The 51,803-nt window shown below is 53.3% G+C and carries 62 protein-coding genes, 1 tRNA gene and 8 pseudogenes; 48 read left to right on the top strand and 23 right to left on the bottom strand.

All coding sequences use genetic code 11. From position 1 onward, the window contains the following. Positions 1-654: 654 nt before the first annotated feature. Together lonB and JCM10550_RS23355 are read right to left on the bottom strand one after the other, a co-directional pair. Positions 655-2,550, bottom strand: a complete 1,896-nt coding sequence (gene lonB, locus JCM10550_RS12925; protein ID WP_062399716.1) for an ATP-dependent protease LonB — start codon at positions 2,548-2,550, stop codon at positions 655-657. Next, positions 2,487-2,699 carry a hypothetical protein gene (locus JCM10550_RS23355; RefSeq protein ID WP_245619193.1) on the bottom strand — a complete coding sequence of 71 codons (213 nt, stop codon included), beginning with the start codon at positions 2,697-2,699 and terminating at the stop codon, positions 2,487-2,489. The genes lonB and JCM10550_RS23355 overlap by 64 nt, the downstream gene beginning before the upstream one ends. 87 nt (positions 2,700-2,786) lie before the next feature. Between JCM10550_RS23355 and JCM10550_RS12920 the strand changes: the two are divergent. The 4 genes and pseudogenes from JCM10550_RS12920 to JCM10550_RS12905 all read left to right on the top strand — a co-directional run bounded on the left by JCM10550_RS12920 (position 2,787) and on the right by JCM10550_RS12905 (position 4,778). Continuing rightward, a pseudogene (locus tag JCM10550_RS12920) lies at positions 2,787-3,637 on the top strand (ribose-phosphate diphosphokinase). Continuing rightward, positions 3,637-3,867, top strand: coding sequence for a hypothetical protein (locus JCM10550_RS23350; protein WP_062399714.1), 231 nt, complete (start codon positions 3,637-3,639; stop codon positions 3,865-3,867). The pseudogene JCM10550_RS12920 and the gene JCM10550_RS23350 overlap by 1 nt, the downstream one beginning before the upstream one ends. Then, entirely contained in the window at positions 3,825-4,124 is a 300-nt protein-coding gene (locus tag JCM10550_RS23345) for an NOB1 family endonuclease (protein WP_245619192.1), read from the top strand. The genes JCM10550_RS23350 and JCM10550_RS23345 overlap by 43 nt, the downstream gene beginning before the upstream one ends. A gap of 27 nt (positions 4,125-4,151) precedes the next feature. Next, positions 4,152-4,778 carry an orotate phosphoribosyltransferase-like protein gene (locus JCM10550_RS12905; protein ID WP_062399710.1) on the top strand — a complete coding sequence of 209 codons (627 nt, stop codon included), beginning with the start codon at positions 4,152-4,154 and terminating at the stop codon, positions 4,776-4,778. Between the two features lie 130 nt (positions 4,779-4,908). Here JCM10550_RS12905 and JCM10550_RS12900 read toward each other — a convergent pair whose 3' ends face one another. After that, on the bottom strand, positions 4,909-6,144 hold the full coding sequence (locus tag JCM10550_RS12900; RefSeq protein WP_062399707.1) for a hypothetical protein: 1,236 nt from the start codon (positions 6,142-6,144) through the stop codon (positions 4,909-4,911). A gap of 184 nt (positions 6,145-6,328) precedes the next feature. Between JCM10550_RS12900 and thsA the strand changes: the two are divergent. The 8 genes and pseudogenes from thsA to JCM10550_RS12865 all read left to right on the top strand — a co-directional run bounded on the left by thsA (position 6,329) and on the right by JCM10550_RS12865 (position 13,320). After that, positions 6,329-7,923 (top strand): annotated as a pseudogene (gene thsA / locus JCM10550_RS12895) (thermosome subunit alpha). Positions 7,924-8,372: 449 nt separating this feature from the next. After that, a complete protein-coding gene (locus JCM10550_RS25250) occupies positions 8,373-9,020 on the top strand; it encodes a proton-conducting transporter membrane subunit (protein WP_281175401.1) in 648 nt (215 codons plus the stop codon). A gap of 14 nt (positions 9,021-9,034) precedes the next feature. Next, positions 9,035-10,063: a proton-conducting transporter membrane subunit gene (locus tag JCM10550_RS12890; RefSeq protein ID WP_281175400.1), complete on the top strand. Its 1,029-nt coding sequence runs from the start codon at positions 9,035-9,037 to the stop codon at positions 10,061-10,063. A gap of 69 nt (positions 10,064-10,132) precedes the next feature. After that, positions 10,133-10,989 (top strand): annotated as a pseudogene (locus JCM10550_RS12885) (NADH-quinone oxidoreductase subunit H). A gap of 17 nt (positions 10,990-11,006) precedes the next feature. Continuing rightward, a pseudogene (gene nuoB / locus JCM10550_RS12880) lies at positions 11,007-11,455 on the top strand (NADH-quinone oxidoreductase subunit NuoB). Beyond that, positions 11,452-11,838, top strand: coding sequence for an NADH-quinone oxidoreductase subunit C (locus JCM10550_RS12875; protein ID WP_062399705.1), 387 nt, complete (start codon positions 11,452-11,454; stop codon positions 11,836-11,838). The pseudogene nuoB and the gene JCM10550_RS12875 overlap by 4 nt, the downstream one beginning before the upstream one ends. Continuing rightward, positions 11,838-12,929: pseudogene (locus JCM10550_RS12870) on the top strand (nickel-dependent hydrogenase large subunit). The gene JCM10550_RS12875 and the pseudogene JCM10550_RS12870 overlap by 1 nt, the downstream one beginning before the upstream one ends. Positions 12,930-12,936: 7 nt before the next feature. Further along, positions 12,937-13,320, top strand: a complete 384-nt coding sequence (locus JCM10550_RS12865) for a 4Fe-4S dicluster domain-containing protein (protein WP_062399703.1) — start codon at positions 12,937-12,939, stop codon at positions 13,318-13,320. Positions 13,321-13,384: 64 nt separating this feature from the next. On the opposite strand, the gene JCM10550_RS12860 is transcribed toward JCM10550_RS12865, so the two are convergent. Beyond that, positions 13,385-13,591, bottom strand: a complete 207-nt coding sequence (locus tag JCM10550_RS12860) for a thiamine S protein (protein ID WP_157200274.1) — start codon at positions 13,589-13,591, stop codon at positions 13,385-13,387. 58 nt (positions 13,592-13,649) lie between these two features. Further along, positions 13,650-14,099: a hypothetical protein gene (locus tag JCM10550_RS12855; protein WP_157200273.1), complete on the bottom strand. Its 450-nt coding sequence runs from the start codon at positions 14,097-14,099 to the stop codon at positions 13,650-13,652. A 101-nt stretch (positions 14,100-14,200) separates the two neighbouring features. On the opposite strand from JCM10550_RS12855, the gene JCM10550_RS12850 reads away from it, so the two are divergent. From JCM10550_RS12850 to JCM10550_RS17425, 28 genes and pseudogenes are all read left to right on the top strand, one after another. Further along, a complete protein-coding gene (locus JCM10550_RS12850; RefSeq protein ID WP_245619190.1) occupies positions 14,201-14,872 on the top strand; it encodes an FmdE family protein in 672 nt (223 codons plus the stop codon). A 259-nt stretch (positions 14,873-15,131) separates the two neighbouring features. Then, positions 15,132-15,761 carry a C1 family peptidase gene (locus JCM10550_RS25245; protein ID WP_062399698.1) on the top strand — a complete coding sequence of 210 codons (630 nt, stop codon included), beginning with the start codon at positions 15,132-15,134 and terminating at the stop codon, positions 15,759-15,761. Further along, entirely contained in the window at positions 15,725-16,114 is a 390-nt protein-coding gene (locus tag JCM10550_RS25240; RefSeq protein WP_062399696.1) for a C1 family peptidase, read from the top strand. The genes JCM10550_RS25245 and JCM10550_RS25240 overlap by 37 nt, the downstream gene beginning before the upstream one ends. Further along, a complete protein-coding gene (locus tag JCM10550_RS12835; protein WP_062399694.1) occupies positions 16,078-16,629 on the top strand; it encodes a lectin like domain-containing protein in 552 nt (183 codons plus the stop codon). The genes JCM10550_RS25240 and JCM10550_RS12835 overlap by 37 nt, the downstream gene beginning before the upstream one ends. Beyond that, positions 16,617-17,114 carry a hypothetical protein gene (locus tag JCM10550_RS12830; protein WP_062399692.1) on the top strand — a complete coding sequence of 166 codons (498 nt, stop codon included), beginning with the start codon at positions 16,617-16,619 and terminating at the stop codon, positions 17,112-17,114. The genes JCM10550_RS12835 and JCM10550_RS12830 overlap by 13 nt, the downstream gene beginning before the upstream one ends. 25 nt (positions 17,115-17,139) lie before the next feature. Then, positions 17,140-18,957 carry a PGF-pre-PGF domain-containing protein gene (locus JCM10550_RS12825; protein WP_281175402.1) on the top strand — a complete coding sequence of 606 codons (1,818 nt, stop codon included), beginning with the start codon at positions 17,140-17,142 and terminating at the stop codon, positions 18,955-18,957. Positions 18,958-19,283: 326 nt separating this feature from the next. Continuing rightward, the gene (locus JCM10550_RS12820; protein ID WP_062399688.1) at positions 19,284-19,832 is read left to right on the top strand and encodes a C1 family peptidase; all 549 of its coding nucleotides are present in this window, start codon (positions 19,284-19,286) and stop codon (positions 19,830-19,832) included. Between the two features lie 400 nt (positions 19,833-20,232). Beyond that, positions 20,233-21,134: pseudogene (locus tag JCM10550_RS23335) on the top strand (lectin like domain-containing protein). After that, complete coding sequence (locus JCM10550_RS12805) at positions 21,023-22,342, top strand: right-handed parallel beta-helix repeat-containing protein (RefSeq protein ID WP_172673904.1); 1,320 nt, start codon at positions 21,023-21,025, stop codon at positions 22,340-22,342. The pseudogene JCM10550_RS23335 and the gene JCM10550_RS12805 overlap by 112 nt, the downstream one beginning before the upstream one ends. A 9-nt stretch (positions 22,343-22,351) precedes the next feature. After that, positions 22,352-23,032 (top strand): PGF-pre-PGF domain-containing protein, encoded by a 681-nt coding sequence (locus JCM10550_RS12800; RefSeq protein WP_062399680.1) that lies wholly within the window; start codon positions 22,352-22,354, stop codon positions 23,030-23,032. Positions 23,033-23,265: 233 nt separating this feature from the next. Next, complete coding sequence (locus tag JCM10550_RS12795) at positions 23,266-23,583, top strand: hypothetical protein (RefSeq protein ID WP_062399678.1); 318 nt, start codon at positions 23,266-23,268, stop codon at positions 23,581-23,583. A 202-nt stretch (positions 23,584-23,785) separates the two neighbouring features. Further along, positions 23,786-24,217, top strand: a pseudogene (locus tag JCM10550_RS23330) (C1 family peptidase); the annotation flags it as partial. 96 nt (positions 24,218-24,313) lie between these two features. Next, on the top strand, positions 24,314-24,499 hold the full coding sequence (locus JCM10550_RS23325; RefSeq protein WP_245619197.1) for a lectin like domain-containing protein: 186 nt from the start codon (positions 24,314-24,316) through the stop codon (positions 24,497-24,499). A gap of 28 nt (positions 24,500-24,527) precedes the next feature. Next, entirely contained in the window at positions 24,528-24,953 is a 426-nt protein-coding gene (locus tag JCM10550_RS19830; protein WP_245619196.1) for a lectin like domain-containing protein, read from the top strand. Positions 24,954-24,982: 29 nt separating this feature from the next. Continuing rightward, positions 24,983-25,705, top strand: coding sequence for a right-handed parallel beta-helix repeat-containing protein (locus JCM10550_RS12780; RefSeq protein ID WP_062399673.1), 723 nt, complete (start codon positions 24,983-24,985; stop codon positions 25,703-25,705). Further along, positions 25,702-26,439 (top strand): NosD domain-containing protein, encoded by a 738-nt coding sequence (locus JCM10550_RS12775; protein ID WP_062399671.1) that lies wholly within the window; start codon positions 25,702-25,704, stop codon positions 26,437-26,439. Before JCM10550_RS12780 ends, JCM10550_RS12775 begins: the two co-directional genes overlap by 4 nt. Continuing rightward, on the top strand, positions 26,436-27,209 hold the full coding sequence (locus JCM10550_RS12770; protein WP_062399669.1) for a PGF-pre-PGF domain-containing protein: 774 nt from the start codon (positions 26,436-26,438) through the stop codon (positions 27,207-27,209). Before JCM10550_RS12775 ends, JCM10550_RS12770 begins: the two co-directional genes overlap by 4 nt. A 321-nt stretch (positions 27,210-27,530) precedes the next feature. Further along, complete coding sequence (locus JCM10550_RS12765; RefSeq protein ID WP_062399668.1) at positions 27,531-27,824, top strand: hypothetical protein; 294 nt, start codon at positions 27,531-27,533, stop codon at positions 27,822-27,824. Further along, positions 27,811-28,359: a hypothetical protein gene (locus tag JCM10550_RS12760; protein ID WP_083475514.1), complete on the top strand. Its 549-nt coding sequence runs from the start codon at positions 27,811-27,813 to the stop codon at positions 28,357-28,359. Before JCM10550_RS12765 ends, JCM10550_RS12760 begins: the two co-directional genes overlap by 14 nt. A gap of 35 nt (positions 28,360-28,394) precedes the next feature. Further along, on the top strand, positions 28,395-29,066 hold the full coding sequence (locus JCM10550_RS12755; RefSeq protein ID WP_062399666.1) for a lectin like domain-containing protein: 672 nt from the start codon (positions 28,395-28,397) through the stop codon (positions 29,064-29,066). Continuing rightward, positions 29,018-29,215, top strand: coding sequence for a hypothetical protein (locus tag JCM10550_RS12750; RefSeq protein WP_062399664.1), 198 nt, complete (start codon positions 29,018-29,020; stop codon positions 29,213-29,215). Before JCM10550_RS12755 ends, JCM10550_RS12750 begins: the two co-directional genes overlap by 49 nt. 10 nt (positions 29,216-29,225) lie before the next feature. Next, positions 29,226-29,387: a hypothetical protein gene (locus JCM10550_RS20745; RefSeq protein ID WP_218185211.1), complete on the top strand. Its 162-nt coding sequence runs from the start codon at positions 29,226-29,228 to the stop codon at positions 29,385-29,387. 29 nt (positions 29,388-29,416) lie between these two features. Continuing rightward, entirely contained in the window at positions 29,417-30,526 is a 1,110-nt protein-coding gene (locus JCM10550_RS12745) for a NosD domain-containing protein (RefSeq protein ID WP_172673903.1), read from the top strand. Positions 30,527-30,547: 21 nt separating this feature from the next. Continuing rightward, positions 30,548-30,673, top strand: coding sequence for a hypothetical protein (locus JCM10550_RS25235; RefSeq protein ID WP_281175399.1), 126 nt, complete (start codon positions 30,548-30,550; stop codon positions 30,671-30,673). Then, positions 30,633-31,313: a PGF-pre-PGF domain-containing protein gene (locus tag JCM10550_RS12740; protein ID WP_083475512.1), complete on the top strand. Its 681-nt coding sequence runs from the start codon at positions 30,633-30,635 to the stop codon at positions 31,311-31,313. The genes JCM10550_RS25235 and JCM10550_RS12740 overlap by 41 nt, the downstream gene beginning before the upstream one ends. Positions 31,314-32,191: 878 nt before the next feature. Next, positions 32,192-32,620, top strand: coding sequence for a hypothetical protein (locus tag JCM10550_RS23320; RefSeq protein WP_245619189.1), 429 nt, complete (start codon positions 32,192-32,194; stop codon positions 32,618-32,620). A gap of 322 nt (positions 32,621-32,942) precedes the next feature. Then, positions 32,943-33,230 (top strand): hypothetical protein, encoded by a 288-nt coding sequence (locus tag JCM10550_RS19825; protein ID WP_062399656.1) that lies wholly within the window; start codon positions 32,943-32,945, stop codon positions 33,228-33,230. Next, entirely contained in the window at positions 33,127-33,975 is an 849-nt protein-coding gene (locus JCM10550_RS17425; RefSeq protein ID WP_083475508.1) for a hypothetical protein, read from the top strand. The genes JCM10550_RS19825 and JCM10550_RS17425 overlap by 104 nt, the downstream gene beginning before the upstream one ends. Before the next feature lie 71 nt (positions 33,976-34,046). On the opposite strand, the gene JCM10550_RS19820 is transcribed toward JCM10550_RS17425, so the two are convergent. The 4 genes from JCM10550_RS19820 to JCM10550_RS12710 all read right to left on the bottom strand — a co-directional run bounded on the left by JCM10550_RS19820 (position 34,047) and on the right by JCM10550_RS12710 (position 35,981). Beyond that, a complete protein-coding gene (locus tag JCM10550_RS19820) occupies positions 34,047-34,346 on the bottom strand; it encodes a DUF2179 domain-containing protein (protein ID WP_062399653.1) in 300 nt (99 codons plus the stop codon). Between the two features lie 172 nt (positions 34,347-34,518). After that, entirely contained in the window at positions 34,519-34,650 is a 132-nt protein-coding gene (locus JCM10550_RS25230; protein ID WP_281175398.1) for a hypothetical protein, read from the bottom strand. 15 nt (positions 34,651-34,665) lie between these two features. Next, a complete protein-coding gene (locus JCM10550_RS19050) occupies positions 34,666-34,806 on the bottom strand; it encodes a hypothetical protein (RefSeq protein ID WP_157200267.1) in 141 nt (46 codons plus the stop codon). 389 nt (positions 34,807-35,195) lie between these two features. Continuing rightward, entirely contained in the window at positions 35,196-35,981 is a 786-nt protein-coding gene (locus JCM10550_RS12710; RefSeq protein ID WP_062399649.1) for a restriction endonuclease, read from the bottom strand. A gap of 294 nt (positions 35,982-36,275) precedes the next feature. Between JCM10550_RS12710 and JCM10550_RS12705 the strand changes: the two genes are divergently transcribed. Together JCM10550_RS12705 and JCM10550_RS12695 are read left to right on the top strand one after the other, a co-directional pair. Beyond that, a tRNA-Ser gene (locus JCM10550_RS12705) sits at positions 36,276-36,362 on the top strand. A 556-nt stretch (positions 36,363-36,918) separates the two neighbouring features. Beyond that, positions 36,919-37,248: a hypothetical protein gene (locus tag JCM10550_RS12695; protein WP_062399646.1), complete on the top strand. Its 330-nt coding sequence runs from the start codon at positions 36,919-36,921 to the stop codon at positions 37,246-37,248. Here JCM10550_RS12695 and JCM10550_RS12690 read toward each other — a convergent pair. Beyond that, a complete protein-coding gene (locus JCM10550_RS12690; protein ID WP_157200266.1) occupies positions 37,245-37,511 on the bottom strand; it encodes a hypothetical protein in 267 nt (88 codons plus the stop codon). The genes JCM10550_RS12695 and JCM10550_RS12690 overlap by 4 nt on opposite strands. Before the next feature lie 73 nt (positions 37,512-37,584). Between JCM10550_RS12690 and JCM10550_RS12685 the strand changes: the two genes are divergently transcribed. Then, positions 37,585-37,776: a hypothetical protein gene (locus JCM10550_RS12685; protein ID WP_062399642.1), complete on the top strand. Its 192-nt coding sequence runs from the start codon at positions 37,585-37,587 to the stop codon at positions 37,774-37,776. Between the two features lie 45 nt (positions 37,777-37,821). On the opposite strand, the gene JCM10550_RS12680 is transcribed toward JCM10550_RS12685, so the two are convergent. The 13 genes from JCM10550_RS12680 to JCM10550_RS25200 all read right to left on the bottom strand — a co-directional run bounded on the left by JCM10550_RS12680 (position 37,822) and on the right by JCM10550_RS25200 (position 46,730). Continuing rightward, complete coding sequence (locus JCM10550_RS12680) at positions 37,822-38,463, bottom strand: DUF3089 domain-containing protein (protein WP_281175397.1); 642 nt, start codon at positions 38,461-38,463, stop codon at positions 37,822-37,824. A 1-nt stretch (position 38,464) separates the two neighbouring features. Next, a complete protein-coding gene (locus JCM10550_RS25225; protein ID WP_281175396.1) occupies positions 38,465-38,662 on the bottom strand; it encodes a DUF3089 domain-containing protein in 198 nt (65 codons plus the stop codon). 278 nt (positions 38,663-38,940) lie between these two features. Beyond that, positions 38,941-39,540: a DUF3089 domain-containing protein gene (locus JCM10550_RS12675; protein ID WP_281175395.1), complete on the bottom strand. Its 600-nt coding sequence runs from the start codon at positions 39,538-39,540 to the stop codon at positions 38,941-38,943. After that, complete coding sequence (locus JCM10550_RS25220) at positions 39,450-39,980, bottom strand: DUF3089 domain-containing protein (RefSeq protein ID WP_281175394.1); 531 nt, start codon at positions 39,978-39,980, stop codon at positions 39,450-39,452. Before JCM10550_RS25220 ends, JCM10550_RS12675 begins: the two co-directional genes overlap by 91 nt. A gap of 323 nt (positions 39,981-40,303) precedes the next feature. After that, positions 40,304-40,876, bottom strand: a complete 573-nt coding sequence (locus JCM10550_RS12670; RefSeq protein WP_157200265.1) for an ATP-binding protein — start codon at positions 40,874-40,876, stop codon at positions 40,304-40,306. Positions 40,877-40,921: 45 nt separating this feature from the next. After that, the gene (locus tag JCM10550_RS19045) at positions 40,922-41,083 is read right to left on the bottom strand and encodes a P-loop NTPase (protein WP_157200264.1); all 162 of its coding nucleotides are present in this window, start codon (positions 41,081-41,083) and stop codon (positions 40,922-40,924) included. A gap of 55 nt (positions 41,084-41,138) precedes the next feature. After that, positions 41,139-42,185, bottom strand: coding sequence for an ABC transporter substrate-binding protein (locus tag JCM10550_RS12665; RefSeq protein ID WP_062399640.1), 1,047 nt, complete (start codon positions 42,183-42,185; stop codon positions 41,139-41,141). Positions 42,186-42,383: 198 nt separating this feature from the next. After that, the gene (locus tag JCM10550_RS12660; protein ID WP_062399638.1) at positions 42,384-43,238 is read right to left on the bottom strand and encodes a bifunctional 2-polyprenyl-6-hydroxyphenol methylase/3-demethylubiquinol 3-O-methyltransferase UbiG; all 855 of its coding nucleotides are present in this window, start codon (positions 43,236-43,238) and stop codon (positions 42,384-42,386) included. Between the two features lie 141 nt (positions 43,239-43,379). Next, positions 43,380-44,666 carry an ABC transporter substrate-binding protein gene (locus JCM10550_RS12655; RefSeq protein WP_245619187.1) on the bottom strand — a complete coding sequence of 429 codons (1,287 nt, stop codon included), beginning with the start codon at positions 44,664-44,666 and terminating at the stop codon, positions 43,380-43,382. Between the two features lie 351 nt (positions 44,667-45,017). Beyond that, on the bottom strand, positions 45,018-45,464 hold the full coding sequence (locus JCM10550_RS25215) for an ABC transporter ATP-binding protein (RefSeq protein WP_281175393.1): 447 nt from the start codon (positions 45,462-45,464) through the stop codon (positions 45,018-45,020). Further along, positions 45,461-45,643 (bottom strand): ABC transporter ATP-binding protein, encoded by a 183-nt coding sequence (locus tag JCM10550_RS25210; RefSeq protein ID WP_281175392.1) that lies wholly within the window; start codon positions 45,641-45,643, stop codon positions 45,461-45,463. Before JCM10550_RS25210 ends, JCM10550_RS25215 begins: the two co-directional genes overlap by 4 nt. Next, entirely contained in the window at positions 45,640-46,194 is a 555-nt protein-coding gene (locus JCM10550_RS25205) for an iron ABC transporter permease (protein WP_281175391.1), read from the bottom strand. The genes JCM10550_RS25210 and JCM10550_RS25205 overlap by 4 nt, the downstream gene beginning before the upstream one ends. Further along, positions 46,191-46,730 (bottom strand): iron ABC transporter permease, encoded by a 540-nt coding sequence (locus JCM10550_RS25200; protein ID WP_281175390.1) that lies wholly within the window; start codon positions 46,728-46,730, stop codon positions 46,191-46,193. Before JCM10550_RS25200 ends, JCM10550_RS25205 begins: the two co-directional genes overlap by 4 nt. 1,054 nt (positions 46,731-47,784) lie before the next feature. On the opposite strand from JCM10550_RS25200, the gene JCM10550_RS12640 reads away from it, so the two are divergent. From JCM10550_RS12640 to JCM10550_RS20175, 5 genes and pseudogenes are all read left to right on the top strand, one after another. Then, positions 47,785-48,561 carry a hypothetical protein gene (locus tag JCM10550_RS12640; protein WP_157200263.1) on the top strand — a complete coding sequence of 259 codons (777 nt, stop codon included), beginning with the start codon at positions 47,785-47,787 and terminating at the stop codon, positions 48,559-48,561. Positions 48,562-48,702: 141 nt separating this feature from the next. Further along, positions 48,703-49,912: pseudogene (locus tag JCM10550_RS12635) on the top strand (aldo/keto reductase). A gap of 328 nt (positions 49,913-50,240) precedes the next feature. Continuing rightward, on the top strand, positions 50,241-50,735 hold the full coding sequence (locus JCM10550_RS17410) for a hypothetical protein (protein ID WP_172673900.1): 495 nt from the start codon (positions 50,241-50,243) through the stop codon (positions 50,733-50,735). Then, complete coding sequence (locus JCM10550_RS23305; protein WP_245619194.1) at positions 50,618-51,505, top strand: PKD domain-containing protein; 888 nt, start codon at positions 50,618-50,620, stop codon at positions 51,503-51,505. The genes JCM10550_RS17410 and JCM10550_RS23305 overlap by 118 nt, the downstream gene beginning before the upstream one ends. A gap of 54 nt (positions 51,506-51,559) precedes the next feature. Beyond that, the coding region (locus tag JCM10550_RS20175) for a hypothetical protein (RefSeq protein ID WP_177326927.1) at positions 51,560-51,803 on the top strand (244 nt) is incomplete at its 3' end.

Genomic DNA, 51,803 nt, shown 5'->3' with positions numbered 1-51,803 from the left:
CCCCAAGCCACTATCGTGCCATCCTCTGAGTGCCAGGCTGTGCCAACCCCCTGCGGAAACCTGGGTATAATTGCTGCCAGGGGGGAGGCGGTGGCCCGTCCATCATCATTGTCACCCCCCCAAGCCACCACCTCTCCTGCAACTGCCGCAACCGGCACAATAAGCAGCAGAATCATCACTACCAGACCTGCCCATAATGTTATACCGGTTTTTTGAAAACCCGTTGGTTTTTTCTTCATTACATCACCCCCCAATGGCATCATCCAATGGATATGCAGTACGAACACATATCGTAAGATAACGATATGCCGGGCCAATACGCCGGGCATTGGACCACGGTGCGGAATGAACACCCAATACGGAAATTTCTGATAAAACGATCAAAATACCCGGATGAAATCGCATAACCGCATGAAACAGGAACGAATTACCGATAAATATCTGCACGAACGTTTTGAAAGAATAATTGCGGTTTTTTTGGTTCAGATCACAGGTATCAGGATCATGATCAGTTCAGGTATTTTGGACACGGGAGAGATCCCCACAGGGCCGGGACATGCAACCGCAGGTATCATTGAAGCAGGGAATACCCCAGAACAAAAAAAGGGAAAAATATCCGGGAAGGAGACGATCAAAAAAGATTACCCGCAGTGATTACGCACTGGCAGGTTTGGGACCGGGCACTTCTGTGAAGGCCTTTGCCCGACGGGATGACATCTCTTTTATCTTTGTCATGAAGTCTTCCTTGCGCTCGAATACGAGGGCGTTTTCGAGGACTTCCTCAATGGTCGTGACCGGGATGATCTCAACCATCTTCGCATACCGCTCTTCAATGACCACGTCTGCAAGGTTTGACTGCGGGATGATGATCTTCTTGATACCGGCCTTGGCAGCGGCCTCAATCTTGTAGGTCACCCCCCCGCCGATGGGCAGCACCTGACCACGGACCGAGAGCGACCCGGTCATCGCGACGTCCTGGCGGACCGGAATGTTTTCGATGGCGCTGATAATGCCGGTGGCCACGGTCACCGAGGCGGAGTCACCCTCCACCCCCCCACTGTAGGTGCCGAGAAACTGGACGTGCACATCCATGTTCCGGATATCCTTGCCGGTGAAATTCTTGATGATCGCACTGACGTTCTTGATGGACTCCTGGGCGATCTCCTTGAGAAGACCGGTGGCGATCACCTGGCCGGTGGCACCCTGCGTCGGGGGGGTCACTTCAGCCACGATCGGGAGCACCGACCCGGAGTCACTGCCCATCACCGCAAGACCGTTCACCCGGCCCACAAGTCCGCCCTCGACCACCGTGAGGTCATACTCCAGGGACCGGCGGATGTACTCATCTGATATCTGGTCTTCAATGGACTTGGCCATACTCTTTGCATCCAGTACATGCTTCGCGGTGGCAACCTCGGCTCCTTCCTGCCGGGCCAGATCGCCTGCCACACGGATGAGACCGCCCATGTCACGCAGCTTGAGGGTGAGGTGGCCTTTCCGGTTGGACCGGCGGCGTGCCTCAAGTAGCAGCTCGTCAATCGCCGCATGGTCGAAGTGCGGGATCTTGCCGTCGTTTTTGACTTCCTGGGCGATGAACCGGATGAACTTGTCGCGGTTCTCCGGTGTGTCAGGCATCGTCTCCTGCATATAGACCTCATACCCGTAGCCGCGGATACGGGACCGGAGCGCAGGATGCATCCCCTGCACCCCGTCCAGGTTACCGGCTGCAACCATCACAAACCGGCAGGGAACGGCTTCCGTCCGGACCATGGCACCACTGGAGCGTTCACTCTGGCCGGTGATGGGGAACTCCCCCCCTTCCTGCAGGGCGGTTAAGAGACTCTGCTGGGAGTGGGGGGGAGTGAGCGTGTTTATTTCATCGATGAAGAGCACACCCTTGTGCGCCTTATGGATGGCACCGGCCTCGACACGGTCGTGGGCCGGAGTCTCCAGTCCGCCGGACTGGAACGGATCGTGGCGGACGTCACCCAGGAGGGCACCGGCATGGGAGCCGGTGCCGTCGATGAAGGGTGCGTTGGAGTCAGGCTTGGTGGAGACGAGGAGCTTGGGCACCATCGCCTCTTCCTTGGGACGGGAATACTGCATCGCCATGAAGATGAAGGCCGCTGCAATGATACCGAACAGGAGCTGCCCGGAGATCAGGGCGTAGCCCATGATACCGAAGATCAAAAGCAGAATCAGTGTGCTTCTCGTCTTGGTGCGTTTCATCGCCTCCTGCTTATGGGCGCCCACGATTTCCTTGCCTCTGCCGGACGGAACCGTCCGGACCACGGGCTCATTCGGGTCCTCCCCGTTCGGATAGATGAGGATGTCCTGCATCTCCTCCTTCGGGAGCAGTTCTGCCATCGCCTTTGCGAGCATCGATTTGCCGGTACCCGGCGTGCCTATCATCAAAACATGGCGGCGCTGGATGGCTGCCTTGCGCATCACTTCGACCGCGTGTTCCTGACCGATCACCTGATCGATCAGGCTTTCCGGTACAGGAATCTCACCGGAATGCGCCACCTCACTGGGCGAAACCGGAGCCACTTCAGGAGCAGCAGGGACGTCTGTCCCTGCGCTGTCCGTTTCTTCTGCCCCCCCGATATCGGCACCTCCTGGGTTCCTGGTGTGGCGGCCGGAACCGAATCCGGTGCAATGCCGGAGTCATCTGGAATTTTATCTTTTGAATGAGTCATATCGTTATCAGGCCCTCACCATGTGACCGGTAGTGCTTTAATAATCTATTCTGATACTTTAAGTACTTTCTAATACGGGTAATCCAGATGAAGGTAGTATGTACAGAAAAATCCCAGATTCTGGCTCAAAGGTTGCAAAAGCACTTGATTTGCCACTTGTTTATTCACAGTTTAAAGCATTTCCGGACGGAGAATTATATCTGAAAACAGGCGTTCTGGACAACGAAACGCTGTTGGTATCAAGCACCGTTGACAACCAGTCTCTGGTTCAGCTGTTGCTGATGATCGATGCTTGTGAAGGAAGCGAGATCACCCTCGTTCTGCCGTATATGGGATATGCCCGACAGGACAAGCGGTTCAATGACGGGGGGGAACCGTTGAGTGCCCGTGCCATTGCCCGGGCACTCTCCACAGGAGTCTCACGAATCATCACGGTAAACATCCACGAGGACTCGGTGCTCTCCCACTTCCGTGCACCGGCAGAAGATATCACGCTCGCACCGGAGATGGCACGATGGATTGCCAGCCTCGGATGCGACGAACCCCCTCATCTTGCACCGGACAAGGGGGGGCGGCTGCATTCGCCGCAAAGATTGCCGAATACGGCGGATGGGAGACCGACCACCTCTCCAAGACCCGTCTCTCAGGTGAAGAGGTCAGAATAGCACCGACCTCAGTGGACGCCCGCGGGCGTGACATCGTCATCACCGACGACATCATATCCACCGGCGGAACCCTCGCCACCGCGGCGGGGGATGCTCAAAGACGGCGGTGCCCGGTCGGTACATGCCGCCTGCGTGCACGGGGTCTTTGCCTCCGGCGGGTTCGCCCGCCTCGCCGCAGCGGGTCTGGCATCGGTTGCGTCCTCGGACACCATCGAATCGGCGGCATCCGCCTACTCCGCAGCAGGGATGATCGCTGCAGCCGTGAAAAAATAATGGACGAAGAAGAAAAGAAACGGGTGGTGCTTGATGCATCCGTCTTTTTTACCCGTTTCCCGGTAACCGGCGAGTGCTACACCACCCCGGATGTTGTAAACGAAGTAAAGACCGAGGCGGCCCGGATGCGTCTTGCCCTGCTTGAAGAGCAGGGTCTACGCGTCCATGCCCCCCCCGGCCCTGTGGCATGGGCAAAGGTCACGGCTGCGCCCGGAAAAGCGGCGATCTGACCGTGCTCTCGGAGACCGACACCGGCATCCTCGCTCTCGCAGTGGAACTGAACGCAGCGGTGATGACCGACGACTTTGCGGTGCAGAACACGGCACAGCGTCTGGAGATACCGGTGATCCCCATCCTGCAGCGGCGGGCGAAAAAACGGACATGGAAATACCGCTGCACGGGATGCGGGCGGTTCTGGTCGGCCCCCGGCGAGTGTCAGATCTGCGGCGCAGAGATTCTCCGGGCGAAGTCCGGAAAAAAGTATTAGCCTCTTCTCACCGAATAGGTAATCACGATGTCTTCTCTTGATGAACTTATAGGAAAGGCAAAACTGCTGCATGCCGAGGGCCACAGTCCCAGCCAGATCGCGGATGAACTCTCTTTGTCCATGGAGACCGTGACCTGGCTTCTCACCCAGCAGAAGGACACCGAGGCGCCGAAGGACATCCATATCAACTGGACCATCGTCGGCGGAAACGCGGATATGCTGCGCGACGCGGCCCTGCTCCTCCTCAAACGCTACTACTACGGCGAGGCGGAGGCACGGGACTGCACCCCTACCGATATCCCGGCACCGGAACTGGTCGTGGGAGTCGCCCACTCGGGGGGGATTCCCCTCGCGACGATCATCGCAGCGGAGGAGGGGGGGGCACAGTTCACCATGTACCACCCGAAGAAACATGCGCAGGGAGAAAACCCGATCGGGTCCATCTCCGGCAACTTCGCACAGGTGCAGGGCAGACACTGTCTCATCATCGACGACGTGATCACCTCCGGCAACACGATGAACGATATCATCAGCCACCTCAGAAACCATGGTGCGGTGCCGGAAGCGGTCTGTGTCCTCTTCAATAAGAAGAATATCAAAGAGATCGATGGTGTCCCGATCTTCAGCCTGTTCCAGGTATCACGTATCGACTAAACCCAAAGACCGGAGCAGGTGGATTCCCTGACAACCACCCCCCCTATTTTATCGGATAATCTGCTCATCTCCGGGTATACAGAGAATACAGAACTGACATACGCCGCACGCGGCCGTGCATGCCAATACGTTACAAAACCGGCAACGGATAATCCCGCCGGGCAATACGGGATACATGCACCTTCCCATCTCCCACCTTTCTCACCGGGGCGTTTCCCGGCCACCGGCCCGCGAGTGTCCCGCCGGATCGCCGGATGATCTCTGCGGCGTACAATTTTCCGGCAAGAAACCGGTCCGTCTCATTGTTGATCAGAGCATGCCGGCATTTCTGTGATTCTCTGTAATAGGCAAAGGCACGGTGGAGCTGATTGTTCAGGTAGAGATCCGGCAGGTTCTCCATCGCATCCCCCCCAATAGTCAGATTACGGCAGACCGGACAGTCACAGAAAGAAGAGAGCCGATGACTGTCCCCCCCGTAGGACACCTCCAGATCGCCAAAGGTAGGGGTGCTGTAATCAGTGGGTGCAAAATAGCGCATTTGTTTCAGACATTCCGTCTTCTCCTGCCCTTCCATCCGGGAGAAGAGGTACGTGAAATACTCCCGGACCGGATCTCCCTGAGTGATGGTACTGACGGTATCCACCCCCCCGAACCAGTTGATGAGCATCCCCCCCAGCGTTCCCTGATTATCCACCTCACGATACCGGAGGGGGGGAGCGGAAAAGGCATGCACCCAGACATCCTGCGGCTTCAGGAGTTTTCGGACCTGGTAGAGCAGCGGTTTATTAAACCGACGGCAGTCAATACCCACCCCCCCGCCCAGCTGCGGCAGATACCGGTTCAGCATCGTAAGATCTGCTGCGGAATGGGCAATACCCATCAGGGATGTGTCACACCGGAAATCGTGCTGCCATTCCAGGGCATACCGCACCATCCGTTCGTATGCCTGCACACTGCAGAACCCGTGCGGAATCTCAATCACATCCGCACCTGCCTGGTACTGAAGACAAAGCAGCCGGATAAGCGACTCTTTATCCAGCCCCCCCATCACATCCGAGAAAAAGTTGAAATGGATCATTTTGGCAGATGACCGCACCCGGCTCATCCGTTCCCGCACCTCCCGCTCCAGCAGTTCCCTTTCTTCCGGGTGCAGACGGATACGCTCAATATCCGGATGACGGATCCAGATATCATATTCACAGACACCGGAGCGGCAGTATGCCGAACCACCCGGAATGTCCCGCATCGCCTGCCAGATGTCATCTGACGGAACGTATAAAGGGGGGGTCGAAATCCGCTCTCTCCCGATATCGAGCACGCCGTGCCGCCCATTCGTGTCATCAACCTTAACAACAAACGAAGCCATCAACTAACTGTCCGTATATAGACATATAAATGTGTCAGTAATAATTGCTATACATATGTCACAAATAAATAGAATCTGATTGATGCTCGACCCCCCCGATATGCGAGACCTCCAGAGAGGCAAACACAACAGATATATAGAATCACAAATCCAACTTTATGACACATTAAGGAGTATCTGCATTATGTTAGCGGGACAACCAGTAGTTATATTACGGGACAATGTTGAGCGCATTGGCGGCAACGAAGCCCAGAAATCCAATATTATGGCGGCCAAAGCAATCGCCGAAGCCGTGCGCACCACCCTCGGCCCACGGGGAATGGACAAGATGATGGTCTCCCAGTCAGGCGGAGACGTCGTTATCACCAACGACGGTGCCACCATCCTTCACGAGATGGCAGTTGAACACCCGGCAGCAAAACTCGTCATCGAGGTGGCCGAGACACAGGACAATGAAGTCGGCGACGGCACCACCACCGCAACCATCTTCATCGGTGGTCTGATGGAACAGGCAGAGGCCCTCCTCAACCGGAAGGTCCACCCGACGATCATCGCAAACGGATACCGTCTCGGTATGCAGAAGGCGCTGGAGATCATCGATGCACAGGTCATCAAAACCGACGGTAAGGACCGCGAGATGCTCATCAAGGTCGCTGGCACCGCCGTCACCGGAAAGTCCATCGAGGATGTCAAAGAGACAATCACCGGCATTGTTGTCGATGCGGTGCTGGCCGTCGCCCAGGAAAACGAAGACGGCACCTACCGGGTTGACGAGGACGACGTCCAGATCAAGACCATGGTCGGCGACAGCATGGAAGACGCAGAACTGCTCAGGGGATTCCTCCTTGACAAGACCCGTGTCCAGCACTCCATGCCAAAACGGCTCGAAGGCGCAAAGATCGCCATGCTCTCCCAGCCACTTGAGGTAACAAAGACCCAGGTGAAGTCCAAGATTAAGATCACCTCTGCAGAGCAGATGGAAGCCTTCAGCGAACAGGAGAACGAGACCCTCCGCAGTATTGCGGCAGCGGTCGTTGCTTCCGGTGCAAACACCCTCTTCTGCGGAAAGGGCATCTCAGACGCAGTCCAGTTCTACCTCGCAAAGGAGAACGTCATCGCCATTCAGGACGTCCCGGATTCCGACATGAAGAAACTCGCCCGTGCGGTCGGTGCCACCATCGTCAACAAGCCTGAAGAACTGACCGAAGATATGCTCGGTGAAGCAGGCCTCATCGAAGAGATGAAGGACATCACCATCACCCGGATCACCGAGTGCAAGAACCCGCAGACCGTGAGCATCCTCTTAAAAGGCACCTCACAGGTCTTCGTCGACGAACTCGAACGCGGTGTCTACGATGCAGTTCGTGTTGTCATGGACGCAATGGAAGACGGAGAATTCCTTGTCGGCGGCGCTGCCATTGACACCGAACTGATGATGAAGATCGCTGAATTTGCCGCCACCCAGGAAGCAGAACCCAGCTCGCAATCGAGGCATTCGCCCGGATGTTTGAGATCATTCCGGCCACCCTCGCAGAGAACTCCGGCTTTGACCAGATCGACAAGATCGTCGCCCTCAAGACCGCACACGCAAAAGGTGAGAACCACACCGGTCTGGACGTCTTCAGCGGAGAGATCGTGGACATGTATGCAGAAGGGGGGGTCATCGAGCCCGCCCGTGTCAAGCGCCAGGCCATTATGTCAGCGACCGAGACCGCTGCACTCATCATCCGTGTCGACGACATGATGATCTCCAAGAACGCATCCCAGATGGGTATGTGAAAATCAATACACCCTTTTTTCCCATCCACACCGCTGAAAACGCTCTTTTTCCATTTGCCACGACAAACAACCATTATATATTTGCCGCGCACCTGATTACAGAATTACTTCCCATAAAAGAGCATCCGCCCTCTTCTTTCCGCCATAGGAGGGGGGGTTTTATGCTGCCAGACATAAGACATTGAAATGGCATAAACTGGATTCTGGCGGATAATTGTCCGGTTTAGCAGAATGACAATGATAAATAATGATTAATTCTCAACCTTTCACACAGAGGTGTATAGCATGGAGCTCTTGGTATTCCTGATTCTTTTCCCTGCACTGGCGGCATTACTGTTCTGTATTCTACCGAACGGCCGCCTCAGAGATACAGTTGTGGCATTGGTGTCGGCGATCATCATCGCTGCTACCCTGTATCTGTTTGTACTGTTTGCGGGGGGGCCGGGACGGTGTATTTTGATATCGAATCCAGCATGATCTCCCAGATCATGACCGGACTTGAAGTCATTATATCCGCCGGCCTTCTCTATCTCGCCGCGAAATACCGGCAATATATTATTGCCGGACTGGTTGTGGTTCAGCTGGGTGTGGTACTCTACGCTGAGTCACTCATTCACGAAACCGCGGCACTGAACAACCTCTTCATTGACCCGTTCTCCATCATCATGGCGATGATCATCGGTATCATCGGCAGTCTGATCTGTATCTATTCGGTCGGCTACATGCGTGACTATCACGCCCATCATGATGACATGCCTGACAAACGGCGCTGGTTCTTTGCGCTGCTCTTTGTCTTCCTTGCGGCAATGTATGGGGGGGTAGTATTCTCCAATAATCTCTTCTGGCTCTTCTTCTTCTGGGAAGTAACCACACTCTGTTCCTTCCTGCTGATCGGATACAGCTGGGATGAACAGGCACGGAAGAATGCGTTCTGGGCCCTCACCCTCAATCTTCTGGGTGGTCTCGGATTTGCGTTCACATTTGCCTGGATCGGAATTACCAACCCGTCAGGGGGCCTCGTCATGATGGATACCCTGATTGCGGCAGGACCTGCTGTTGCCATGATACCCGCAGCCTCATCGGGTTTGCCGGTCTGACCAAGGCGGCACAGATGCCCTTCTCCTCATGGCTGGTCGGTGCGATGGTCGCACCCACCCCCCCGGTATCGGCACTTCTGCACTCCAGTACGATGGTAAAGGCAGGCGTCTATGTCATCGTCCGGTTTGCTCCCATCTATAATGTGAGCATGGTCGGCTACCTGATCTCCCTTGTCGGTGGCGTGACCTTCCTCCTTGCATCCGGGATTGCGATATCCCAGTCCAACGCCAAGAAGGTCCTTGCCTATTCAACGATTGCAAACCTTGGCCTCGTCGTCGCCTGTGCTGGAATCGGTACCTATGCGGCAATCTGGGCAGCCATACTGCTGATCGTATTCCATGCCATCGCCAAGTCCCTCCTCTTCCTCTCCGTGGGAACGGTCGAACACAAGATCGGCAGCAGGGACATTGAGGACATGACTGGCCTGTTAGGTCGTCTGCCAACAGTCGCGGTGATGATGATCATCGGCATCGCCGGTATGTTCCTTGCCCCCCCCTTCGGGATGCTTATCTCGAAGTGGGCGGCCCTGGTTGCATTCCTGGAGGCCCCGTATGGTTTCATCCTTGTCCTCCTCTTAGCATTCGGCAGTGCTGTGACCGTATTCTTCTGGACAAAATGGCTGGGCAAACTGATAGAGGTCGCATGGAAACCCGAACCCCCCCTGGAAGTAAAGATATCCAACCATGAATACACGGCCCTCGTGCCCCCCCTCACGGTGCTGATGGTCGCGGTCTGTATCGGGTTCCCTCTGCTCTCCTCATATCTGGTGGTGCCCTACGTCTTCGGCATCTACGGCATGGCCGCCACCCTCGGCCAGGCCAACATGATCATCATGGTGATGATGGTCTTCATGGTGCTCGTCATGCCACTCTCCCTCCTGCACTTCAGGAAAGACCGCAAGATTCTGCCGCATTACGTGGGTGGACGGCCGTCCACCCCCCCGACATGCATTTCAAAGGCAGCATCGGTGTGCAGCGCCCGGTGGCACTCGGCAACTACTATCTCGCGGACTACTTCGGTGAACAGCGCCTCTCGCACATAGGCAATGGGGGGGTGTGCATCGCGTTCATTGCCCTGATGTTGGTTGGAATCCTGATGGGGGGGTGATCGCATGATTACTGAAATCATCTTTGCTGTTGGATTCATCATCCTCGCACCCTTCATCGGTGCACTCATCGGCGGTATCGACCGGAAGGTCACCGCCCGGATGCAGGGACGCGTCGGCCCGCCGGTGCTCCAGCCGCTCTATGATATCTTCAAACTCTTTGAAAAAGAGAAGGCAGTCGTCAGAAACGAGGTGAACTTCTACATCTTCTCGTACCTGATATTTGTCGTTTTCACCGGAGCACTCTTCTTCTCCGGCAGTGACATCCTGCTCGTCATCTTTGCACTGACGCTCGCCCATGCCTTCCTGATTCTGGGAGCATATGCGGCAGTCTCGCCCTACAGCCATATCGGGGGGGCGGAACGGGAACTGCTGCAATTGATGGCAGTCGAACCGATGCTCATTCTGACAGCCGCCGGGTTCTATATGGCCACCGGGTCCTTTTCCGTGAAAGACATCGCCTTCTGGCCCGAGCCCATCTTCATGACCATCCCGCTCCTCTTTGTGGGTATCGTCTATGTGCTCACCATCAAGCTGCGCAAATCACCCTTTGACCTTGCAACCAGTCACCACGCCCACCAGGAACTGGTGAAGGGACTGACGACAGAATTTGCCGGTCCCACACTGGGTATGGTCGAGATTGCACATCTCTACGAGACCGTATTCTTCCTTGGCCTCGTCTGGCTCTTCTTTGCCTCGATGCCATGGCTCGGTCTTCTTGTTGTCATCGTCTCTATTTCCTTGAGATACTCGTAGACAATACGACGACCCGTGTACGCTGGCAGGTCATGCTCAGGAGTGCATGGCTCGTGGCACTCGTTGCCGGTGTGATTAACCTGGGGGGGGTTCTTGCCCTGCTTTAGGGAGGTGAGTGAAAACTATGTCATATATTACAAAATCTCCATGGATTATCCATTACGACGGATCCAGCTGCAATGGCTGCGATATCGAAGTGCTGGCCTGCCTCACGCCGCTCTATGATCTGGAGCGGTTCGGGATTGTCAATACCGGCAACCCGAAACACGCCGATGTATTCATCATCACGGGCGGCATCAATGAACTAAACCGGCCCATTGTAAAGAACACCTATGAACAGATGCCTGACCCAAAAGTCGTGGTCGCTGTGGGCATCTGCGCCACGTCCGGCGGAGTATTCCGGGACTGTTACAACATCCTGGGCGGGGTTGACAAAGTCATCCCGGTCGATGTCTATGTGCCGGATGCTCGGCCCGACCCGAGTCCATCATTGACGGCGTCGTCCAGGCCCTGGGTATTCTCGAAGAGAAACGGGCAAAGATGGCAGAGAAAGGGGGGGGAAATAATCAATGATTGAACAGAAACACACCATTATTGAAATTCCGGTCAGCGATCTCCTCAAAAAAACAGAGGAGTATCACACGAAGGGACACCGGCTGGTGCAGATCGGCTGTACAAATCTCGGCGACCGGTATGAAGTGAACTATACCTTCACCAAGTCGTGGGACTTCGAGAGCCTCCGTCTCACGGTCAACGACGGTGATGTGATCCCGAGCATCTCCGGCACCTACTGGGGGGGAGCATTCATCTATGAAAACGAGATCCATGATCTCTTCGGCCTCTCCGTAACCGACATCAACGTCGACTTCCAGGGACATCTCTTCGAGACGAAGATCCCGGCGCCGTTCAAGAACCCGCCCAAAGTCACCAAAGTCCCGAAAGGAGGCGATGCATAATGGGCAACCGAATCGTTGTGCCATTCGGGCCCCCCCAGCACCCGGTGCTGCCCGAGCCCATTCATCTGGATCTGGTGCTGGAAGACGAGCGGGTGGTGGAAGCAGTCCCTACAATAGGATATGTCCACCGCGGTCTCGAAAAACTCGTTGAGAAACGGGATTTCCAGGATTATGTATTCATCGCAGAACGTATCTGTGGAATCTGCTCGTTTACCCACTCGGTGACCTACTGCAATGCGATTGAACATATCATGGGCATTGAGGTTCCCCCGCGGGCCCAGTTCATCCGGACCATCTGGATGGAATACTCAAGGATGCACTCTCATCTGCTCTGGCTCGGTCTTGCGGCTGATGCGATGGGATTCGAGAACCTCTTCATGAACGCCTGGCGCCTGAGAGAGGAGATCCTCGATGACATGGAGGCAACCACCGGCGGCCGGGTCATCCAGGGCTCGTGCAAGGTCGGCGGTATCCGCCGTGACATCGGAGACGAGAAACTCGGCGAGATGGTGGACCACCTGAAGAAGATCCGGCCGCTCCTTGAAGAGTCGAACCGCATCTTCACCCATGACCAGACGGTCCGTCACCGGATGCGGGGGGGTCTTGGCACCCTCACGAAAGAAGAAGCATGGGATCTCGGTGCGGTCGGCCCGACGGCCCGTGGCAGCGGCTGCGACATGGATGTCCGGTCCAGCGGCTACTCGGCATACGGGGGAACTCGGGTTCAAACCGGTCACCCTCCCCCCCACGGGGGACTGTCTGGATCGCTGCCTCGTCCGCTCGGAAGAGGTGCTCGCAGCAGTCGACCTCGTCGAACGTGCGGTGGCAAAGATGCCCGACGGCCCTGTCGAAGAAAAGGTGAAGGGCAATCCGGATGGCGAGTACTTTGCCTTCTCCGAACAGCCCCCCCGTGGCGAGTGCATGCACTACATAAAGGCCAACGGCAAGAAGAACATCGTCCGCCACCGGTGCGGACACCGACCCTGACAAACATCCCGCCGCTGGTGAAGATGCTTGCAGGCATTGACCTTGCGGACGTGCCGGTCGTGGTGTTGACCATTGACCCGTGTATCGGGTGTGCGGAGAGGTGAGTGAGATATGCCATTATTTACCATGGTGAAGCGGGCGCTTGCGAATGTGACGGGGAAACCCGCCACCCTGATGTACCCGGCCACGCCTGCCAAACGGTATGAAGGAACCCGCGGGCATGTGGTCATCGCAATCGAGGACTGTATCTACTGCGGCAACTGCCAGCGGCACTGCGTGTCACAGGCGATAACCGTCGACCGTGCGGCCCGGACCTGGGAGATTGACCGTCTCCGCTGTATCATCTGCGGACGCTGTGCCGAGGTCTGCCCGAAGGACTGTATCTTTGTGGAACCGGATTATCATCCATCGACCACCGGCCCTGCGGTGGAATTCGTGCAGGGGCCCCCCCCTGCACCACCCAAAGAAGAGAAGAAACCAAAGGCCGAGGAGTAATCCCCCCCGGTTCATTTGAATATTTTTTGTTCGTTGTTTATTTGTTGTTGATCCGTGCGGGTATCTACCCACGTGATGCGGTCTCTTCTATCGTCACATCCTCTTCACATACCACTGCGTCCTCAGGGATAGACCGGTCTCCCACAAAAATGAGCACAGTGTCCGGGATCAGACCGCAGCGCAGAATGAGATCCGCATAGGTATCTCCCTCTGCATAGTCGATCTCTGTTGTGGTCTGGGAACGGGAAAAACGGAATCTGACAACGGGCATACCCATTATCTGGGAGCGCCGGATGAAAAAAGGGATGGAAAATGGACTCTGCCCCCCCTCAGAAGGGGGGGAGAGTGACATATTCCATCTGTTCGATTTTTGTCGTTACCACCGGGTTCTTTCCTTCGGTGACAAGATCCGCGTATCCCACCGGGCCCGCTTCCAGAATAATGGTCACGGTTTCCGTCCGGGTAGTGTCGGGTGCGATGGTGCCGAACTCCACGCTCTCGTGAGCCATCCGTGACATCTGGCTGGCATCAGGGGGGGTCTGTAGGGTGATACCGGCGATCACATCCTTTGCCGATGCAGTTCCCGTGTTTGTAACCGTGACGGTCACGGTATACGTGATCGTCTCAGAGGTGGCATCCGTGTCGGTGATGGTGATGTTGGTCGCTTCCACAATCATCTCCGGCTGTGCATCGGTGCATCCTGCGGCGAGGAGGACACAGGCGAGGCAGGAAAAGAGACCGATCAAGCGTAGGTATGAAGAAATGGGAGTCTGTTTCATAATCTAATTCTTTAATCACGCGGGATAATAACACCCATGATTATTACACCGTAATTTCGGCCGATACAGGCATTTATCACTCCGGCAGGCAAAAATAACAGATGATGACAGTAACACTTCCGCCGTTTGAAGAGGTGGCCCTATTCCACGGTCATGTCTGTCCCGGCCTTGCGTTCGGCTACCGGGCGTCCGAGTATGCAAAAGAGTGCCTGAACACCGGCCGATCAGCAGACGAAGAGATGGTCGCGATCGTGGAGAACGACGCCTGCATGATCGACGCCATCCAGTACATCACCGGGTGCACGATGGGCAAGGGGAACCTGATCTTCCGTGACCACGGCAAACCGGTCTACACCTTCATACTCCGGAACAAAGAAAAGGCAGTACGCATTGCCCAGAAACCATCCTTCAGCCAGGAGAACGTTTTCCCGGAGACCGAAGAGATCCACGCACGGATGGCCGCGGGCACCGCCACGGATGCCGACCGGGCAAGGATGCAGGAGATCCGCTCTGCAATGATTGAGAAGATCCTCAGTGCCCCTCTGGATGAAATATACGAATGCAAAGAAGTCACACCAGAACTGCCGGAACGGGCCCGCATCTTCCAATCCGTTCCCTGTGCAGTCTGCGGCGAACCGGTATCGGAGCAGCGGGCCAGAGTGCAGGACGGGAAGGTCGTCTGCATCCCGTGTTTTAACGAATACACCCGCGCTGGTAACAACCGTTCCCCCCCTGTTTTTTCCGCTATACTCCTCCTGATGTACCCCCCCTGACAACAGGCCAGCGAAAGAGTGCCATCCGGGAGTGGAGAATTGCCGGATTTCTCCCGGATTTCAACAGATACCGTTCAAAAATGCATAAACCATCACATTAAAGGTAGTTTCCGGTGACATCTCCCTATTCTTTATCAGGTGAAAAAATGGTATCCCTCCCGTTTAGTAAATCAGCGATTCTCCTCATTACCGCCCTCATCATCGTGCAGGGGGGGCAGCGGCACTCACCATCGAACAGGCACCCCTCAATCCGGCATTTGTGGCATACACAGAAGGCATGGATGCCGGTGTCACCGACCAAATATCTTCCGAAAGTTACGCATACGCGGAACTGACGGAGGAGACGGACGCTCCCTATGCAACCGGTCTGCTCCCGTCGCCGGCACTCGCATTCTGGCCGGACGGGTACACAGCGGAAGCAGTAACCAACGGATCGGCACTGCCCGCCCGCTTTGACCTGCGTGACGAGGGCAGGGCCACCCCGGCCCGTGATCAGGGAAAAGCCGGCAGCTGCTGGGCATTTGCCACCTATGGCTCCCTTGAGTCGACATATCTCACGGATTCCGGGGATGCGATGAACTTCTCCGAGAACAATATGAAGAACCTTTGTTCGGACGAATACCCGAACGGGTTTGACCGAACACCCTACGACGGAGGATTCGCCTTCATGTCCAATGCCTACCTCGTCCGGGGGAGCGGCCCGGTGATGGAGGCCGATGATCCATATGCCCTCCCTTACCCGTCCAACATTTCCCCCCCACCAATCTTGCACCAGTCCTTGACGTGCGTGAGGTCACCCTCCTCCCCCCCCGGACAGGCCCACTCGACAATGATCTCTATAAAGAGACTCTCATGGATGAAGGTGCCATTTGGGTTTCATTCATTGTAAACTGGTCATGTTTTGCAGACAATTACTCCACCTACTACTGGCCGGGTGATGAGTATGAATCCAACAGCGGGCATGCCGTCACTCTCGTCGGGTGGGACGATGATTTCCCGGCGGATGCCTTTGCAGTCACTCCACCGGGTGACGGTGCCTTCATCCTGAAGAACAGTTGGGGCACCGATGCCGGAGAGGACGGATTCTTCTATATCTCCTATTATGATCCCATAGTCGGTCGTTTGGCGCATGCCGATGATGAACCCTATGACTATACCTACTACAACACCCCCCCGGAGCACTCTACACCGGGGGGGTGCCGGCGGTGGAAGAGAAACAGATCTACCAGCATGACCCACTAGGATGGACCACAAGCATCGGCACGGGTCTCAATACCCTCATGATGGGACTGAATGTCTTCACCGCCGACCAGTATGAAGAGGTCACCGACGTGAGTTTCTATACCCGCGAACCGGGAACCCAGTATGTGGCGGCCGTCTTTACCGGCAGTGCTCCTCCGGCGGACGATGACATGCCAGTTGCCTGGATATCCGGCACCACTGCCCTCCCGGGGTATCACACCGTCACCCTCCCGGATACCGTCCCCCCCCTCACTCCCGGAGAGGAATTCTCAGTTCTCCTTATGGTGATCTCACCGAATGATACCTACCCGCTTGTGGTGGAGATGCCAATTGACGGATACTCATCCGGCGCCACCGCAGAGGCAGGCGAGAGTTACGTGAGTATTGACTTGGTAAACTGGGGGGGAGATCTGACTGATATCCACGGCTTCGAGGACACCAATGTCTGTATCAAGCGCACACCCGCCCTCTCACCGTCGTGCCATGGGATTACCCGACCATTATGGAGGCGGTGAACGCCTCGGCAGCGGGTGACACCATCATTGTGGAGAGCGGCACATACCTGGAGAAACTGACAATCGATAAACCGCTCACTCTTCTCGGTATGGGGGGGACGCCTGTGGTCACCGCCACCGAAAATGAAATCGCAGTTCTGGTTCAGGCAGACAACATCACCCTTGCCGGATTCTCTTTTGAGGGAGGGCCAGGGGGGGCCATTTTCGGCGTCAGTATTCAGGGAAATGACACCTCCCTCTATGATCTGGATATCAGCGGATACCTGTGCGGCCTCCTGATCAACCCTGCAGAGCGGCTCTCCATGAGCACCACCGCACTGCATGACAATTACATCAACAGTTACTGGCCGGACATCAGCCAGAACCCCAAAAACAGCATTGATGAGACCGTCACCATGGACGCCGGCCGCTCATATACCGGGAAGGGGGGGTGTCCGGCGAGACGATTGACGCCTCCTCAGATGCAGGAACCGTCATCTGCGTGAACTGTACGGATATGACCATCCGGACATCGAAACAGAGAACACCGGAGAGGGTATCTCCCTGTATTTCTGCCGGGACATCACGGTGGAGAATGTCACCATAAACACGGCCATGGAGGGCGTAATAATCAAATCCTCAGCAAATATTACCGTCAGGGACTCTGTCTTCGGCCCGGATATCTTGTATGGCATCTCTGCACAAGAAATCTCCGGACTGCAGATCGAGGGCAATGAAATGGTCTGCATGGATTATGGTGTGGGAGCACTGGTCTATGTCACAGACAACGCCACCATCACAGACAATACCATTACAGGTGGCCTGGGGAGTGTTGGAATCTGGGCACATGAATCCTCGGACTCCGTTATATCCCGAAATACCATAACGGAGGGCACGGAATACGGCATTGACATCACAAACGGAGATCATCTGAAAGTGGACGGAAACTTGATACACACCATGGACACCGGGATTGAGGCCGGAGGGGTGCAGACCATCACCATCTCCGACAATACCCTGCAGTGCTATGATACCGGGAACGGTCTGGTCATTGATGCAAAAGGGGGGGCGGAGATCACTGGCAACACCGCGGAGAACTGCTCGGTGCAGACCCTGCTGACACTGACAGATTCCGTGGTGCGGGACAACCACTTCTCCGGTGTCGCGTATCCGGTCATCCTTGTTCCGAATGCTCAGGAAGACGTCTTTGTCTACCGCAATGACTTTGTGCTGACAGAAGGGCATGCGGGAACGGACGCTGCCATCCTGCACACCACAACAGCGGACGAACAGAGTCAGAGAGATCTGGACTGGAGAGAGGCTTCTGAACAGATCCGGATGCCGGATGGAATTATGACCAACTGGTCGGTTAACGAGGCATACGGGGGGGTCATACCTGCAGTCTCAATTACCCGCACTGCAGAGGAAGAGATTGTGATGCGCAGTCCGGTCTGGCACTCCCCCCCGACAGAGGTAACCTACTGGTACTACGAGCAGGTATTCACCCGGCCGATGGGCAACTACTGGAGTACGTATAACGGCACCGACACCACCCATGACGGCATCGGCGAGACGGCGTTTGTCATCCGGGAAAAAGATTTGGACACTTCACCGCTGATCATGGCATCCGGACGGTATACGGACCACAGCATGCTGCCCGCAACAGATGAGGATCCGTCGGCAATTATTGCGGATGCAGGTCACCTGAACGCCGGTGACTCTGCGACACTCCACTTCACCGGCTCTGCGGTGCAGACCGTCACGGTCACCCCAAAAGAAGAGAGCGGACGAATTCTTCTCAGCCTCGAACAGGCAGGCACCGGCCCGGACGGGCTGGAAGGGCCGGTTTACCAATACCTCTCTGCACAGCTCAACGGCATGACAGATGAAAACGTCAAAGAGGCAAAATTCTCCTTCCGGGTCGCCACGACATGGCTGAACACAGAGAAGCTGCTTCCAGCGGATATGGTCCTCTGGCGGTTCCACGATAATGCATGGCAGGAGCTGCCCACCTCAGTTCTCCGGGAAGAGAACGGATGGATATACTACGAGGCCACCACACCGGGTTTCTCCTCGTTTGCCATCGCCGCCGGTGACAAACAACAGGAGGAAGTCCCCCCCACCGATGTCGTTGTGCCGGAAGGGGGGGGAACGGATACCAGTGACGTTGCTGTCACCGCGGAACCGGTGAATGAGACGACGCCGGAACCGCCAGTTACGGTCACCATTCCCGGAGAGGAAGGCACGGGAACGCCGACCGGCACCACCCCGCAACAGAGTCCGCTTGGACTCATCCCGCTCATCGGCGGAGCAGCAGGTGCCATGATCCTCTTCCGGAAACGTTACTAAAACAAGGGAATGAATCAGGGAGAAACCGGCCCCCCCCATCCAATTCTCCTTTTATTATCTCCCGGTCTCTTTTTCAGCACCGTCTTTCATGGAAATTAAGCAATTTCAGACCTGTGCTCCATCAGAATACAGGACACAGGTACATTCCAGCACTTTAATCCCTGATTCTGGAGACAAGTTCACCATACATTTTAAGGTGACGACATGCCCCCCACATCGTTAAAACATTCAGCAATTCTCCTCATAACAGCCCTCATCCTTGTGCAGGGGGGGCAGCAGCGCTTACAATCGAACAGGCACCGCTCAATCCAGAATTTGTCGCATACATGGAAGGGCTGGACACAGATAACACCGACCAGTATTCCATCGAATGTTATGGTGATTTCTTCCCGGCAACAGGCACTGATACAATGCCGTATGCAACCGGAGATATCCCCGCACCAATTGTCATGGTCTGGCCGGACACGGATACGAAAGATATTTTTCGAGCGACAGGGGGGGTGGCCGAAGAGGCATACCCTCCCCCCCACTTTGATCTCCGCGATGACAACAGGGTCACTCCGGTTCGTGACCAGGGGAAATGCGGCAGTTGCTGGGCATTTGCCGCATACGGCTCGCTCGAATCAACATATCTCACCGATACCGGAACCGCAGAAGACTTCTCTGAAAACAATATGAAGAATCTCTTATCAAACCTCTACCCGGACGGATATGACAGGGATCCCTGCGATGGAGGAAACGCCATTAAGTCTACAGCCTACCTCACCCGTGGCAGCGGCCCAATACGGGAGGCAGATGACTCATATATCCTTCCAATACCCTCCAACGTCTCCCCCCCCACTGATCTCCACCGGTGCTTGACACCCACGAAGTGACCTTTTTGCCGACCCGGACAGACCCTCTCGACAACGATCATTTAAAACAGACTCTCATGGAAGAGGGTGCTCCGGGTTCGTTTCCTGGTGAACTATTCCTGTTTTTCTTACAAAGGAATCACATATTATCATCCGGATGAAGGATATCCCCCCCCAGAGGTGGCCACGCTGTCACGCTCGTCGGATGGAATGATACCTTCCCGAAAGAGGAGTTCCGTGTAACACCCCCCCAGGTGACGGGGCCTTTATTCTGAAAAACAGCTGGGGCACCGATTTCGGGGAGGACGGATATTTCTACATCTCCTACTATGACCGCTCATTAGACACAGGCGAACCGGTAGTATTCACCGGCGTTCCCGCTGATGAAGAGAGACAAATATATCAGTACGACCCTCTCGGAGTGACCACACAAATAGGAACCGGAACGGACACAACCTACTGTGCGGCCAATGTATTCACCGCTGGCAATTATGAAGCACTCACTGATGTGAGTTTCTACACCATTGAACCGGATACGGACTACACGGTTGCCATCTTTACCAACTTCACCACCCCGCCGGGCGATGCCGCACCGGTCGTATGGACATCCGGCACCAGTGCACTCCCCGGCTACCACACCATCTCCCTCCCGGAGACAGTCACTCTTATGCCCGGAGAGGTATTTTCTGTTGTCCTGGAGATCACCTCCCGACCAGTGTTTACCCACTTGCAGTAGAGTTGCCGATTCCCGGACACTCATCCAAAGCCACCGCCGGGCCGGGCGAAAGTTATGTGAGTGACGATGGCGACACGTGGGAAGACCTGACCCTCTCCCGCCCGAATACCAATGTCTGCATCAAGGCGTTCACGCATCCCCCCCTCACCGTCGTGCCACGAGATTACCCGACCATTCTGGACGCAGTGAACACCGCAACATCCGGTGACATCATCATTGTTGAAGCAGGCACCTACCACGAAGAACTGGTGCTGAATAAATCTCTCACCCTCTTTGGTGTGGGTATGCCGGTTATCGCCACCCCCCGGAAGATGGAATTGGTGTTGAAATTGAGGCAGACAACTGCACAATCTCCGGGTTCTCCTTTGAGGGAACAAAGGGGGGGGAAAACCTTGCCGTGGGTATCTCAGGAGATGACTGCACGTTGTTTAACACTGAAATCACCGGCTGCAAATTCGGCCTTTATATCAGGGATGTGCAGGGTCTCTCCTTATCCACAATCGCAATGCACGACAATACCTACAATCTCATTTACTGGGACTACTGCGAAAACCCCGGCAACACCATTGACGAGACGGTCACCGTGAACGGCCGGCCGGTCATCTACCGGAAAAGTGTATCAGGGGGGGAGACCATCGATGCCACTTCAAACGCAGGAGCCATCATCTGTGTGAATTCTACCGACATCACTATCCGTGACACCACAACAGAGGCCATGGGAGATGGAATTACCCTCCTCTTCTGCCGGGACGTGTGCGTGGAGAATGTAACCGCGGACAAGATATTTAGCGACAGCGTGTGGGCTTCTTCCTCGGAGAATATCTCCGTGCATGACTCTTCGTTTGGTCCGGACATATATCATGGTATTTTTGCGGAAGGAACCAACGGACTGCAGGCAGCCGGAAACAATTTTGCATACCGGTACGGTGGTGCAGGGGTGTCCCTCATAAGAGTGAATGACACCCTCATAACAAACAACACCATGAGCGGCGATGAAGACTGTATGGGAGTGATGGGAAATGAGACCTCCGGGTTAATTGTGGCCGGAAATACGATAGAAGGCGGCACGGGCTACGGCATCGACATCATAAATGCAGACATGATCACCGTATCCGACAACACGATGGATGTCACAAAATATGGAATCCAAATTCAAAACGGGGAGATGATCACCGTTTCCGGCAATACTGTCCAATGCAATGACATAGGGGGGGTTGGCATGCTGATGTTCATGGCAGATGGAGCAGACATTGTCGGCAATACCATGGAGAACTGCTCAATGCAGGCAGGGATGATTCTGAACAATTCCGTGGTGAGGGACAACCACTTTTCCGGTGCCGCGTATCCGCTTGTTCTCGCCCGGGATGTAGAGGAAGATGTCTATGTATACCGCAATGATTTTGTGCTGACAGAAGGGCATGCGGGATTGGACGCCGCTGTCCTGCACACCACAGCAAACGAAGCGTGGCTGGATAACACGGAGTGGGGGGGAGAGGCAGTGGTGCAGGTCGGAATACCAAACCGTGCGGATACAGGAGACAGGCATGCTGACATGGCATTTGCCTCTCTGACAGCAGACAGTTCCGCCCGGATGGACGGGGGGGAAATGATTTTTATGTACAGCCCGGTGTGGCACTCCCCGACCGAGGAGACCTACTGGTATTACGGGCGGGCATTTACCCAAACGATGGGCAACTACTGGAGCACCTACAACGGCACCGATACCACCCATGACGCATCGGGGGGGAGACGCCATTCACAATTTCCGGAGAACAGACGGATATCCACCCGTTAGTGAACCCTGTTGTCCGCTACTTCAACGAAAACCCGCTGCCCCCACGGAGATGAGGATGCATCCGCCGACATGGCAGCAACACCCGCCCTGAGCGCCGGAGAGTCTGCAACACTCCGCTTCACCGGCTCAGCCGTGCAGACCGTTACAATCGCTGCGAAAGAAGGGAGTGGACGTATACTCCTTACCGTGGACGATGCAGGCACTGGCCCGGACGGGCTGAAAGGACCGGTCTACCAGTATCTCTCCGCACAGCTCAGCGGCATGACGGACGATGAAATCAGTGGAGCGGAATTCTCCTTCCGGGTGCCCGCTGCATGGCTGAAGGCCGAAGGGATTCTTCCGGCAGACATGGCTCTCTGGCGTTTCCATGACGATGCATGGCAGGAGCTTCCCACATCGGTTATCCGGGAAGAAGACGGATGGGTATACTTTGAGGCCACCACACCGGGCTTCTCCTCCTTTGCCATCGCCGCCGGTGACAAACAGGAAGTGACAGGCACCACCGATGTTGTCGTGCCGGGGGGGGATGCCGGAACAGATACCGTTGACGTTGCGGTCACGACGGAACCGGTGAATGAAACCACATCCGAACCGCAGGTGACCGTCGCCATTCCCGGAGAGGAAGGCACGGGAACACCGACCGGCACCACCCCCCCACAGCAGAGCCCGCTTGGTTCATCACTGTCATAGGTGGGGCAGCGGGTGCGGCCCTGCTCTTTAGGAAACGCTACGAAAACAAGTGAGTGAGTCCGTGAGAAACCGGTCACAACCGGTTCTCTTTTTTATAATCTCGATCTTCTTTCAAAATTTTTCAGGAACGCAGAGTCCGTTGCATGCTCGCAGATCTCAAGGACACAGGTACATTCCAGCACTTTAATGTCTGATTCTGGCGACAGATTCATCATACATTAAAAGGTGACGTCATGGTACCCATATCGTTAAAACATTTAGCAATTCTGCTCATTACTGCCCTCGTACTCATACAGGGGGCAGCGGCACTCACTATCGAACAGGCACCCCCCCTCAATCCGGCATTTGTTGCATACACAGACAGGTTGGACACGGCTGACAGTGACCGGTATTCCATCGACTGCTACGGCTGCGGCGACTCCTGCACGGCGACAGGCACAGACCCTTCTTTGACTGGACTTATCCCGGCCCCCCCTGCAATCGTGGTCTGGCCGGACGGATATACAGCAGATACCGTCACATATGCAGAAGCACTCCCCCGCCCGGTATGATCTCCGTGACTATGACAGAGTCACCCCCGGTCCGTGACCAGGGCCGGTGCGGCAGCTGCTGGGCATTTGCAACATATGGCTCGCTTGAGTCAACGTATCTCACCGACTCAGGAGAAGCAGAGGACTTCTCTGAGAACAACATGAACAATCTCTGTTCAAACCTCTCCCCCCAGGGATTTGATTATGCACCTGCAACGGAGGAAACTTCTTCATGTCGTCTGCCTATCTCGCCCGTGGTAGCGGGCCGGTGCAGGAAGCAGATGATCCCTACCTCACCCCGATACCATCCAACACCTCACCCACCGATCTCTCCCCCCCGGTGCTGGATGTCCGTGACATCACCTTCCTTCCGCCACGGAACGGTCCTCTTGACAACAGCCGGTTTCAGCAGAAGCTTATGGATGAGGGTGCCATCGGGGGGGTTGCATTCCTGATAAACGATTCCTGTTTTGCAGACAACGACACCACCTACTACTGGCCGGGTGAGCAGTATGCCATTGACGGCGGGCACGCTGTTGCGCTTGTCGGGTGGGACGATACCTTCCCAAAAGAGAACTTTGCCGTTGAGGCACCGGGTGACGGCGCATTTATTCTCAAAAACAGCTGGGGAACCTGGCAGGGGTCTGACGGATACCTCTACATCTCCTATTATGATCCCCCCCGGCTGGGACATTTCTGGGACGATGAACAGGCATATTATGATGGCGAAAACGGGGATTCCGCTCCCGGAGTGCTCTTCACCGGAGTTCCCACCGACGTAGACAACCGGATCTACCAGTATGACCCCCCCCTCGGCTGGACCGCCAGTATCGGCACCGGCACGGACACCACCTTCTATGGAGCCAACGTCTTTTCCGCAGAGCGCTACGAAGAGCTCACCAACGTGAGCTTCTATACCCGCGAGCCGGGGGGTTGACTACACTATTGCGATCTTCACCGACTTCATCACTCCACCGGGCGACGAAGCACCAGTCGCATGGGCGTCCGGCACTGCTGAACTCCCCCCCGGCTACCACACCATCTCCCTGCCGGATGCAGTCTCTCTTTTTCCCGGCGAGGACTTCTCGGTGGTGCTGAAAGTCTCCTCCCCCCCGACCGATACCCACCCGCTGGTCGTGGAACAACCAATTGAGGATTACTCGTCCAACGCCACCGCAAAAGCGGGCGAAAGTTTCGTAAGTGAAGACGGAGACACCTGGGAAGATCTGACCCTCTCCTCTCCCAATACCAATGTCTGCATCAAGGCGCACACCAGCCCCCCCCTGACCATGGTTCCACGGGACTATCCGACCATTCAGGACGCAGTGAATGCCTCGCGTCCGGTGACACAATCATTGTTGAAGCAGGCACCTACCCCCCCGAAGAGCTGACTCTGGAACAGCCAGTCACCCTCTTCGGTTTGGGGAAACCGGTTGTTGCCACTCCCGCAGGTGGCATCGGTGTGGAGTGTGAGGCAGACAATATCACCATCGTCGGGTTCTCCTTCGACGGAAACGGTGCCGCACTCGGCGGCATCGGCATCCTGGGCAATGACGCCACCCTGTATGATATCGAGATCAGCGGCTACGAACACGGCCTGTATATCGGTTTCATAGACAGAATCTCTCTTTCCACCACCGCATTGCACGACAACAGAAACAATCTTGAGTATGCAGACTTTCAGAAGGACACCGGCAATACCATTGATGAGACGGTCACCGTGAACGGCCGACCGGTTGTCTACCGGGAGGGCGTTTCAGGAGAGATCATTGATGCCACGTCAGACGCGGGTGCCGTCATCTGTGTGAACTGTACGGACATGATCATCCGTGACATTGCCCCCGGAGCCATCGAAGACGGAATATTCCTGTTCTCATGCCGGGATGTGATAATGGGGGGGAATGTCACCGCAAACGAGGTATCCCACGGAGTGCTGGCATATGAATCGGCGAATATCATTGTGCAGGATTCCTCGTTTGGCCCGGATGTGGATTCCGGTCTGAGATTGTACCAGATATCCGGTGCTCTGGTGGAAGGCAATGAGATTGTCTGCCACGATGGGAGAGCAGGGATCGAATTCATGTATGCAGAGGACACCACGATAGCAAATAACACCATCACCGGGGGGGAACGATCGCGGTGAGGGGGGGGAGTCTCCTCGTCAACACCACCATAACGGGCAATACCATCGATGATGCCTGGATGGGCATTGGCTCCATAATGGGAGAGGATCTGGCAGTGACCGGCAACGCAGTGAATTGTTCCATTGCCGGGATCTATACCGACAATATGGGGAACATTCTGGTCTCTGACAATATCATCCGGTGCAACGATACGGGCATCGGCATTGTGATCTGGGCTGACGGAGCGGATATCAACTCCAATATCGCCGAAAACTGCTCAGCACAGGCATTGATGAAACTGAACGACTCTGTGGTGTACGGGAACTCTTTCTCCGGGGCGGTGTATCCATCCATTGAAGGAAGGGACGAAGGAGGAGATGTCTTCGTATACCGCAATGACTTTGTTTTGACCGACGGCATCCTGTTTGGGAGCATCCTCAGTACCTCCGCTGCGGCAGAGGACATGCCGGAAGCGGCGGATATCGCAGCAGACGTCTTTGACCGCTGCCTCAGCATAGACGACACCCTGTTGGACTATCCCAGTCCAACCGGGGAATTCAGAGGCATGAGCCTGAAGGCCGATACAAGCGTTGAGGAGATGCAGACGGGTGAGACAAATGTCACCTGGCACTCCCCGACAGAGGTAACCTACTGGTATTACGGGCGGGCATTCACCCAGACGATGGGCAACTACTGGAGCACCTACACCGGCACCGATACCGACCATGACGCATCGGGAACACACCCTTCATGATTTGGGACAATGAGACCGATATCTGCCCGTTAGTGAACCCCGTTGCCCGCTACTTCAACGAAAACCCGCTGCCCGCAACAGATGAGGACGCGTCCGCCGACATGGCAGCAACACCTGCCCTGAGCGCCGGGGGGGATACGGCAACACTCCGCTTCACCGGTTCTGCGGTGCAGACGGTCAGTATCACTACGAAAGAAGGGACCGGGAGAATTCTTCTCACCGTGGACGACGCAGGCACCGGCCCGGACGGGCTGGAAGGGCCAGTCTACCAATATCTTACGGCAGAACTCAGGGGGGGCATGACCGATGATGAAGTCAGCGGGGCCGCTTTCTCCTTCCGGGTCTCTGCGGCATGGCTGAACGCAGAAAAACTGCTTCCAACGGACATGGCCCTCTGGCGTTTCCACGATAATAGATGGCAGGAACTCCCCCCCACCTCTCTTCTCCGGGAAGAGAACGGATGGGTATACTATGAGGCCACCACACCGGGATTTTCCTCGTTTGCGATCGCCGCCGGTGACGGACAGCAGGTGGCAGTCCCCCCCACCGGTGGCGTTGTGCCAGAAGGTGGAACAGATACGGTTGACGTTGCCGTCACCGCGGAACCGGTGAATGAGACCGTGACAGAACCGCAGGTGACCGTCGCCATACCCGGAGAGGAAGGCACAGGAACGCCGACAGCTACCATACCGCAACAGAGCCCGCTTGGGTTTATCCCGCTCATCGGCGGGGCAGCGGGTGCCATGCTCCTCTTCCGGAAACAGGAATAACGAGTGAATGAATAGTTGAGAAACCGGTCCCCATCCGGTTCTCCTTTTATTATCCCCCAGTCTCTTTTTTAACACCATCTTTCATGGAAATTAAGCAATTGCAGACCTGTGTTCCTGCAATATATGGAAAACAGGCACATTCCAGCACTTTAATGCCGGATTCTGGCGACAGATTCATTATACATTAAAAGGTGACGCCATGACACCCATATCGTTAAAACATTCAGCAATTCTCCTCATAACAGCCCTCATCCTTGTGCAGGGGGGGCAGCAGCACTCACAATCGAACAGGCACCCCTCAATCCGGAATTTGTCGCATACATGGAAGGGCTGGACGCAGATAACATCGACCAGCATTCCATCGAATGTTATGGTGATTCCTGTCCCGCCACAGGCACCGATACAATGCCTTATGCAACCGGAGATATCCCGGCACCGATTGTCATGGTCTGGCCGGACACAGATACTATAGATGTTTATCGTGCAACAGAGGCAGGCGGAGAGGTGTTCCCCCCACCCGGTTTGACCTCCGTGATGAGGGCCGGGTCACCCCCCCGGTTCGTGACCAGGGTGGTGCGGGAGCTGCTGGGCATTTGCCACAATCGGCTCACTTGAGTCAACATATCTCACCGATACCGGAACGGCAGAAAACTTCTCTGAAAACAATATGAAGAATCTCTGTTCAAACCTCTACCCGGACGGCTTTGATTATGGTCCCTGCGATGGAGGGAACGCCCAGATGTCTGCAGCCTACCTCACCCGTGGCAACGGCCCGGTGCAGGAGACAGACGACCCCTATCTTCTCCCGATGCCATCCACCATCTCATCCATCAATCTCACTCCGGTTCTGGATGTCGATGAAATAACGTTTCTGCCGCCGCGGACAGGCCCGCTCGACAACAGCCTGTATAAGCAGACACTCATGGATGAAGGTGCCATTCAGATTTGGTTCCAGATAAACATCTCATGTTTTACAGATAACGACACCACCTATTACCTGCCGGATGGGGGGACTATCCCATTGCGTGTAACCATATCGTCACACTCGTCGGATGGGACGATGCCTTCCCTAAAGAGGATTTTGCCGTCACGCCACCGGGTGACGGGGGGGCCTTCATTCTCAAAAACAGTTGGGGGGGCACCGGTTTAGGGGATGACGGATACTTCTATATCTCCTATTATGATGTGTCACTGGACTATGCTGTGCTCTTCACCGGTGTTCCCGCTGATGAAGAGAAACGGATTTATCAGTACGACCCCCTCGGAGCGACCATGGAAATCGGCACCGGAACGGACACCACCGCCTATGCGGCCAATGTCTTCACGGCAGACAACTACGAAGAACTCACCGACGTGAGTTTCTACACCCCCCCGGAACCGGGGGGGACAGACTACACGGTTGCCATCTTTGCCAACTTTACCACCCCGCCGGGAGATGCCGCACCGGTGGCATGGGCATCCGGCACCAGTGCACTCCCCGGCTACCACACCATCTCCCTCCCGAAGACGGTGCCCCTAGTGCCAGGCGAGGAGTTCTCAGTCGTCATGAAAGTCACCACCCCCCCCACCTTTAACTATCCGATTACCATAGAAACACCCATCGATGGATATTCGTCCAAAGCCACCGCAGGTCTAGGCGAAAGTTATGTGAGTGAAGATGGGGAAACCTGGGTCGATCTGACCACTATATACCCGGATACCAATGCCTGCATCAAGCGTTCACGCATCCCCCCCTCACTGTCGTGCCACGTGATTATACGACCATTCAGGAGGCAGTGGACGCCGCAGTGTCTGGTGACACCATCGTTGTGGAAGCGGGCACCTACCCGGAGAAACTCACGCTCAACAAACCAATAACCCTGCTGGGCGTGGGAACACCTGTTGTCACCACATCGGAACATGGAATCGGAGCGGAAATATATGCAGATAGCGTCACCGTTGCCGGATTCTCCTTCGAGGGAAGTGAGGGAGCATTCGGGGGGGCATCGGCATTCGGGGGGGAATGACTGCACCTGTATGACATCGGCATCAGCGGATACAAAGACGGCCTCCACATCGGAAATGTCGGGGGGGGCCTCTCTCTTTCCACCATTGCACTGCACGACAATACAAACAACCTCGAGTTCACAGAACTCACAGATGAACCAGGGAACTCCATTGACGAGACCGTCACCGTGAACGGCCGGCCGGTTATATATCGGGAAGGAGTGTCATGCGAAATAATTGATGAATCTTCAGATGCAGGGGGGGCTGTTATCTGCGTGAACTGTACAGACATCACCATCCGTGACACCACAACAAAGGCCATCGAAGATGGCATTGCTCTGCACTACTGCGATGGCGTCACTGTTGAAAATGTCACCACGGACATGGCAACCAGCGGATTGTTGGTATATGACTCGGATAATGTCTCGGTGCGGGGGGGCTCTACGTTTGGCCCGAACCTGCGGAATGGCATAAAAACAGAGGAAATTTCCGGATTCCTGGTAGAAGAAAACGAGATTTCCTGCCAGGAGAGAGGTTCCGGGATACGCCTCGCAACGGCAGAGGATATCACTATCACGAACAACACCATATCCGGTGGAAGAAATAGTGTTGGTGTGATTGGCATGCTGGTAATAAACAGCCGGGTAACCGGCAATACCATCACCGATGGCACGGATATTGGCATAGGCATTGGATATGGAGATGAACTGGTTGTATCCGGAAACACGGCGGAATCCCCGGTATGCGGAATATATGTCAATTCTGTGTGGAACACTCTCGTTTCCGGCAATACCATCCGGTGCAATGATACGGGCTACGGCATGGTGATCAGTGGAGATGGTCTGGAAGTTACCGGCAATATCGCTGAAAACTGTTCAATACAGGCCACAATGGAACTGAACGATTCCGTTGTAAGCAAAAATTCCTTCTCAGGAGCAGAATACCCTGCCATTGTCGTATGGCCGGAAGGAGGGGATGTGTTTGTGTACCGCAATGACTTCGTGCTGACAGACACAGAACCCACTCCTGGTATCTCCAGTGCATCTGCCACCGGGACAGCAGTCATGCCAACGAAGACAATGGATTTAGCAGATATTATCCGTAGCACCGGTCTCCCGGATGACGAAATTTCACTGCGGGAACTCTCTATGGAGGCTGTTGCCTGTGGCATGACAGACACAGCCGCCACAGCATTACCGCCGGAGGCGGAAATGAAGAGTGCTGCCTGGCACTCCCCCGGCAGAGGAGACCTACTGGTATTACGGACGAGCATTCACCCAAACGATGGGCAACTACTGGAGCACCTACACCGGCACCGACACCACCCATGACGCATCGGGAACACACCCTTCATGATTCGGGACAATGAGACCGATATCTGTCCATTAATGAACCCCGTTGCCCGCTACTTCAACGAAAACCCGCTGCCCGCAACAGATGAGGACGCGTCCGCCGATATGGCAACAACACCTGCCTGAGTGCCGGAGATACGGCAACACTCCGCTTCACCGGCTCTGCGGTGCAGACGGTCACCGTTACCACCACAGAAGATACCGGACGAATACTCCTTACCGTGGACGATGCGGGCGCGGCCCGGACGGGCTGGAAGGGCCGGTCTACCAGTACCTCTCCGCACAGCTCAGCGGCATGACGGATGATGAAGTCAAAGAGGCCACATTCTCCTTCCGGGTCTCTGCGGCATGGTTGAACGCAGAAAAGCTGCTTCCCGCGGATATCGCCCTCTGGCGTTTCCATGACAATGAATGGCACGAGCTTCCCACCTCCCTTCTCCGGGAAGAGAACGGATGGGCATACTATGAGGCCACCACACCAGGCTTTTCCTCGTTTGCGATCGCCGCCAGTGACGGACAGAAGGTGACCGTCACCACCGATGCTGCCGTGCCGGGTGGAGAAACCAAAACAGATACTGCGAATATTTCCGTCACCGGGCCATCCGGGAATGAAACTGCATCCGAACCGCAGGTGACCGTCGCCGTCCCAGAGGAAGGCACGGGAACGCCGACCGGCACCACCCCCCCACAGGAGAGTCCACTTGGTCTTTTCGCCATCATTGGCGGGGGGGCAGCAGGTGCGGCCCTTCTCTCCCGGAAACGGTAAAAAATAAAACGGGCGGATGGATTGTCGGGAGACCGGTCACATCCGGTTCTCGTTTTCTTTTTCAGTTGTATTCTCTCCAATTCTCTTTTGATAACGGACAATGCCGGTTCAGGGTGTTGGTTCATGACAACGACCTCAATAGGGATATCTGTCCGTCTCTGTTTTTTCAAGATCGGGGGGGGAGATGATGTGCCGGATATCAATGCCCGGCAAATCGTTATTTTACCAAATGTGGGGGGGTTACCCTGTTGCCATTGGACAATATACATGGAGACGGTGCGATGAAAAAAACAGGAACGTTTCAGAGAACGGCCATCGGATTACTGGCCGCCTTGCTGCTGATCAGTCTTCTGTGTGCGATGCCGGTCGCAGCAGAGGCAGGAGAAATACTGATCTGGGGGGGGATGACAGGTATGCCCGTTTCAATGATACCCCTACAGGAAATGAATTTATTCAGGTTGACGCAGGCTTGGATTACAGCCTGGCACTCACAGAAGACGGCAGCATTTTCGAATGGGGAATGTGTGCCGGCGAGTGCAATGACACACCCACAGGAAACGGGTTTACCCAGATCGCAGCGGGGTGGTCACACAACCTGGCACTGACAGAAAACGGTTCTATTGTCGCGTGGGGGGGATGGGATCGCTATGGAGCGTGTAGCGATACACCCACAGGAAACGAATTTATCCAGGCCTCAGCGGGATATGCCCACAACCTGGCGCTGACGGAAGATGGCATGATTGTCGCATGGGGGGGATGGGATCGCGATGGACAGTGCAGCGATACACCCACAGGAAACGGGTTTACCCAGGTCTCAGCAGGATATGCCCACAGCCTGGCGCTGACGGAAGATGGCACCATTGTTGCATGGGGGGGAGGTGACTTGGGAGAGACAGTGCACCGGGGGGGCGCCCACAGGAAACGGGTTTACCCAAATCTCAGCAGGAGAGTTCCACAGTCTGGCACTCACGGAAGACGGCACCATTGTTGCATGGGGGGGAGCAGACGGGTTCTGTGATGCACCCACCGGAAACGGATTCATACAGATTTCAGCAGGAGAGTTCAACAGCCTGGCACTCACAAAAGACGGCACCATTGTCGCATGGGGGGGAGATGATCATTTTAGCCAGTGTAGCGGTGCACCCACCGGAGACGGATTTATACAGGCAAACCCGGGTAATTTTCACAGTCTGGCAATTAAAGTCACAAAACCACCGGCAGTCCCTGAATTCCCGTCACTCAGTGTATCTCTTTTGCTGGTTGCTGGTGTTGTGGGCTCTCTCCTGCTAGGGCGACAGATACACTAATTCCACACCCTTTTCTCCTCTGCCGAACATGTCACCAGTCACGCAGATCGTAAACGAAAGGACACCAATCAAAATTCCTGAAAAAACTGCAATTTTCGCCTGAATATCGTAATATCAGAGACTGTCCGGGCACTTCACAAATTATGCAGCATGATAAAATTCGTCCCCGCATCCTTCCGGAATTTCATAATCGTTTCACATTATCACGCAGAATATGCCGTCAAATCTGATTTTGCTACAGGCGCCATGCATATCGTTATGAACCATGAAAGAGGGCTACCCCCCCTCATCCATTGGAAAACTTTGATGGAGGTGAAAAAGGATGGAAAAAGAAGCAATGATATTTTGGAGAACATTCACAGGATTCGCGGCTTTGACTCTTCTGATGAGTCTTCTGGGTGTGACACCAGTTGCGGCAGAAGGAGGAGAGATTGTGGCATGGGGGGGAGACGACTGGGGCGGTCAGTGTAGCGAAGTCCCTTCAGGAAATAATTTCATAATGGTTGATGCAGGAGGGGGGGGCATGGGTTGGCGCTCACGTCAGATGGAACAATTGTGCATGGGGGGGATCAGACTATTACTACAAGTGCAGCGATGCACCAACAGGTAACGGATTTAAACAAGTAGCTGCGGGATCAGAATACAGCTTGGCACTGACATCTGATGGAACAGTTGTGGCATGGGGGCGGGATGATCATGGCCAGTGTAGTGACGCACCAACAGATAACGGGTTTAAACAGATAGCCGCGGGAGGATGTCATAGCCTCTCTCTTTCGTCAAACGGGTCGATTTTTGCATGGGGATGGGATCGCGATGGACAGTGTAGCGATACACCCACAGGAAACATATTTAGACAGGTTGACACAGAAGGATGCCACAACCTAGCACTCACCTCGGACGGATCGATTGTTGCATGGGGGGGAAGGAATAACTATGGTCAGTGTAGTGACACACCAATAGGTAATGGGTTTAAACAAATAGCAGCAGGAGGATATCATAGTCTAGCCCTTACTTCTGATGGGTCAATTGTGGCATGGGGGGGGCGAGATGACTATGACCAGTGTAGTGACGCACCAACAGGTAACGGATTTAAACAGGTGACTGCAGGCGAATTTCATAGCTTGGCATTGACTTCAGAAGGAAAAATTGTGGCATGGGGGCGAGATGACTATGACCAGTGCAGCAAGGCATACCCTGGAAAAGGATATAATCAGGTTTCTGGAGGATTTTTCTATAGCTTGGCAATTATCGGCGATGAATCACCGGCAGTCCCTGAATTCCCGACATCATCAGTATCCCTCGTGTTGATTGTTGGTCTTGCCGGAGTCGTGCTGCTGGCACGGCGGAGAGAATAATTTCAATAATTCCCCCCCTAATTTTTAGCTCGATCTCCTCCGGATATTCAGTGACCCCCCCCACTACCGACTCACTTCCCTTTCCGGTAGCGGCCGGACAGCCATCGATGGGGGGGTTTTCGATAGAGATGGGGAATCACCCCTCCATTCGCCGAACGGACATCGGCGAGGGTGTAGAAGGCATGGGGGGGATTATGCCGATGGACCATCCCGATCACTGCTTCGAGGTCTTTGCGCTCGATCACCAAAAAGATCAACCTCACCGGGCCATGCTTTCCGACCGCATCCACAACGGTCACGCCGAAATTGTTGGATTTCAGTGAAGCGATCAGATCTTCCGGATTGTGATGGGTGATGATACGGACCAGCATCAGCCAATAGCCATCCGTCCCTCCACGATGATCCCGACATAACTGCCAACGGCAAATCCGGCCGCATAGGCAACGTAATTGACGATGCTCCCGAGATTCTGAAATATCTGGCTGATCGCAACAAGCCAGATGAGTATCTCGACAAAGCCAACAAGGGGGGGAGCGAGCAGTCTCAGCCCCCCCGTGAGACAAAGATAATCCTGAGCGTCCCGAAGGTGACATCGGCGACGCGGGCAGTGAAGATGAGAAGCGGGAGAACCACCAGGGAGAAGAACTGGGGGTCCTGGACAAATGAGAGGTCCATTCTCATATCCTCCGGTCAAACAGGGATAAAGTCGACAAAATCCTTCAGCTGTTCCACGACATGGCTCGTCACCATCTCGCCATTCCACCGGCAGTGATCAAACTCAATGCATCTGCTGACCACGACCGACGGGGGGGTGACAAAACTCCTTGGCATGATTCTTTCTCTCCCGGCCCCCCTGCCCGGACGAAGGGGGGGTGTCCCTATTGTTTATATGTCTGTTGCCCGGTGGAGAATCAGCCGCTGCATATATCCCCCCTCCATGCAAAAGCCACCGGGACCGACGGGTCGATAGAAACAGGATTCGGTATTAAAAAGAGATCTGCACCGGAGACTATCGATCCCGTGCAAAGCACAGCGTTCCTTCTTCAATTCCCTCACCATCGCCGGACGTTTCAATGCGAAACCGTGGTGGGAAGTAGGTATTCAAATAGTATCACACGGAACATCCACGTCCAGAATACCTTTCCATCATCAGAACAGATACCATATCTCCCTGCACTGCCGATCGTAAACACGATTTTCCACGGGATAGTGGTGCAGCATCATTCTTCCAGCTTCTTCGCCCGGTCCACCAAAATTTGTGTCTCCTTTACCGGAATACCGGTCTTTTCGGTCAGCCCATCAGGAGCATATCCCAACAACTGCCCCCCCACCGTCACGACCCCCCCTGCATCCACCAGTCTTTTTCTTGTTCTGGCATTGACCCCCCCTTTTATCAGGGTCACCGGACAGAGCTTCACGTCGGCCACCATTGACGCGATATTCTCGTCTTTCGGGTTGTCCCAGCCGATGTGTTTGATATCCCAGCATGCGGCATACCGCTTGGCGTGGGCGGAGAGTTTGGTGTTGCAGACGATCATCGCCTTATCGATGGTGAAATGGTTTTTTCCCGCCTGGTAGCCTTCCTGAACATCCTCGACAATAGCCCGTGCGATACGTCCCTCGTCAAGACCGGTCATGCGGTGATGATTGTGGTGGTGCTTTACCTCAACAAAATAGGTAACTCCACCTTTGCGGGCGATCGCATCCACCTCATGCTCACCACACCGGCCCTTCAGTATTCTCCCCCCCTCTTCAACCGCGTAGCCGGAGCCTTTCAACAGTGCCTGAACATAGAGTTCAAAGTCAGGTTTCGGACCGAGCAGACCGATGGCCCTCCGTACATTTGTCCGGCCTTCGACCGAGGGCTGGTATTTGCGTGCAGAGGTATGGATGATACGCAGAATGTCCCGGGTCCGGATGCCATCATACAGGCGACGTTCCACATCTGCGGCGACCTCTACGACATAATCATCCGGAACCCCCCCATAGTTGCGGGCGGTACGCATCACCCGGTATCGGTCATAGGGCTGGCGGGTCCCGTCTGCTTGATCACATGTTTCATCTCTTTCGTAACTCCCGTGGGTGACAGCCCGGCAGAGAAAGAACTGTCATTCCGACCACCTTATGCTAAGACTCTTGTGTGTGCCGCAGATATATGATAGTTATACCAGCCGGGGCCATGATTGCCGGTCTTTCCGTGTCGTATGGGCAGATCCTTGCAGCATCTTTATCTCCGCACCGCTTCGCTACTATTATACCCCCCCCGGAGGGGGGGCAACTATTGTCCGCACATTTTTCATGCCGAGATAGTCTAGCCCGGAAAGGCGGGGGCCTCGAAAGCCTCTGGTGTTCGCACCCCCCCGGGAGTTCAAATCTCCCTCTCGGCGTATTTTACCAAACAAGAGAGCGACAGGCATTTTTTACCGGCGGGTTCTCCACCCCCCCGGTGGTCAGACCCGCATCTGGATGTCGCGTTCAGGAACGCGGATTCCGGAGAAGGAACCGGGCGGGGGATATGAATAGGTGGAGAAAAAAGAGACCGATTCTGAGGGAAATACCCTGACCCCCCCCGGCAGTGCACAGCACCGGAAATCTTCTATCCCTGCCGGGCACATCCAATCGATGCCGGATACCGGAAAAACAGATATATCAGGTGCCCGATATCGGTACCTCCCATCTCTTTCTCCCTGCATACGCTACAGCGGATCGTTCCGTGAGCAAAATCCAGTATCACAATTATTTAATAAGGTGTGATTTTATGTGACAAACCATAACATATTTATGCATAAATGTATTAGTGAAGAGTGCCGGAAACGCACTGGTATCCACCCATGGGGGGGTGTCCTGGTGTGCCGGGTGTTTTGCCCATGACTGCACGAACCCGATTCCCGGCCTTGTTGTGGGCCCGTCACACAAAAAAAGAGGCAAACGAAAATGCAGAGAATGGTTGAACTTGAAGGCAGGGACATTGTTCTGGATACGGAGAACGACACCGGAGTATTCCTTGCCCCCCCGCGACCGGTCTCGGAGGATGACCGCCGGTACGGGCGTGGCAGGGATCTCTTCATAAAAAATCGTGAAGAAAGACCGGACATCTACTACCTGTACCGGTGGACGGAAATTCCAGGTGAAGAAGAGAAGATCACCATTGTAACCAGGAATATCGCCGAGCGGTTCCTTGAAGAACATGGTCTGATTCTTGCCAACTATCCGGAAGAGAGGGCAGGCAACAGACTAAGCAACTACGGCTACGGGCTTCTGGAGGAATTCTAAATCTGACCGGGCCCCCGGAGTGAAGGGAACTGTATGCCGCAGGAAGGAATGTCAATGAGCAGGAAACCCATAGGCCCGGTCAGCCAGACGGACGGGCCCCCCCTTCCTGCTGTTGGGGGGGGAGCACACATGAACACTTCCTTTCCCATTACCAGACCCAATCCGTTTCCCCCCGTCCACATGCAACGATCAGCTGACCTGAAAGACAGGTATATTTCATCAGAACATAGGGGGGGGACACCGTTGGGAAAAGATGATTCCATCGGGATACCTCCTGTGATAGAGAGACTATTTTTCCCATTTTCCCATTTCACCCGGTAAATATCTGGCATTTCCATGGTCACCAGAACGGAACAAAACCCCAATCAGGTCGTTCAGGCAATGGGGGGGTGCCGGGAGACAGGGACATCATACCTGATCCATCGCGATAAAGACAGACTTCACTACCTGTTCTCCTCTTTGCCCTCTGGTATGGTACTCATATCAGTCCACACCGGAGGAGAGCAGTCCGGCATCATCCGGTTCTGAAACCCAATGCAGGCCTTTTGAAAAGACAAAGACAAAAAAAGGGAATTATTGTTCGGAAAACGCCTGAATCCGGTCACCGACATTCTGTTCGAGGTTCCGGTAGAAGAGGCCATAGTCATAGCGGTGATACACACCCTCAGGCTGATTGCCGAAATCAAGGTCAACGTCCTCCGGGAGTTTTGTTATGAGGGCACCTGTTGCAAGATCAATCTGTGCGTCACAGTATTCGGGTTCTTCACGCAGGAACTCGCCGGTATGGTCATTGTAAAAGACTGAACCGAGATTTTCTGATTTCGGAGCATAGGTGTCGTCCGTCTTCCAGTTCAGCGGGTTGATACAGTGGGCAACCGGGAACAGCATGCGGCTCTCAACAGACGGGTCAGCCTGGGTGTTGTAGGTAATAATAACCCCCCCTACATCATCCGCACCTTCTGCTATTTTGAGTCCGGATGCTTCGAGGTCGGCATCGGTGATGGTGTATCCAATCAGATACGCGGCAACCATACGGTTGCGGAGGTCTTCGTCATCGCCGAAGCGGTTCTTTATGAGCTCGATTAATGCCATCGTTCCCTGGCTATGACCGGCAAGAATGAACGGACGGCCTTCATTGAGATTGTCAATGTAGTATTCAAAGGCATCTGCCACATCAACAGCACCCTGTTTGAATTCCGGTGAATCCGTTGCCATCTCATACCCCCCCGACAGGTCGGCCCCCCCGGAAGACATCTGCCGATAGTGGGGGAGCGAAGATGTTGGCATGCGATGCAAACACACTTGCCTGTGACAAGAAGGCGCCCTCCGCGAGTGCCCGTTCTTCCGGATTCGTGACATCCATGAGACCGGTCACATTGTTGCTGACGGTCGGGTAGACATAGAATACATCCACCGGTTTGTCAACGGACGCAGGGACTGCCAGTTGAAGGGATCTTCATAGTTCAGTTTCTGGAGGGGTTCAAAAACGGCGGGTTCCTTGGCACCGTCGTCCGGTGCGGGGGGGAAGTATCCTCCTTTACACAGCCGCATGCAAGAATTACACAGATTCCCACAAGAGCGGTGAACCAGATCAAAGAGTGTGACTTATTTATCATTGTAGCGTCTCCACGGGGGATTATCTTAGAATATCTATCTCCGGGAAGGAAAAACAGTTTTGATTTAAAAAATGGATTATTGTTTGGAAAACGCCTGAATCCGGTCACCGACATTCTGTTCGAGGTTCCGGTACCAGAATGCATAATCGTAGCGGTGATAAACACCTTCTGAATATGGCCCGATGTCGAGCTCCTCACCCTCGGGTATGGTCGTGGTGAGAGCACCGGTTGTCAGGTTTATTTGTGCGTCACAGTAGTTGTCCACTTCACGCAGGAGTTCTCCTGTCGAATCATTGTAAATCCGTGCACCGAGATTCTCGGATTTCGGAGCGTAGGTATCATTCGTCTTCCAGTTTAGGGGGGGATTGATGCAGTGTGCACCCTCCATGAGCATCGGCCCACCGACGGACGTTGGCGACTGGGTGTTGTAGGTGACCACAACGCCGGTGTCATCCGCACGTTCTGCTGCGGTCAGATTTGCTGCTGCAAGATCCGCATCCGTTACGGTGTAGCCGATCAGATACGCGGCAACCATACGGTTGCGGAGCGATTCGTCATCGCCGAAGCGGTTCTTGATGAGCTCGATTAATGCCATCGTTCCCTGGCTGTGACCGGCGATAATGAATGGACGACCTTCGTTGAGATTGTCAATGTAATACTCAAAGGCTTTTTCCACATCAGCGGCGCCTGTTTGAATTCCGGCGTATCGGTTGCAAGTCCGCCTGCGGACATATCCACATTTGTTGACATCTGGCGGTAGTACGGAGCAAACACATTGGCGTTCGATTCATACACCGTGGCCTGTGCCTGGTAGATGCCGTCTGCCAGTGCCCGTTCTTCTGCGCTGGTGATATCCATCTGACCGGTTGCATTGCTGCTGACGGTCGGGTAGACATAGAATACATCCACCGTTTTTTCAACGGACGGCAGGGAAAGCCAGTAGTATGTCTCGTTGTAATCCGGGATCTGTGCAGGCTCGGAAACACCGGGTTCCACCGCACCGTTGTCTGGTGTGGCAGGGGGGGCATCCTCGTTTACACAACCGCAGGCGAGAATAACACAAATTCCTACCAGTGCGGCAAGAGAGATCAAAGAAGGGGGGGATTTTTTTATCATTGTAACATCTCCACAAGTGATTTATCAAAATATATACGGCACAGCTATATTCAATTTACATTTTGAGATTTGTATTAAAAAAATCCGGGAAACGATGGATCTGTCGAAACGCAAACAGATATTCTGGAATATCTGGACAATTTCGAAATATTAACACCGGATTTTCCATTCTCAAACACAGGAATGTACGTAAATACCTCCAGATACCTGAAGTCACAGGTGGCACAACGAATGCGGCGAGTGCAGACGGTTGAACAATCAGTGAATACCTTCAGAAAAAGAAAAGGAAATTTAGGAAATGATGCATTCAACAGAATTCCCGGTTAATTTTGTTTCCCGGACAGATGCAAAACCGAATCTGCAAGTCCGGTAATTTCCGCCGGGACAGGCTCCGGGATATTGCCGGAAAGCCCTGCATAAATGATCTCCGGGCTATGATTAATTTCGCAAATAATTCTGGAGGGATCACCAATATTTCCCCGGATCTCCTCTGAATAGGTATCATCCCACTTATTAAGGATATAATATACGGGAACACCGGAATTTTCAGACATCACAAACACCCTCTCCGCAAGACGTACCGACTCAAAAGAGGGATCAATAACCATAAGGACAAGATCCGCCTCTGCATCAATTCCCCGGCCGAAATGCTCAATACCGGCTTCGGTATCAACAATTACGACATCATCGCCAAACGTCCTGATTCCGGCAAGGAACTCCCGTGCAAGCATCCCCATGGGACAGGCACAGCCCTCCCCCCCCGCCTCATGAATCTTCCCGATTGATACCAGCCGGATACCATTCTTTTCAGAATAATAGCCTTCAGGGAGACTGTTTATATCAATGCCCCCCCCATCCAAAAGTTTCGCTGAAGCATAATCCGGTGCCGCTTTCATAATTTTTTCCGTTGCGGCCGCCTCCCGCCAAGATATTCCATCAGATCAGGAGGGGGAAACAACACCCAGAAGGGAGTTCAGACCGGTATTGGATTCATCAGTATCCACTACCAGCACATTTTTGCCCATATTTGAAAACTCATGGGCAAGCATGGCGGAAATCGAGCTCTTGCCACTTCCGCCTTTCCCACAGATTACCACTTTCATTGTATCATCCGTTACATTGCATTTTTTTATCGTCGGTTCCGGATCTAAGATCAGATCAATTTGCGCATGTCGGGCATTCCTCAACACACCAGTCCATCCATTGGGTACTTCGAAGCTCTATTGCCGTCGCCTCATCAACACCGTAGACATTTTCGTAAAAGTCCAAAAGCCATCTCTCAAGTTCAATATCCTCAAATAACTCTGGATAAGAAGCCTTTGCAATCACCATGACATCAATTGGATATTCAAGCCTTTTTGCACAGTTGCAGGGTGTCCATGGGAGTGCAGATACCCGCCGGTTTTTCACCGCTGAGAGTTCCTCCAGATTCTGATAATACGGAGCAGAATAGAGTTCTTCGGGCGGGTGGTATCCTGAGGCGGTGCACAGGACGATAACATCAGGGTCACGGGCCAGGATCTGCTCTTCCGAGACGGTTTTGAAGTATCCGGGCTCATCGAATGCATTTTTGGCATGGCAGATATCGGTGATGAAATAGGACTCAATAGTGTCAAGCCCAAATACCTGTCCACATCCTCCGGCTTTTCTCGCCCTCGGAGAGAGACCGAATACCAACACTTCCGGTTTGTCATTATCCGGGACATTCTTTGTCCTCTCGGAGACGATATTCACCTGTTCTTCAAGATAATCCGCCAGTCTTTCCGCCTTTGCCTGATCATTAAAGACATCACCAATAATTCGTATCTCATTGGACATTTTGGAGAGGTCCGGCTCTTTGTAACAATTTGGCCCATACACAACCACAAGCGGAATTCCAAGGGATTCGATTGTGTCGATGGATTTCTGAACAGACTCATCATCGATATTACGCACCGAACATGAACCAACTCTCATAATGACGACATCAGGATCGAGTGCCGAAAGCGCCTCAAAGTTAACTGCCGTCTTTGACTCGCTGATCCGGGGAAGATCCATAATCCAGCGGTTCAGATAGGTCACAGGATTCATCCCGTCAGTATATTCGTAGGACTCTCCACTGATAGTAGGATAGGTGTAGTTGAAATTCCTCTGAATACAGGATGAACCAACCCCCCCGATAATTTTATCTTCAACACCAAGGACGGTCATCACTCCCTCAACCATCCCGTCCGAAATAGTGACAACCTTCTCAATATCTGCCGGGATTTGAACTTCAACACCCCCCCTCGAATCGATAACGGTCCGGTAACCACCTGCGGGGGGGAATCCCCGGAAACATCTGTGGACTGAGCCGTACAGCCGCAGAATGTGACAAGGGCGACACCAACAATGAAAAGGGAAATAATCACTTTATTATTCATTTCAAACCCCCCCGTCGGATGGGGAGACCTTCCAGCTGAAGTGTACATGATTCACTGCCCCTCCAATTTCAATACCATCCCAATCAGCCGTTTTCTGTCTTAACAGATAATTTCTCAGAGTATCCTGTTTCTCTTCAGAATCGGCACAATACTGACTTTTAAGATCATGTACTGCCGAATCGATGGTATCGTATTTCCGGGAGTGATTTATCACATACGATTGCACATCAGGATAAATGCCCATTGAATAGAGAACATTATAGAGAACGTCCGCCTTTGGATCACAACAATAGGATTTTTCATGGAGAAGAGGCCACAGATCATTCATTGCCCTTTCCCAGCCGGTAACACCTGCAAACCAGAATATATGACACGAATCCGAGGATGCCTGGCACATAGACTCTATCGCAGAGTGAATATCCGGCAGGCAAAGGGAATAACAGGCAGTTACGACATCATATTTTCTGCCCAGATCCTCTTTAACATCAACATCCTCCCATCTTTTCTGCAGGATGTCAATATTTGATACCTCGTTTTTCCGGGCATATTCTTCCATTACTTCCAGCATGCCTGCCGAAGGTTCAACGGCAGTTACATGCCCTGCAACTCCGGCAAGAGGGACAGCGAGAGTCCCGGGGGGGCCCGAACCGATATCCAGAACCGATGATGCAGGAGTTACCTGAAGTTTTTCGATGACGTTCCGGATTCTTTCAGGGTTTTCTTCAGAACACTTCAGAAAGGATTTTGCGTTCTCCTTCTGAGTCCATTCGGAAACCCAGTCACGGTTAAATCTGCAAGCCAAATTCTTGTTATATTCATCACGCCAGACCTGATTCCAGTCAATACTTTTAACCATTCAATCAAACTCCATTTTTGTTGGATTTACCGGGAAATTGCAGATGCAAAGACAGCCGCTGCTACTGCTATAACAGCACGCACTGCAACTGAGATAATAATTTATTCCATTCATTTTCATAATCGGATTCTCCCCCGGTAGTTACTCGTCAGCACACCAGTCCATCCACTGTGCCGACCTGAGTGCTTTTGCAGTGACCTCATCCACTCCATAGACATCCATATAAAAGGAGAGCAGCCACTCACCCTGATCAATATCTGAAAATCGTTCCGGATATGCCGCATTTGCAATAACCATCAGTTCGATGGGATATTCCAGACGCCTTACACAGTTGCAGGGCATAAACGGGAGGGATGCCACCCGGTTGTTTTCTACAGCCGATAACAAATGAAGATTCTGGTAATTTGTGGAATGATACAGCTCATCCGCCGGGTGGTGGCCACACCATGTGCTCAGCACAACAACATCAGGATCCAGTGCCAGCACCTGTTCGGTACTTAACATCTGATAGGAGCCGATATCGGAGCGGTAAGCATTCTTCGCATTCACGATCCCTTCAACCATATATGACTCTGTTGTCCCCAGTCCATAGCTAACACCTGGCCCGTTTGTCGGGTATCCATACTGTGCGTTGTATGAAGAAAGACCAAACATCAGCACTTTGGATTTCTCTTCTTCCGGAATATTCCCGGTTCGTTCTTTGATCATCTCCAGCCGGGACTCCAGGCAACCGGCGATCCGTTCAGCCTCTTCCTCCTTCCCAAAGACCTCACCGATAATGTTGATCTCATCGGAAATAATTTTCAGATTCGGGCGATCATAGCAGTTCGGGCTATGGAGGACGACAAGCGGAATCCCAAGTGATTCAAGCGTCCGGATGGTTTTCTCGATCTTATCACTGTCTGTTGTCGGCACGGTACAGCATCCCGGACGCATAATTACCACATCCGGTTCAAGCGAGCAGAGAGTCTCATAGTTCATTGCCATATTGTGGTTCATAACCTGGGGGGGGAGGTCATTCAGATGGGGGGGCATGAGAACTCCCTCCACATGTTTCCCTCCCGTTCCATTGACTATCCCGTCAGTCGTCGAGTAGGAATAGGTCCAGTTCCCTTTCCCCCCCGGAATACAGGACGAGCCGTGAGCGACAATCTTATCACCAACACCAAGTGCGAACATCGTCCCCCCCTCAATGAGGCCATCTGACACGGAAACAACGCGCTCAATATTCTCAGGTACCTGCACTTCTACTCCGCGTGAATCGGTCACCGTCCGAAAGCCGGTCCCGGCAGTCTTTGGGTCCGGTGTAACCCCGGATGCATCTCCGGCGGTGCATCCCGCGAAGAATACCGATACAACTGCCAGTAAGAGAACAATAACCAGCCATTTGCAGTTGCCATTCACCCGCATCCGTTCACCTTCCGCCAAGGCTTAATCCCCGTGGTCATTTCAGAGGTAAGACGGTCCCGACCATCCTCCCGGCATTTTCCGTCAATACTTTTAACCATTCAATCAAACTCCGTTACCTTCAGCATTCAGAATCCACAGCGATTTTATGAACCCCCCCGATGCAGTTTTTGACATCTCCCCCCCGGACAGATTCAGGGTCATAATCGACAGAGGAATTGTCATTTTTCATAATACACCTCGGCATAACCATCTGAACTCCGTCCATTGAGCGAACGGAACATGAATCGCTGTATATCTCGGAGAGTATTTTTTCAGAGATTACTTCCGATGGAGGGCCGCTGGCGACAATGCCTTCTGTCCCTACAACAACTACCCGGTCACAGAACCAGGCGACATGATTCGGATCATGGTGCATGCGATTATTGTCTTCCCGTCTGCCGAGATCTCACGCATAATCTTCCAGATTTTCATCTGGTTCTGAAAATCAAGAGCACTTGTTGGTTCGTCAAGGAAAAGGACAGGGGTGTCCTGGGCAAGCGCCCGTGCCATCAGCACCATCTGCCGCTGACCGCCCGATAACTGATTATACGGCCGGTCAGAGAGATCAGATATTCCGAGTGTCTCAATGGCATCAAGTGCGATCTCTTTGTCACGTTTTTTTACGCCGAAAAATCCTCCGAGGTGCGGGGTTCTCCCCCCCATAAGGACCACCTCCCGTACAAGATAGGGAAAAGGCGGTTTGTGGTCCTGCGGGACATAGGAAACAATCTTTGCAAGCTCTTCGATCTTTTTGCCGGACATGAGCTCACCATTCATAGATATTGTCCCCCCCCTTTGGTTTTGAGAAATCCAAGACAGCACTTAAAGAGTGTGGTCTTTCCGGTTCCGTTCGGCCCGAAAAGGCCGCACAATTCACCTTTATCCACATGAAATGATATTCCGGACAGAACCGGAACATGACCATATGAGAAATGGAGATCATTTACCTCGATCATAAAATCACCCGAATATTACTCCGCCTTTGTTTCTGAGCAGGTAGCAGAGGTAGGGGGGCTCCGATGATGGAAACCAGAATCCCTACCGGAATTTCCGAACTGGTAAGCGTCCTTGCAAGGGTGTCGCAGACAATGAGGTAAAAGCCGCCCATCATAAGAGAGGCCGGAATTACAAACCGGTTGTCCGGGCCAAATATCATTCGTGAAGCATGGGGCATCATGAGGCCCACCCATGCAATGATGCCAACAATTGAGACGGAAATCGCTGTAACGGCGGTGGCAAGAACAATAACAATAAACTTATATTTTTCCGGATTTACTCCGAGGGTTCTCGCCTCTTCGTCACCCATCGAAAGAATGTTGAGCTTCCAGCTGAGAGCCCACAATACAATGAAACAGAAGAACACAACAGGACCCAAAAGAAATACATCATCCCAGGTCACGTAATAAAATCCTCCCATCAGCCAGAAGACGATCTCCCGTAACGCCGTATCGTCCGCCATGTATTTCAGCAAAGAAACCAGTGCGGCAAATATGGATCCGATGATCACGCCGGCAAGGATGAGCGTGACAATCGGAGTCTCGCCCCCCTGACACGGGCAAGAAAGTATGCCATTGCAACAGCCATCGAGCCAAATGCAAATGCGGACAACTGAATGGAAAAAAAGATGGCGGGAAATACGATACCAAGAGCGGCACCGAAGGCGGCTCCCGATGAAACTCCAAGGATATATGGCTCTACGAGAGGGTTTCTGAACACTCCCTGGAATACTGCACCGGCTATCGCAAGGGCACCGCCCACCAATACATCCAGAAGTATTCTTGGCACCCTGAGATTCCATACAACCGTGTTATGAAGTTTCGGAAGTTCTGTGATGTCACCTAAGGTAAGATGGGTGAATATTGTTTTATAAACATCGAATATCGTAATGTCGTAGGCACCCATAACCACGGCAACCGCGGCCGTGGCGAAGAGGAGGATAAAAAGGATACCAAGAATAACAATTTTTCTCCCTTCATCAAAGCCATCACTACTGTCATGGCCTATGTCTGAAAGCAATTCATTAGATCCGGCAATTTCAGTCATCTCTGATTTTTCCCCCCGGTATTCAGGCATGGTCATAAATGCATATGTATGAACGAATATATAATTGGTGTTACTTGATATTAATTAAAAACAAAACAGTATCTAGATTAGAGGATGAATTCTCTTTTTTGTGCGAATCGCGATTCAGTCCCGGATGCATCCGCTATAGGCAAGAAATGATGGGCAAACGTGGAGAGAGACTGGGAGCGATGTGCCCGTCCACTCCGGTTTTGTCAGCCACGTCTCCCCCCTGACCTCATCTTTTTGACTGCCGGTATTGGCGAATCGGGGGGGCGGAACGACCGTATTTTTTGCCCCCCCGTTTTTCTGGAGGAAAATTAGGCTTTTACGCGGATTATTTGTTAAAATATCCCATCATTATAGAGTATTAAGGGGGGGGTATTATTGACGGATATTTTGAGAGGACGTATGGGATGTCTCAACGGAGAACCGGCCACTCCGGGCCGCTGTGGGGATGTATTTTTTGGGACAGAAATGCCCATTATAGGAAATTAGACCAATATTTGCCCGGAGATTCAGAAATATTGGTCAAAATAGCGAGGATCATACACCACAGCGGCAGGTATGGGCAAACAGCATATCCGGTGTCCAGTTACCGGGAATAGTAACCCGGATTCTTTAAGAGGATGGGGAAACTACATGAGACTATTTTTCTCATGGTTTCAGGATATGTTTTTACAGGATTGATGTATCACTTATCGGACATGAACTGAGAGACTCCGGTCTGTTTTTGGTCAAAAATAGATCAGGGGGGGATTCTGCAGGATTGATCTTCCGGTTGCTATTTTTTCAGGAGATTTCTACAGAACCGAATTTAACATTAATCGGCGAGTTCTTTTAGTGTCTCTATGATTGAGTATTTTTCATCCAAATACTCTCTCCACCTTCCCCCCCACACAATATAAAACAAGGAAAACCTGAAAATAATCACAATAAATATTTCCGCGGGTATGCTGATATTCAAATTGTGAAGACTTGCCTGAATCTTATTCTCATAATTCTGATAATTGCGAATATATCCGTTTGTGGCTGCATGACAGAAAATATCAGTGAATATTCATCAGATTCAGCAAGTATTTTGAATTTAGACGAAATTAGTAAAAAAGTGGGATACAACGATTTAAACTCAGTAATCCCCCCCGAGATAACTGATACAGTTTCAAATATAACAACAGAGACTGCAAAAATAAGTGTTGATTTATTTTTAGATTTCGCAGAAATGAATCCTCCAAAAATCAATAAAACCCATATCATTATCGCTGATACTATTGCAGAGAGAGTATGTGAGATTGGAGAAATTGATGAGTCATTTTTTACAGATTATGATTATTTTGCAGAGAGAGCACGCAAATTTGACCACATAATCAAAGCAGTAAATGAAAACTTCAACACAAAATATCCACGTTTAGAAGTAACACCGGAAATTCACAACCAATTACAAATCTACAGAAAAACATCATCATTTGTACCCGTCATTGACTCCTATAACCAGCTACATATTGCATCACAAAAATTGCACAGTGAAGTAAATGATGATTACTACGATTTCTACAAAAATCTATTCATATTCGGAGCGGATGTCGCATTTACAAAGGAAAATATGGCGTATAAAGTAGCATATAGAGTCACAGGCATTCTTGCAATAAAGACCGGTCTGAGTCACTGCACAAAAGTAATCGGATATCAGGGATATGGCCTGGTACTGCATTCAATTCACTGGAAAATTCGAGCAGAATGTAATGAAACCATAGAAGACTTGTTTTCCTTACTCAGAGAAGAAGAAATTATTAAGAATACAATTGGAATTTGAACTCCACTTTTAAAAACACAATGAACCTTCATCCCGATCATTATCCTCATTCAAAAATAACCGATATATCCACCCCCCCCTCAAAAAACCATAAATACCATCCAACACATCTTTCCCCCCCCATACCAAGAGGAACCAACCATGCTCTACCGCACCATACCAAAAACGGGGGGACAAACTCTCCATACTCGGCTTCGGCTGCATGCGCCTCCCGGAAACCGACGGACATATCGACAAGGAGCGGGCCACACAACAGATCAGATATGCAATCGACCACGGCGTGAACTACATCGACACGGCCTGGAGCTATCACATGGGGGGGGAGAGCGAACCATTCCTCGGCCGGGCGCTTGCCGACGGATACCGGGAGAAGGTGCGGCTGGCGACCAAAATGCCCTCATGGCTGGTGACGACACGGGCGGACATGGACAGGTTTCTCGATGCACAACTTGAAAAATTACAGACCGACCATATCGACTACTACCTCATCCACGTGCTTGACTCAACAGCAAAACTCGCCCGCCTCGAAGCATGCGGCATGACTGCATTCCTGAACGAGGCAAAAAAATCAGGGAAAATAGTCAACACCGGATTCTCCTTCCACGGCCCGGCAGAGGATTTCGCCCCCCCGATCGTGGACGCTACCCGTGGGAGTTCTGCCAGATACAGTACAATATTCTCGACGAACAGAACCAGGCAGGCACAAAAGGCTCAAATACGCAGCCGAAAAAGGTCTCGGGGTCATCATCATGGAACCACTCCGGGGAGGCAACCTGACCGACCCGGTGCCACCCGCAGTCGGGGACATCTGGGACCGATCACCCGTTCAGCGCACGCCTGCGGAATGGGGACTCCGCTGGATCTGGAACCACCCCCCCGAGGTGACCGTTGTCCTTTCCGGCATGAACAAAGAGGAACATATCAAAGAAAATATCCGGACGGCACATGAAGCCTACCCCCCCGATTCCCTCTCGGACGCCGAACGTGGGGTCATCGAAGAGGTGACCAAAACCTACCGGGAACTGATGAAGGTCAGCTGTACCGGCTGCCAGTACTGCATGCCCTGCCCGGTGGGTGTGGATATCCCCCCCTCTGCTTTGAACTCTACAACAACAAGTACATGTTCAGGAACCCGGATGCCGAGATGTTCTATGCCGTACGCCTCTCCGGCGTGCTGACAAACAGCCCGGAACATTTCGCCTCCCAGTGTGTGCAGTGTATGGAATGTCTGGAGAAATGCCCCCCCCAGCACATCGATATCCCGAACCTTCTGGAGATCATTGTCAAAGAAATGGAAGGAGAAGGATTTAAAGAAAGAATAAAAGCGGCACGGGATATGTTTGCAGACTAATCCGCCCCCAAAACTCTTTGAATATCGGAAAAAATCGTATACCATATCATTGGATCACACATTTGGTTTTTACAAACAATCAGTCCGTCCAATTAATCATCGGAGTCCTATTCCCTAATTTTTTGGACCGATTCTGTTGATTTTTATCAATTCTATGCTAGGCGCTTATGCCCAGCATACCGTTATTTTACATACCGTGCCGTTACTCTGCGTGCATGTTGTATCGTTACTGCATGTAGTAAAGCATTACATCTATGGGGGCAGGGTGTATAAATTGAAAAAATCGACATATGATCAGAGGTACGCAGTATTATTACTGGCGGGTTTAATGCTGATATCTCTTCTTTTTGTAATGCCGGTCTCGGCAATCGGGAAAGTAGCGGCCTGGGGGGGGAATAATGAATATGGACAGTGCAGCGAGGCACCTGCCGGAGACGAATTTGAACAGGTCGCCACAGGATATTACCACAGTCTGGCACTCACCACAGACGGCACCATTGTCGCATGGGGGGGCCGGGACGATTTTGAACAGTGCAGCGGAGCACCCGCAGGAAATGGATTTACCCAGGTAGCAGCAGGGCTTCATCACAGCTTGGCGCTCAGAGAAGACGGCTCCATTGTCGCATGGGGGGGATCGGATACGTATGGTCAGTGCAGCGGGCACCCACAGGAAACGGATTTACCCAGGTGGCAGCGGGGGGGAGCATCCACAGTCTGGCACTCACCGAAGACGGCACCATTGCCGCATGGGGAAATGACTGGCTTGGCCAGTGCGGCGAAGCACCCACGGAAAACGGATTTACCCAGGTGGCGGCGGGATTAATTCACAACCTGGCACTCACCACAGACGGCACCATTGTCGCATGGGGATGTGATATTTTTGGCGACTGCAACGATGCACCTGAAGGAACCGGATTTACTCAGATAGCAGCGGGAGGCACCCACAGTCTGGCACTCACCGAGAACCGGTCTGTTGCGGCATGGGGGGGAAATAACTGGTTTGGCCAGTGCAACAACGAACCCACCGGAGGCAATTTTAAACAGGTGGACGCCGGATTTGTTCACAGTCTGGCACTCACATCCGACGGCACCATTGTCGCATGGGGATCGGATTATTTTGGCCAGTGCAGCAGTGCACCTGCAGGAACCGGATTTTCCCAGGTAGCAGCGGGCCTGAATCACAACCTGGAGCTCATATGCACGATGTTTCCGCCGTATGCCTCCATTACCGCCAAATCATCCTGTGATGAAGGATCAGAAATCTGTTTTGATGCATCTGATTCCCTGAACACATGCGATGAAACCCGATACCGATGGAAATTTGGCGACGGAGACTTTGGGTCCGGTGCGACGGCTGAGCACATGTATACAGAAAACGGGGGGGTATATGTGGTCACCCTCACGGTAACAAACCCCTATGGCCTGGCGGACTCTGAAACCGCATCAGTGATCGTTTCAAATGTTGCACCCGCAATCGATTCTCTTTCCCTGCCGGATTCAGCATCCACCTGCACACCGGTTGAGGCATGGGCTCACTTCTCTGATCCCGGCCGGATATACATGAGGCCTCATTTAACTGGGGTGATCCGGTAGGGGACGATACGGTCTGCATCATTGATGAACAAAACAGGACGATCTCCGGATCTCATGCCTATACAACACAAGGGGGAATACAAGGTAACACTCACCCTGACCGATGATGATGGTGGATCGGTAGCGGAAAGTAGCACGATTCGTGTAGCACGGGTCAGAACATTATCGGAAACATCTGAAGACATGGTAAGCAATACCGATGAACCGCCCGTAACACAGACACCCACACCGACCGCTACCCAGACTCCAGAACCAACAGCAACACAGACACCCACACCAACCGCTACCCAGACTCCAG

The organism is Methanogenium cariaci JCM 10550 (assembly GCF_001315945.1).
GTDB classification, from domain to species: Archaea; Halobacteriota; Methanomicrobia; order Methanomicrobiales; family Methanomicrobiaceae; genus Methanogenium; species Methanogenium cariaci.
This window is presented reverse-complemented; position numbering and strand designations above follow the sequence as displayed.

Excerpts from the sequence above, each read along its gene's own strand:
- JCM10550_RS23355 (WP_245619193.1), bottom strand. The coding sequence starts at position 2,699 with ATGACTCATTCAAAAGATAAAATTCCAGATGACTCCGGCATTGCACCG.
- JCM10550_RS23350 (WP_062399714.1), top strand. The coding sequence starts at position 3,637 with ATGGACGAAGAAGAAAAGAAACGGGTGGTGCTTGATGCATCCGTCTTT.
- JCM10550_RS23345 (WP_245619192.1), top strand. The coding sequence starts at position 3,825 with ATGGGCAAAGGTCACGGCTGCGCCCGGAAAAGCGGCGATCTGACCGTG.
- JCM10550_RS12905 (WP_062399710.1), top strand. The coding sequence starts at position 4,152 with ATGTCTTCTCTTGATGAACTTATAGGAAAGGCAAAACTGCTGCATGCC.
- JCM10550_RS12900 (WP_062399707.1), bottom strand. The coding sequence starts at position 6,144 with ATGGCTTCGTTTGTTGTTAAGGTTGATGACACGAATGGGCGGCACGGC.
- JCM10550_RS12890 (WP_281175400.1), top strand. The coding sequence starts at position 9,035 with ATGCCCTTCTCCTCATGGCTGGTCGGTGCGATGGTCGCACCCACCCCC.
- JCM10550_RS12875 (WP_062399705.1), top strand. The coding sequence starts at position 11,452 with ATGATTGAACAGAAACACACCATTATTGAAATTCCGGTCAGCGATCTC.
- JCM10550_RS12865 (WP_062399703.1), top strand. The coding sequence starts at position 12,937 with ATGCCATTATTTACCATGGTGAAGCGGGCGCTTGCGAATGTGACGGGG.
- JCM10550_RS12860 (WP_157200274.1), bottom strand. The coding sequence starts at position 13,591 with ATGCCCGTTGTCAGATTCCGTTTTTCCCGTTCCCAGACCACAACAGAG.
- JCM10550_RS12855 (WP_157200273.1), bottom strand. The coding sequence starts at position 14,099 with ATGAAACAGACTCCCATTTCTTCATACCTACGCTTGATCGGTCTCTTT.
- JCM10550_RS12850 (WP_245619190.1), top strand. The coding sequence starts at position 14,201 with ATGATGACAGTAACACTTCCGCCGTTTGAAGAGGTGGCCCTATTCCAC.
- JCM10550_RS25240 (WP_062399696.1), top strand. The coding sequence starts at position 15,725 with ATGGATGAAGGTGCCATTTGGGTTTCATTCATTGTAAACTGGTCATGT.
- JCM10550_RS12830 (WP_062399692.1), top strand. The coding sequence starts at position 16,617 with ATGGAGGCGGTGAACGCCTCGGCAGCGGGTGACACCATCATTGTGGAG.
- JCM10550_RS12820 (WP_062399688.1), top strand. The coding sequence starts at position 19,284 with ATGGAAGGGCTGGACACAGATAACACCGACCAGTATTCCATCGAATGT.
- JCM10550_RS12795 (WP_062399678.1), top strand. The coding sequence starts at position 23,266 with ATGGTACCCATATCGTTAAAACATTTAGCAATTCTGCTCATTACTGCC.
- JCM10550_RS12770 (WP_062399669.1), top strand. The coding sequence starts at position 26,436 with ATGATTTGGGACAATGAGACCGATATCTGCCCGTTAGTGAACCCCGTT.
- JCM10550_RS12765 (WP_062399668.1), top strand. The coding sequence starts at position 27,531 with ATGGAAGGGCTGGACGCAGATAACATCGACCAGCATTCCATCGAATGT.
- JCM10550_RS20745 (WP_218185211.1), top strand. The coding sequence starts at position 29,226 with ATGACATCGGCATCAGCGGATACAAAGACGGCCTCCACATCGGAAATG.
- JCM10550_RS25235 (WP_281175399.1), top strand. The coding sequence starts at position 30,548 with ATGATTCGGGACAATGAGACCGATATCTGTCCATTAATGAACCCCGTT.
- JCM10550_RS12740 (WP_083475512.1), top strand. The coding sequence starts at position 30,633 with ATGAGGACGCGTCCGCCGATATGGCAACAACACCTGCCTGAGTGCCGG.
- JCM10550_RS19825 (WP_062399656.1), top strand. The coding sequence starts at position 32,943 with ATGGAAAAAGAAGCAATGATATTTTGGAGAACATTCACAGGATTCGCG.
- JCM10550_RS17425 (WP_083475508.1), top strand. The coding sequence starts at position 33,127 with ATGCAGGAGGGGGGGGCATGGGTTGGCGCTCACGTCAGATGGAACAAT.
- JCM10550_RS19820 (WP_062399653.1), bottom strand. The coding sequence starts at position 34,346 with ATGCTGGTCCGTATCATCACCCATCACAATCCGGAAGATCTGATCGCT.
- JCM10550_RS25230 (WP_281175398.1), bottom strand. The coding sequence starts at position 34,650 with ATGGACCTCTCATTTGTCCAGGACCCCCAGTTCTTCTCCCTGGTGGTT.
- JCM10550_RS19050 (WP_157200267.1), bottom strand. The coding sequence starts at position 34,806 with ATGCCAAGGAGTTTTGTCACCCCCCCGTCGGTCGTGGTCAGCAGATGC.
- JCM10550_RS12710 (WP_062399649.1), bottom strand. The coding sequence starts at position 35,981 with ATGCGTACCGCCCGCAACTATGGGGGGGTTCCGGATGATTATGTCGTA.
- JCM10550_RS12695 (WP_062399646.1), top strand. The coding sequence starts at position 36,919 with ATGGTTGAACTTGAAGGCAGGGACATTGTTCTGGATACGGAGAACGAC.
- JCM10550_RS12690 (WP_157200266.1), bottom strand. The coding sequence starts at position 37,511 with ATGGAATCATCTTTTCCCAACGGTGTCCCCCCCCTATGTTCTGATGAA.
- JCM10550_RS12685 (WP_062399642.1), top strand. The coding sequence starts at position 37,585 with ATGGTCACCAGAACGGAACAAAACCCCAATCAGGTCGTTCAGGCAATG.
- JCM10550_RS12680 (WP_281175397.1), bottom strand. The coding sequence starts at position 38,463 with ATGGCAACGGATTCACCGGAATTCAAACAGGGTGCTGTTGATGTGGCA.
- JCM10550_RS25220 (WP_281175394.1), bottom strand. The coding sequence starts at position 39,980 with ATGATAAAAAAATCCCCCCCTTCTTTGATCTCTCTTGCCGCACTGGTA.
- JCM10550_RS12670 (WP_157200265.1), bottom strand. The coding sequence starts at position 40,876 with ATGAAAGCGGCACCGGATTATGCTTCAGCGAAACTTTTGGATGGGGGG.
- JCM10550_RS19045 (WP_157200264.1), bottom strand. The coding sequence starts at position 41,083 with ATGAAAGTGGTAATCTGTGGGAAAGGCGGAAGTGGCAAGAGCTCGATT.
- JCM10550_RS12665 (WP_062399640.1), bottom strand. The coding sequence starts at position 42,185 with ATGGTTGAGGGAGTGATGACCGTCCTTGGTGTTGAAGATAAAATTATC.
- JCM10550_RS12660 (WP_062399638.1), bottom strand. The coding sequence starts at position 43,238 with ATGGTTAAAAGTATTGACTGGAATCAGGTCTGGCGTGATGAATATAAC.
- JCM10550_RS25215 (WP_281175393.1), bottom strand. The coding sequence starts at position 45,464 with ATGAATGGTGAGCTCATGTCCGGCAAAAAGATCGAAGAGCTTGCAAAG.
- JCM10550_RS25210 (WP_281175392.1), bottom strand. The coding sequence starts at position 45,643 with ATGATCGAGGTAAATGATCTCCATTTCTCATATGGTCATGTTCCGGTT.
- JCM10550_RS25200 (WP_281175390.1), bottom strand. The coding sequence starts at position 46,730 with ATGACTGAAATTGCCGGATCTAATGAATTGCTTTCAGACATAGGCCAT.
- JCM10550_RS12640 (WP_157200263.1), top strand. The coding sequence starts at position 47,785 with ATGACAGAAAATATCAGTGAATATTCATCAGATTCAGCAAGTATTTTG.
- JCM10550_RS17410 (WP_172673900.1), top strand. The coding sequence starts at position 50,241 with ATGCTGATATCTCTTCTTTTTGTAATGCCGGTCTCGGCAATCGGGAAA.